Origin of the sequence: Methylobacterium sp. NMS14P (assembly GCF_028583545.1) — a bacterium.
Classification (GTDB): Bacteria; Pseudomonadota; Alphaproteobacteria; order Rhizobiales; family Beijerinckiaceae; genus Methylobacterium.
Genome location: NZ_CP087107.1, coordinates 332501 through 387896, shown reverse-complemented (window position 1 = coordinate 387896; position 55396 = coordinate 332501). Strand labels below are relative to the sequence as shown.

Annotated in this window: 55 protein-coding genes (2 of these 55 cut by a window edge); 26 read left to right on the top strand and 29 right to left on the bottom strand. The window is 70.9% G+C overall.

The genetic code is table 11. The features are described 5' to 3' along the window. The 10 genes from LOK46_RS31655 to LOK46_RS31610 form a co-directional block, all read right to left on the bottom strand. Window positions 1–436, bottom strand: partial view of a FecR family protein gene (locus tag LOK46_RS31655; protein WP_273564846.1) — the beginning only. It extends 512 nt beyond the left edge of the window; only the first 436 of its 948 coding nucleotides appear in the window; the start codon lies at window positions 434–436; its stop codon lies beyond the left edge, outside the window. Between the two features lie 72 nt (window positions 437–508). After that, window positions 509–1018, bottom strand: coding sequence for an RNA polymerase sigma factor (locus LOK46_RS31650; protein ID WP_273564845.1), 510 nt, complete (start codon window positions 1016–1018; stop codon window positions 509–511). A 563-nt stretch (window positions 1019–1581) separates the two neighbouring features. Further along, the gene (locus LOK46_RS31645; protein ID WP_273564844.1) at window positions 1582–1764 is read right to left on the bottom strand and encodes a hypothetical protein; all 183 of its coding nucleotides are present in this window, start codon (window positions 1762–1764) and stop codon (window positions 1582–1584) included. Between the two features lie 27 nt (window positions 1765–1791). Further along, window positions 1792–2493 carry a GntR family transcriptional regulator gene (locus LOK46_RS31640; RefSeq protein ID WP_273564843.1) on the bottom strand — a complete coding sequence of 234 codons (702 nt, stop codon included), beginning with the start codon at window positions 2491–2493 and terminating at the stop codon, window positions 1792–1794. A 290-nt stretch (window positions 2494–2783) separates the two neighbouring features. After that, window positions 2784–4004, bottom strand: a complete 1221-nt coding sequence (gene oxlT, locus LOK46_RS31635; RefSeq protein ID WP_273564842.1) for an oxalate/formate MFS antiporter — start codon at window positions 4002–4004, stop codon at window positions 2784–2786. 696 nt (window positions 4005–4700) lie between these two features. Next, window positions 4701–4877 carry a Dabb family protein gene (locus LOK46_RS31630; RefSeq protein WP_273564841.1) on the bottom strand — a complete coding sequence of 59 codons (177 nt, stop codon included), beginning with the start codon at window positions 4875–4877 and terminating at the stop codon, window positions 4701–4703. A gap of 352 nt (window positions 4878–5229) precedes the next feature. Continuing rightward, window positions 5230–6648: an FAD-binding oxidoreductase gene (locus LOK46_RS31625; RefSeq protein WP_273564840.1), complete on the bottom strand. Its 1419-nt coding sequence runs from the start codon at window positions 6646–6648 to the stop codon at window positions 5230–5232. A gap of 222 nt (window positions 6649–6870) precedes the next feature. Beyond that, window positions 6871–8172 (bottom strand): MFS transporter, encoded by a 1302-nt coding sequence (locus LOK46_RS31620; RefSeq protein ID WP_273564839.1) that lies wholly within the window; start codon window positions 8170–8172, stop codon window positions 6871–6873. Window positions 8173–8348: 176 nt separating this feature from the next. Then, complete coding sequence (locus tag LOK46_RS31615; protein WP_273564838.1) at window positions 8349–9521, bottom strand: alpha/beta fold hydrolase; 1173 nt, start codon at window positions 9519–9521, stop codon at window positions 8349–8351. Between the two features lie 130 nt (window positions 9522–9651). Next, window positions 9652–9861, bottom strand: coding sequence for a hypothetical protein (locus LOK46_RS31610; RefSeq protein ID WP_056524222.1), 210 nt, complete (start codon window positions 9859–9861; stop codon window positions 9652–9654). Window positions 9862–10121: 260 nt separating this feature from the next. Between LOK46_RS31610 and LOK46_RS31605 the strand changes: the two genes are divergently transcribed. Next, window positions 10122–11036 carry a manganese catalase family protein gene (locus LOK46_RS31605; protein ID WP_273564837.1) on the top strand — a complete coding sequence of 305 codons (915 nt, stop codon included), beginning with the start codon at window positions 10122–10124 and terminating at the stop codon, window positions 11034–11036. Between the two features lie 49 nt (window positions 11037–11085). Here the strand turns inward: LOK46_RS31605 and LOK46_RS31600 are convergent, their stop codons facing one another. Together LOK46_RS31600 and LOK46_RS31595 are read right to left on the bottom strand one after the other, a co-directional pair. Then, window positions 11086–11376 (bottom strand): hypothetical protein, encoded by a 291-nt coding sequence (locus LOK46_RS31600; protein ID WP_273564836.1) that lies wholly within the window; start codon window positions 11374–11376, stop codon window positions 11086–11088. 261 nt (window positions 11377–11637) lie between these two features. Beyond that, window positions 11638–11859 carry a hypothetical protein gene (locus LOK46_RS31595; RefSeq protein WP_273564835.1) on the bottom strand — a complete coding sequence of 74 codons (222 nt, stop codon included), beginning with the start codon at window positions 11857–11859 and terminating at the stop codon, window positions 11638–11640. A gap of 415 nt (window positions 11860–12274) precedes the next feature. Here LOK46_RS31595 and LOK46_RS31590 point away from each other — a divergent pair, with 415 nt between their 5' ends. The 3 genes from LOK46_RS31590 to LOK46_RS31580 all read left to right on the top strand — a co-directional run bounded on the left by LOK46_RS31590 (window position 12275) and on the right by LOK46_RS31580 (window position 13406). Continuing rightward, complete coding sequence (locus LOK46_RS31590) at window positions 12275–12442, top strand: hypothetical protein (RefSeq protein ID WP_273564834.1); 168 nt, start codon at window positions 12275–12277, stop codon at window positions 12440–12442. After that, complete coding sequence (locus LOK46_RS31585) at window positions 12435–12782, top strand: hypothetical protein (protein ID WP_273564833.1); 348 nt, start codon at window positions 12435–12437, stop codon at window positions 12780–12782. The genes LOK46_RS31590 and LOK46_RS31585 overlap by 8 nt, the downstream gene beginning before the upstream one ends. A 390-nt stretch (window positions 12783–13172) precedes the next feature. After that, a complete protein-coding gene (locus LOK46_RS31580; RefSeq protein WP_273564832.1) occupies window positions 13173–13406 on the top strand; it encodes a hypothetical protein in 234 nt (77 codons plus the stop codon). A gap of 674 nt (window positions 13407–14080) precedes the next feature. Here LOK46_RS31580 and LOK46_RS31575 read toward each other — a convergent pair. Continuing rightward, a complete protein-coding gene (locus LOK46_RS31575) occupies window positions 14081–15559 on the bottom strand; it encodes a methyl-accepting chemotaxis protein (RefSeq protein WP_273565202.1) in 1479 nt (492 codons plus the stop codon). A gap of 277 nt (window positions 15560–15836) precedes the next feature. Between LOK46_RS31575 and LOK46_RS31570 the strand changes: the two genes are divergently transcribed. Beyond that, entirely contained in the window at window positions 15837–16841 is a 1005-nt protein-coding gene (locus LOK46_RS31570) for a helix-turn-helix transcriptional regulator (RefSeq protein WP_273564831.1), read from the top strand. Window positions 16842–16958: 117 nt separating this feature from the next. Here LOK46_RS31570 and LOK46_RS31565 read toward each other — a convergent pair whose 3' ends face one another. Next, complete coding sequence (locus LOK46_RS31565) at window positions 16959–19043, bottom strand: prolyl oligopeptidase family serine peptidase (protein WP_273564830.1); 2085 nt, start codon at window positions 19041–19043, stop codon at window positions 16959–16961. 17 nt (window positions 19044–19060) lie between these two features. Between LOK46_RS31565 and LOK46_RS31560 the strand changes: the two genes are divergently transcribed. The 3 genes from LOK46_RS31560 (at window position 19061) to LOK46_RS31550 (ending at window position 20540) form a co-directional block, all read left to right on the top strand. Continuing rightward, the gene (locus LOK46_RS31560; protein ID WP_273564829.1) at window positions 19061–19324 is read left to right on the top strand and encodes a hypothetical protein; all 264 of its coding nucleotides are present in this window, start codon (window positions 19061–19063) and stop codon (window positions 19322–19324) included. Between the two features lie 208 nt (window positions 19325–19532). Continuing rightward, window positions 19533–20039, top strand: a complete 507-nt coding sequence (locus LOK46_RS31555) for a lipocalin-like domain-containing protein (RefSeq protein ID WP_273564828.1) — start codon at window positions 19533–19535, stop codon at window positions 20037–20039. A 66-nt stretch (window positions 20040–20105) separates the two neighbouring features. Next, a complete protein-coding gene (locus tag LOK46_RS31550; protein ID WP_273564827.1) occupies window positions 20106–20540 on the top strand; it encodes a YybH family protein in 435 nt (144 codons plus the stop codon). Window positions 20541–20586: 46 nt separating this feature from the next. Here LOK46_RS31550 and LOK46_RS31545 read toward each other — a convergent pair whose 3' ends face one another. The 3 genes from LOK46_RS31545 to LOK46_RS31535 all read right to left on the bottom strand — a co-directional run bounded on the left by LOK46_RS31545 (window position 20587) and on the right by LOK46_RS31535 (window position 24293). Continuing rightward, entirely contained in the window at window positions 20587–21993 is a 1407-nt protein-coding gene (locus LOK46_RS31545) for an MFS transporter (RefSeq protein ID WP_273564826.1), read from the bottom strand. A gap of 83 nt (window positions 21994–22076) precedes the next feature. Next, the gene (locus LOK46_RS31540; RefSeq protein WP_273564825.1) at window positions 22077–23600 is read right to left on the bottom strand and encodes an aldehyde dehydrogenase; all 1524 of its coding nucleotides are present in this window, start codon (window positions 23598–23600) and stop codon (window positions 22077–22079) included. A 60-nt stretch (window positions 23601–23660) separates the two neighbouring features. Next, entirely contained in the window at window positions 23661–24293 is a 633-nt protein-coding gene (locus LOK46_RS31535) for a GntR family transcriptional regulator (protein ID WP_273564824.1), read from the bottom strand. A 126-nt stretch (window positions 24294–24419) separates the two neighbouring features. On the opposite strand from LOK46_RS31535, the gene LOK46_RS31530 reads away from it, so the two are divergent. Both LOK46_RS31530 and LOK46_RS31525 read left to right on the top strand, forming a co-directional pair. Continuing rightward, the gene (locus tag LOK46_RS31530) at window positions 24420–25205 is read left to right on the top strand and encodes an alpha/beta fold hydrolase (RefSeq protein WP_273564823.1); all 786 of its coding nucleotides are present in this window, start codon (window positions 24420–24422) and stop codon (window positions 25203–25205) included. 96 nt (window positions 25206–25301) lie between these two features. Further along, a complete protein-coding gene (locus tag LOK46_RS31525) occupies window positions 25302–25541 on the top strand; it encodes an Lrp/AsnC ligand binding domain-containing protein (RefSeq protein WP_273564822.1) in 240 nt (79 codons plus the stop codon). A gap of 60 nt (window positions 25542–25601) precedes the next feature. On the opposite strand, the gene LOK46_RS31520 is transcribed toward LOK46_RS31525, so the two are convergent. Further along, complete coding sequence (locus LOK46_RS31520) at window positions 25602–26210, bottom strand: helix-turn-helix domain-containing protein (protein WP_273564821.1); 609 nt, start codon at window positions 26208–26210, stop codon at window positions 25602–25604. 215 nt (window positions 26211–26425) lie between these two features. Here LOK46_RS31520 and LOK46_RS31515 point away from each other — a divergent pair, with 215 nt between their 5' ends. The 5 genes from LOK46_RS31515 to LOK46_RS31495 all read left to right on the top strand — a co-directional run bounded on the left by LOK46_RS31515 (window position 26426) and on the right by LOK46_RS31495 (window position 30687). After that, complete coding sequence (locus LOK46_RS31515) at window positions 26426–27754, top strand: MFS transporter (protein WP_443192920.1); 1329 nt, start codon at window positions 26426–26428, stop codon at window positions 27752–27754. Between the two features lie 93 nt (window positions 27755–27847). Continuing rightward, window positions 27848–28237 carry a RidA family protein gene (locus tag LOK46_RS31510; RefSeq protein ID WP_273564820.1) on the top strand — a complete coding sequence of 130 codons (390 nt, stop codon included), beginning with the start codon at window positions 27848–27850 and terminating at the stop codon, window positions 28235–28237. Then, a complete protein-coding gene (locus LOK46_RS31505; RefSeq protein ID WP_273564819.1) occupies window positions 28234–28827 on the top strand; it encodes an MOSC domain-containing protein in 594 nt (197 codons plus the stop codon). Before LOK46_RS31510 ends, LOK46_RS31505 begins: the two co-directional genes overlap by 4 nt. Before the next feature lie 14 nt (window positions 28828–28841). Beyond that, a complete protein-coding gene (locus tag LOK46_RS31500) occupies window positions 28842–29789 on the top strand; it encodes a PDR/VanB family oxidoreductase (protein ID WP_273564818.1) in 948 nt (315 codons plus the stop codon). Between the two features lie 601 nt (window positions 29790–30390). Then, window positions 30391–30687: a helix-hairpin-helix domain-containing protein gene (locus LOK46_RS31495; RefSeq protein WP_273564817.1), complete on the top strand. Its 297-nt coding sequence runs from the start codon at window positions 30391–30393 to the stop codon at window positions 30685–30687. Window positions 30688–30773: 86 nt separating this feature from the next. Here LOK46_RS31495 and LOK46_RS31490 read toward each other — a convergent pair whose 3' ends face one another. From LOK46_RS31490 to LOK46_RS31480, 3 genes are all read right to left on the bottom strand, one after another. Next, a complete protein-coding gene (locus tag LOK46_RS31490; RefSeq protein ID WP_273564816.1) occupies window positions 30774–31187 on the bottom strand; it encodes a thioesterase family protein in 414 nt (137 codons plus the stop codon). Window positions 31188–31362: 175 nt separating this feature from the next. After that, entirely contained in the window at window positions 31363–32142 is a 780-nt protein-coding gene (locus LOK46_RS31485) for an alpha/beta fold hydrolase (protein WP_273564815.1), read from the bottom strand. Between the two features lie 193 nt (window positions 32143–32335). Next, on the bottom strand, window positions 32336–33007 hold the full coding sequence (locus tag LOK46_RS31480; RefSeq protein WP_443192926.1) for an HD domain-containing protein: 672 nt from the start codon (window positions 33005–33007) through the stop codon (window positions 32336–32338). 133 nt (window positions 33008–33140) lie between these two features. On the opposite strand from LOK46_RS31480, the gene LOK46_RS31475 reads away from it, so the two are divergent. Continuing rightward, window positions 33141–34118, top strand: coding sequence for a GlxA family transcriptional regulator (locus LOK46_RS31475; protein WP_273564814.1), 978 nt, complete (start codon window positions 33141–33143; stop codon window positions 34116–34118). A 36-nt stretch (window positions 34119–34154) separates the two neighbouring features. Here LOK46_RS31475 and LOK46_RS31470 read toward each other — a convergent pair whose 3' ends face one another. Continuing rightward, entirely contained in the window at window positions 34155–35063 is a 909-nt protein-coding gene (locus LOK46_RS31470) for an ABC transporter substrate-binding protein (RefSeq protein ID WP_273564813.1), read from the bottom strand. Between the two features lie 3 nt (window positions 35064–35066). Further along, window positions 35067–36374 carry an MFS transporter gene (locus LOK46_RS31465; RefSeq protein WP_273564812.1) on the bottom strand — a complete coding sequence of 436 codons (1308 nt, stop codon included), beginning with the start codon at window positions 36372–36374 and terminating at the stop codon, window positions 35067–35069. A 300-nt stretch (window positions 36375–36674) separates the two neighbouring features. On the opposite strand from LOK46_RS31465, the gene LOK46_RS31460 reads away from it, so the two are divergent. The 6 genes from LOK46_RS31460 (at window position 36675) to LOK46_RS31435 (ending at window position 42269) form a co-directional block, all read left to right on the top strand. Beyond that, window positions 36675–37652 (top strand): LysR substrate-binding domain-containing protein, encoded by a 978-nt coding sequence (locus tag LOK46_RS31460; RefSeq protein WP_273564811.1) that lies wholly within the window; start codon window positions 36675–36677, stop codon window positions 37650–37652. A 132-nt stretch (window positions 37653–37784) separates the two neighbouring features. After that, window positions 37785–38321: a thiamine pyrophosphate-binding protein gene (locus tag LOK46_RS31455; protein ID WP_273564810.1), complete on the top strand. Its 537-nt coding sequence runs from the start codon at window positions 37785–37787 to the stop codon at window positions 38319–38321. After that, entirely contained in the window at window positions 38309–38905 is a 597-nt protein-coding gene (locus tag LOK46_RS31450) for a thiamine pyrophosphate-dependent enzyme (RefSeq protein ID WP_273564809.1), read from the top strand. The genes LOK46_RS31455 and LOK46_RS31450 overlap by 13 nt, the downstream gene beginning before the upstream one ends. A 170-nt stretch (window positions 38906–39075) precedes the next feature. Continuing rightward, the gene (locus LOK46_RS31445; protein WP_273564808.1) at window positions 39076–40215 is read left to right on the top strand and encodes a hypothetical protein; all 1140 of its coding nucleotides are present in this window, start codon (window positions 39076–39078) and stop codon (window positions 40213–40215) included. Window positions 40216–40370: 155 nt separating this feature from the next. Further along, a complete protein-coding gene (locus LOK46_RS31440; RefSeq protein ID WP_273565199.1) occupies window positions 40371–41399 on the top strand; it encodes an amidohydrolase family protein in 1029 nt (342 codons plus the stop codon). A gap of 597 nt (window positions 41400–41996) precedes the next feature. Then, window positions 41997–42269, top strand: coding sequence for a hypothetical protein (locus tag LOK46_RS31435; RefSeq protein WP_273564807.1), 273 nt, complete (start codon window positions 41997–41999; stop codon window positions 42267–42269). A 1412-nt stretch (window positions 42270–43681) separates the two neighbouring features. Here LOK46_RS31435 and repB read toward each other — a convergent pair. The 5 genes from repB to LOK46_RS31410 form a co-directional block, all read right to left on the bottom strand. Then, complete coding sequence (gene repB / locus LOK46_RS31430; protein WP_273564806.1) at window positions 43682–44662, bottom strand: plasmid partitioning protein RepB; 981 nt, start codon at window positions 44660–44662, stop codon at window positions 43682–43684. Window positions 44663–44688: 26 nt separating this feature from the next. Further along, window positions 44689–45915: a plasmid partitioning protein RepA gene (gene repA, locus LOK46_RS31425; protein WP_273564805.1), complete on the bottom strand. Its 1227-nt coding sequence runs from the start codon at window positions 45913–45915 to the stop codon at window positions 44689–44691. A gap of 252 nt (window positions 45916–46167) precedes the next feature. Continuing rightward, complete coding sequence (gene repC, locus LOK46_RS31420; protein WP_273564804.1) at window positions 46168–47298, bottom strand: plasmid replication protein RepC; 1131 nt, start codon at window positions 47296–47298, stop codon at window positions 46168–46170. 181 nt (window positions 47299–47479) lie between these two features. Beyond that, window positions 47480–47704, bottom strand: coding sequence for a hypothetical protein (locus tag LOK46_RS31415; protein WP_012329646.1), 225 nt, complete (start codon window positions 47702–47704; stop codon window positions 47480–47482). A 610-nt stretch (window positions 47705–48314) separates the two neighbouring features. Next, window positions 48315–49004, bottom strand: coding sequence for a sigma-70 family RNA polymerase sigma factor (locus LOK46_RS31410; RefSeq protein WP_273564803.1), 690 nt, complete (start codon window positions 49002–49004; stop codon window positions 48315–48317). A 440-nt stretch (window positions 49005–49444) separates the two neighbouring features. Between LOK46_RS31410 and LOK46_RS31405 the strand changes: the two genes are divergently transcribed. After that, window positions 49445–49699: a hypothetical protein gene (locus tag LOK46_RS31405; protein WP_273564802.1), complete on the top strand. Its 255-nt coding sequence runs from the start codon at window positions 49445–49447 to the stop codon at window positions 49697–49699. 87 nt (window positions 49700–49786) lie between these two features. Here LOK46_RS31405 and LOK46_RS31400 read toward each other — a convergent pair whose 3' ends face one another. Then, complete coding sequence (locus LOK46_RS31400) at window positions 49787–50113, bottom strand: helix-turn-helix domain-containing protein (protein WP_273564801.1); 327 nt, start codon at window positions 50111–50113, stop codon at window positions 49787–49789. A gap of 365 nt (window positions 50114–50478) precedes the next feature. Here LOK46_RS31400 and LOK46_RS31395 point away from each other — a divergent pair, with 365 nt between their 5' ends. The 3 genes in view from LOK46_RS31395 to LOK46_RS31385 are tightly spaced (at most 38 nt apart) and all read left to right on the top strand, a layout consistent with a single transcriptional unit that may run on beyond the window. After that, complete coding sequence (locus LOK46_RS31395) at window positions 50479–52242, top strand: type I secretion system permease/ATPase (protein ID WP_273564800.1); 1764 nt, start codon at window positions 50479–50481, stop codon at window positions 52240–52242. 3 nt (window positions 52243–52245) lie between these two features. After that, on the top strand, window positions 52246–53610 hold the full coding sequence (locus tag LOK46_RS31390; protein ID WP_273564799.1) for an HlyD family type I secretion periplasmic adaptor subunit: 1365 nt from the start codon (window positions 52246–52248) through the stop codon (window positions 53608–53610). Window positions 53611–53648: 38 nt separating this feature from the next. Further along, window positions 53649–55396, top strand: partial view of a hypothetical protein gene (locus tag LOK46_RS31385; protein ID WP_273564798.1) — the 5' portion only. Its footprint extends 1177 nt past the window's final position; the window shows 1748 of its 2925 coding nt (coding positions 1–1748); its start codon is at window positions 53649–53651; its stop codon lies beyond the right edge, outside the window.

The window sequence follows — 55396 nt, the reverse complement described above, 5'->3', positions numbered from 1 at the left end:
CGCGCTCGGCGGCCGTGAAGTGCAGGGCCAGCGCCGTGTCGGTGTTGAGGGCGGCGCGGCTGCCGTCGGGGAGCCGCGTCGTCTCGATGTCCCCGATCCCGGTCCAGACATCGGCGCGGACGCGGTCGAGGAGCCCGCTCTCGTAGGCGACGAATCCCGACAGGCCCAGCGCCGCCGCGAGACCGACGAGGCGCGTCGGCGGCCGCCGCTTCCGCCGGCGCGTGCCGGGCACGGACCCGGCGACGCGCCGCCACGCCTCCATCTCCGCGTAGGCCTCGGCATGGGCCGGGTCGGCGGCGCGCCAGGCCTCGAAGGCCGCCCGGTCGGCGTCGGTCGCGTCGGGAGAGGACAGGCGAACCACCCAGAACGTGGCCTGCGCGTAGATCGGGTCGTCCGCGGCCTCGTCGTCGCCCGCGGGCCACCCCTCCTCCGCCATGTCGACCCGCCGCCCGCTCCGCCCGTCCGCCCTATGAAGACCATCGAGGCCGCGAACTCCTGACGTGCCGGATCAGAAAAATTCGTGGCACGCGCGGCGGATGTGCAGCAGCGCCTTGATGAGGTGCTTCTCGACCATGTTGCGGCTGACGCCGAGACGGGCGGCGACCGCCCCGTTCGAGAGGCCCTCGACGGTGCTGAGCAGGAACGTCTCCCGGCAGCGCGGCGGCAGCCCGTCGATCGCCGCCGCGACGAGACGCAGCTGCTCGCGGGCGATCACCTGCGTCTCGGTCTGCGCGCGGCCGTCCACGACGCTGGACAGCTCGAGATCGGTCATGGACCGGAACAGGCCGGCCTCGAACCGGCGGCGCTTGCCGAGATTGGCGGCGACGTTGCGGGCGAGGTGGAACAGGAACAGGCGCGGCTGCTCCAGGTCGGTGGTGGTGAGCGCCTTGACGAGACGGAGATACGTCTCCTGCGCGGCATCGGCGGCATCCGCGGGATTGCCGAGCTTGCGGAGCAGGAACCGCTGAAGGTTCAGGTTCTCACTGCGATGCAGGGCATCCACCGATACCGCCGCCATTACTCCAATCCTCAGATGTTCTCGCCCGTGCACAGTCGCGTGCGGCGTCCGGCGGATTAAAATAATATGGCCCTGGCGGGTGCAAGCGGATCAGATCTTTGTAGGGCCTCTAAACTGCGGCTGCTCAGTTCGGTCAAGCGGTTGTCTAGATGCGAGAAATGAATGGTCGGGCAGCAGGGCTTTAGACTGGAATAATTCTAGCGCTGACGGCTGTTTCCGGCGCCTGTTGCAAATCTGCGGCATGCGTCGGGAGCAGGGCGTTGGCGGGCCTCGCCTTCCGCCGCGCGCGGTCCGCCGAACGAGAACCGCGCCACCGCGGAGCGGGCTTCCGGTGAAGGCCGCGTGTCCGATTCCGCGACTGTTCGGGCGCCTCCCGTCGCGTATGGACCTGATCCGTCACTCGCGACGCGCCGCAGGTCATCGCCGGCAGCCGAGCCGGCGCGATCAGGCCCGCCCGGTCCCGCTGCACGCGGGCGCGGCTCGCGACCGCGGCTCAGACCTCACGGCGGCGCGGGCCGCGGTGACGAACGCGCAGAGGCCGACCCTGGCCGCGCTGCGCCCGCTCATTCGGCGAGCACGAAGACGAGGCCGAGGATCGCCACGAGCAGCGCTCCGCCCGCGAGGTCCTCACGCGGCTCCTCCGCGAAGCGCGCCGACCGGCTCGCGCTGGCAATCCCGGCTCCGACGAGCCCGAGGATCAGGAAGCCGAGGCCGAGCAGATCGGTCATCTGAACGGACGGTAGCATAGGTCGGTCCTCCGTCAGCGGTGGCTCTTACCCCTCTGGCCAAACCCAGTGCGCCTCGACGTGCGCGATCAGCCCGAGCGCGTGATCGCGGACGAGGACCGCGGCCCGATCCGCGTCGCGGGCCTGCAGGGCGGCGATGATGGCGGCATGCTCGCGCATCGAATCTTCGAGCCTCCCGGCCCGATGGAGGAACGCCGACCGGAGCGCCCGCATGTGGATGAACAGGTTGGTCGTGATCTCGACCATCAATCCGCAGCCGCCGAGACGGATGATCGTCCGATGAAAGTCGAGGTTGGCCTCGTCGTAGGCTCTCAGGTGATCGGGCAGAGTCGAGATCTCGAAATCTTCGAACGCCCTGCCGAGCGCGCGGAGATCGGGATCCGCGGCGTGCCGCGCGGCGGCATGGGCCGCCATGCCCTCGAGCGCGGCCCAGACGGTGATCATCTCGACGATCTCGCGCTTGGTCTTGCGCGTCACGAAGAGGCCACGGCGCGGCACCGTGCTCACGAAGCCCTCCCGCTCCAGGAGCGTCAGGGCTTCCCGGACTGGCGTGCGGCTGATGCCGAGATCCTGCGCGATCTGGTGTTCGTGCAGCCGGATCTGCGCCGAGCCGTCGTAGAGATCCATCGCCAGGATCGATTGCTTGATGCTGTCGTAGGCCTGCTCACGCAGGCTCACAGTCTGTCCGATCGAGGCTAGACCCAGGGAGGTCTCGGGAGGCTGCAGCACAGTCGAGCTCCGAAAACGCGAGAGGTGATTCTGGCCTCAGATCTTGGGAAGACGCCGGAGCGCGGCCGAGACGTCGGATGCGAGCGATGCGCCAGGAAGCCGTGCCTCACCCGATCGTCGGTATCCGTTCGAAGTTCCGGGATGGCTCGCGGCCACCGAGCGTTTCGGAGAGACGACGCGACGCGTGCTGGCAGCGCGCAACCCGCTCGACCGCCTCTCCCCCGGCTCCGGGTGTCCGGAGCCGGGGCATCGCGGGTCTGGCTCGGCCGCGGAGCGGCCGAGCCCGTCGCTCAGGCGTGCGCCAGCTTCAGAGCCGGGGCCGCCGCGTCGTTGTTGGCCGCGTGGTGCTGCTTGAGCATCGGCCGCAGCACCGCGATCGCCAGGACGGCGGCGATCAGGTCCATGGTCGCCACCGTGTACAGGACCGTCGCCCACGTACCGGTCGCCTGCATGATCAGGTTGCCCACCGGCACGAACAGCGCGGCGAAGCCCTTGGCGCAGTAGAGCACGCCGTAGATCTTGCCGATGTGCTTCGAGCCGAAGGTGTCGGCGGCGGTGGCACTGAACAGCGAGTAGACCTCGCCCCAGGCCAGGAACACCACACCGGACAGGATCACGAAGGCCCACGGGTTGGAGCCGAAGTACCCCAGCGCCACGATGCCGATGCCTTCCATCGCGAACGCGATGAACATCGTCTTCTCGCGCCCGATCCGGTCCGAGACGAAGCCGAAGAGGGGGCGCGAGATGCCGTTCATGATCCGGTCGAGCATCAGCGCGAAGGGCAGTGCCGCCATGGCGAAGAAGTACAGGTTGACCTGGAAGTTCTTCACCCCGAGATCCTGCGCGATCACGCCGAGCTGGGCCACGGCCATCAGGCCGCCCGTCACCGTGCAGGTGAACATCAGCAGCATCACGTAGAACACGGGGGTGCGCAGCGCCTCGCCCAGCGTGTAGTCGCGCCGCGACTGCAGGACCTTGGTGGAGAACGGCACCTGATCCTTGCGCGGGGCGCGCATGGCGACGGCGGCGGCGATGATGATGGCGCCCTGGATCAGGCCGAAGACGAAGAAGGCCTGGGCGTAGTTGCCGCTGTCGATCATCTTGGCGATCGGAAGGATGGTCAGCGCCGAGCCGGCGCCGTAGCCGCCCGCGGTGAGGCCGACCGCCAGGCCGCGCTTGTCCGGGAACCACTTGAGCGCGTTGTTGACGCAGGTGGCGTAGACGCAACCGACGCCGATGCCGCCGGCCACCGAGCCGAGGTAGAAGCCGCTCAAGCTGGTGGCGTAGGAGTTGATGACCCAGGCCAGGCCCGTCATCAGACCGCCGAACATCACGACGCGGCTAGGACCGTACTTGTCGATGAAGTAACCCTCGATCGGGGTCAGCCAGGTCTGGACGACGACGAAGATCGTGAAGGCGACCTGGATCGCGGCGCGGTCCCAACCGAAAGTCTTCTGGATCTCGGGAACGAACAGCGTCCAGGCATACTGGATGTTCGCCGCTGCAACCATGCAGATCACGCCGAGCACGATCTGCAGCCATCGATTGGTACTGGGTACTGCCGTAGCCGGCGTGGCATTTGGCATGGCCATGAGCTTCCTCCCTCGTCCCTGCGCTGACATTCGGCGACGTGCTATAGGATTGGCGTGCACGTCGGCGCATCGCTGGCCTCGCCGGAACCTTATGTCGGGCTCCGATATTGGCTCTGCGGCATGCATTATTCTGTGTGCCAGGATCTCATGGCAAGCAGAATAATTCATGCGTTTCGGCCGAGGGAGCGGGATTATAAGTCGTCGCCGCGCGTGCGGGCCCGTCGCGCGACCGGCTCCGGGTGTCGCGGACACCCGTCTCGGAGGTGCCGGCAGAGCCGGAGATTCTCCGTGCGGTGTCGGCCAGATCGCGGAATTTGACGGCGCGGTCGACCTGGCGGGCAAGTCCTGAACCGCGCCGGTCGAGGGGATCAGCCTGGACCGGAAGAGCCGGGGACGGAGCGAAGGCGAGGGCCGCGGGCGGGCGGAAATCCGCCCCGCACTGTCTCCAGGGCGAAGCTCCACCGACGCCGTTCGAGCCCGATCTGCGTCTCCGCGCGCGGCCATCGCTGTGGATAGGCGCGGGTTAGTGCGTCCGAGCCGACCAGCCACGCGGGTCGGACGGGCCGCCGGCGCCGGCCGACGATCCGGCGGGCGTGGCCTTGCGAGAGATCGCCTTCAAGGGATGGCGAAATCGACGACGAGGATGCCGTCCTCACCGTCCGCCGCCCGGACAAGCTTTGTGGCCGCGGCCACGTAGTCCGGGTGGCTCAGGTAGGCGTCTCGCTCGGTCGGACCCGCGAAGTCCATGACGAAGGCGTGGATGAACCCGGCCGAACGCCCCTCCGGGCTCACGTTCTTTCCGCCCGCATACGCCAGGATCAGTGGATCGCAGCGTCTCGATCGCGGGTATCACGGCGCCCGGGTCGTCATCGGCGACGGCGGGCGAGAAGCGGACGAGAACGATGTGGCGACCCGCGCGGTCAGGTCTCGCCACGCTCCGGCAACGCCCGGCACTCGTCCAGGCTCATCGGTCCTGCCGGATCCGCCTCCGCCGCAGCGCGGTCGCGCGGGCACGGCCAGGGTCGTGCCGAGCTCGGCGGTCCGAGCTCCGAGCGCCCCCGCGTCGAGCCTGACGCGATCGAGCGACGCGAGGCCCGCGAAGGGGGGGGTCTCCGGGGCCGGCGGGTCGCGGAGCGCGTCCGCGTCAGGGGATCAGCTTGCCGGGATTCATGAGGTTCCGGGGATCGATGGCGCGCTTGAGGGTCCGCATGAGGCCGAGCGCCTCCGGCCCGTGCTCGCTCTCCATGAAGCGCATCTTCTTCTGGCCGATCCCGTGCTCGCCCGTGCAGGTGCCGCCCAGGTCCAACGCGCGGGCGACGAGCCGGTCGAGGAAGCCGGCCACCGCGGACATCTCCTCGGGACTGTCGGCATCGACGAGCGGCAGGGTGTGGAAGTTGCCGTCGCCGACATGGCCGGCGATCGGCGCCGTGAGCCCGGTCGCGGCGATGTCGCGCTTCGTCGCCTCCACGCATTCCGCGAGCCGCGAGATCGGCACGCAGACGTCGGTCGACATGTTCTTGATCGTGGGACCGGGCCGCAGCGCGACCGCGGCCCAGTACACGTCGTGGCGCGCCTGCCAGAGGCGCGCGCGCTCGTCGGCCCCGGTCGCCCAGTCGAACGGGCCGCCGCCGAGCTCGGCGGCGATCTCGCCGAACCGCTCGGCCTGCTCGCGCGCGCCCGCGTCCGTGCCGTGGAACTCGACCAGGAGCAGCGGGGTCTCCGGCAGGGTGAGCTTCGAGTAGCGGTTGCAGGCCGCGACCTGCACCTCGTCGAGCAGCTCGATGCGCGCGACCGGGATGCCGGATTGGATCGTCAGGATCGTGGCATCGCAGGCCGCCTGGATCGAGGGGAACGGGCAGATGCCCGCCGAGATCGCCTCGGGGATGCCGTGCAGGCGCAGCGTGACCTCGGTGATGATCCCGAGGGTGCCCTCCGAGCCGATGAGGAGCCGGGTGAGATCGTAGCCGGCCGACGACTTGCGCGCCCGCCGGGCGGTCGTGACGATGTCGCCGTTCGGCATCACCGCGGTGAGCGCGAGCACCGCGTCCTTCATCGTCCCGTAGCGCACGGCGTTGGTGCCCGACGCCCGCGTCGCCGCCATCCCGCCGATCGTGGCGTCCGCCCCGGGATCGATGGGGAAGAACAGGCCGGTATCGCGCAGGTACTCGTTCAGCGCCCTGCGGGTGACGCCGGCCTCGACCGTGCAGTCGAGGTCGTCGGCATTGACCGCGCGGACGCGATTCATCGCGCCCGTGTCGATCGAGACGCCGCCGAACGGCGCGTTGACGTGGCCCTCGAGGGAGGTGCCGACGCCGTAGGGCACGATCGGCACGTCGCGCTCCGCGCAGGCGCGCACGACGGCCTGCACCTCCGCGGTGGAGTGCGGGAAGACCACGAGGTCCGGCGGCTCGCACGGCGCCCAGGTGAGCTGATTGGCGTGCTGCTCGCGCACGGCCCGGCTCGCCGTCACCCGGTCCCCGAGCACGGCCCGCAAGGCCTCGGTGAGACCCGCGATCGTCGCCGCGTCCGGGCGGGCGCGGGGGGCGGGAGCGGGTGCGTTCATGGGCTGCTCCGATGGGTTCGAACCGGCGCGTCGCCGGCGACGGCGTGTGTCCGGGGTCGCGCGGCCCCGCAACACCGCCTCCGCCGGGACGACATTCCGAGGCTGCCATAGGTCGAACGGCCGCCGCCCGCCACCCGGGCGCGGCCGGGCGGCGGCGCGGTATCTTGCCCCCGGTCGCGTCTGCTCCGCCGCGTCTACTCCGCCGCGTCTACTCCGCCGCGTCTACTCCGCCGCCTGCGCACCGCGCGCCGCGGCCTGCTCCAGGTCCCGGTCGTGGGAGAGGCAGAGGACCGTCACCATGGCGGCGAGGCCGGCCGCCGCGATGAGGAGGAGGCCGCCCGTGAAGGTGCCGGTGGCATCCTTGATCGCGCCGACCGCGTAGGGGGCGGCGAAGCCGGAGAGGTTGCCGAGGGCGTTGATGATGGCGATCCCGCCGGCCGCCGCGGCGCCGGACAGGTAGGCGGTGGGCAGCGTCCAGATCACCGGGAGGCCGCCGAAGATGCCGAAGGCCGAGACGCTGAACAGGGCCATCTTGGCGTAGGGATCGGAGACCAGCGCCGCCGCGGCCGTGCCGCCGGCCGCGAGCAGGAGCGCGAAGGCCGCGTGCCCCTTGCGCTCGCCCCTGCGGTCCGAGGAGCGTCCGAGGACGAGCATGCCGACGATCCCGATCGCGAAGGGGATGAGGCTGACCAGACCCGTCTGGAAGTTCGTGAGGTCGAAGCCCTTCACGATCTGCGGCAGGAAGAAGCTGAGCCCGTAGAGCAGCGCCACGTTGCCGAAATAGACGAAGGCGACGGCGAGCACGCGCCGGTCGAGGAGCGCTTCCGTGACGCTGTAGCGGCGGGCGGATTCGCGCGCCCGCCGCTCCTGCGCGAGGCGCTCGGTGAGCCAGGCGCGCTCGTCCTCGGGCAGCCAGGCCGCCTGCGCCGGCCGGTCGGTCAGGAAGGCCAGGACGACGCCGGCGAAGATGACGGCGGGCAGGGCCTCGAGGACGTAGAGCCACTGCCACCCCCTGAAGCCCCAGACCCCGTCGAGGCCCAGCAGCGCCCCCGAGACCGGCGAGCCGATGACGCTCGAGAGCGGGATCGCGGCCATGAAGGTGCTGATGATCCGCCCGCGGTATCGCGCGGGGAACCACAGCGTGAGGTAGAAGATGATGCCGGGGAAGAACCCGGCCTCGGCGGCGCCCAGCAACAGGCGCACGGCGTAGAAGCTCTTCTCGCCGACGATGAAGGCCATCGCGCCCGACAGGAGCCCCCAGGTCAGCATGATGCGGGCGATCCACACCCGCGCCCCGACCCGCTCCAGGAACAGGTTCGAGGGCACCTCGAAGACGAAGTAGGTCAGGAAGAAGATGCCGGCCCCGAGCCCGTAGGCCGTGGCGGAGATGCCGAGGTCCCGGTTCATGGTCAGCGCGGCGAAGCCGACATTGACCCGGTCGAGATAGGAGATGAAGTAGCAGGTGATCAGGAGGGGCAGGAGCCGCCTGCTGACCCGCCGGATGGCGCGCGCTTCCAAATCCATCCAACGCCCTCCCTCGAGGTTCCGGAACGGGCGCACGGCGCCCGGTCCGACCGGTTCTCCGGTCGGTTTGCGGGAGACATAGCCGGGCGGTCGGCGCCCCGATAGCCGAGGACGCGGTGCGCCGCGTCGGGACGATCCCGCGGCGAGGCCCGCGCGACGCCGTCCCGGCGCCGCGCCTACGCGCCGGTGCGGGATCCGGCCCCGCCACGACCGAGCGCGTCGAGCAGGAGGTCCACGACGGCCCGGGGCTGCTCCTGCTGCACCCAGTGCCCCGCCCCCGCCACGAAGTGGCAGCCGAGCAGGCCCGCGCCGGCGGCCTCCTCCATGCGCTCCAGCGCCCCCGGCACTTGGAACGGCCCCCAGTCGCTCGCCCCGGACACGAACAGGAGGGGGACCTCGATCCGCCGGCCGGCGAACCGCGCGAGGTCGCGGTCGATGCTGCCATCCATGCGGCACCGGTAGCCCTGAAGCGCGCCCTGGAAGCCGGAACGCGCGTACTCGGCGGCGTAGACGGCGAGCTCCGCGTCCGTCAGCCAGGCGCAGTCCGCGCCGCCCCGCGGCGGCATCTCCGGCGCCACGGTCGCGGGCATCGTCCGGCCCTGATCCATCACGTAGTAGGTCGGCATCTCGGCGAGGGCCTCGGCCGTCCAGCCGGCGAGCGCGCGGGGCCGGTTGTCCGGCCAGTCCGCGCTCTTGTGGTGGAAATAGGCGCGCAGGAACGCGGCGAGACCCTGCGGACTGCGCTCCATGTCGGCGGCGGCGCGGCGCGACGCGTAGTAGAGGTGGTAGTGCGTGCGCGGCCGCGGCAGGGCGGCCAGCGCCGCGTGGATCGGGTCGTCGGCCGGGGTCCGGAGGCCGCGGGCCAGGGCGTCGAGCCCCGGCGCCCCGGCGAAGGGCGCGCTCATGAGGGCGACCAGGCCGAAGAGATCGGGCCGCGCCAGAGCGCAGTAGCCGCAGACCCAGGACCCGTAATCGTGCCCGACGAGCGCCGCGACCCTGTCGCGCTTCAGGGCGCTCGTCAGGCACAGCAGGTCGAGGAGATGGTTGTGCAGGCGGTAGGGCGCGAGGTCGTCCGCGAAGGTGACCGGCGCGTCCGCGGTGCGGCCGTAGCCCCGGAGGTCGGGGGCGACGACGTGGCAGCCCGCCGCGGCCAGGGCCGGCATGACCTTCCGCCAGGAAAAGGCGATCTCGGGGAAGCCGTGCACCAGCAGGACGAGGGGGCGGCCGGGATCGGCCTCGCCCGCCTCGAGCACGTGCATGCGCAGGCCGTTGACGCCCTCGACGAAGCGGGCGCGGATCCCGGCCGGGAGCGCGGCCGGGTCGAGCGGGGGCAGGACGTTCGTGACCATCGCCGCGCGCTCCCGTGTCGATCGTTCGACGGCCGTTGACCGTACACGGTCGCCGATCCGACCGCGACATCCGGCCCGCGCGGGCCGGCCCGGCGCCACGTCCGCGCCCGATCGGCGCGCGGCCGAACCGTCAGGCCGTCAGGGCGGCGCGGGCCTCACGGTGCGCGGCCTCGGCCCGCCACGCGTCGCGCTCGGCCTCCAACCCCTGGATCCGGGCATGGAGTTGCCCGGCATCGATGGCCGTCTCCATCAGCATGTCCTGCGCGCCGGCGAGCTGCTCGCGCAGCTCGGAATTCTCGGTCACGAGGGTCAACAGGATCGCCGCCACGTCGTCGCCCATTCGTCCACCTGCCTCACCGTCCGGGGTCGCGGCTGGTAGGACCGGCATGGTTACCGCCCCGGAAAGGATGGCGGCCGGGCGGCCGCGCCGGAGCTCCTGTCCACAGCAGGATTGCGCCGACCGCCGGGACGACGCCCGCGGGCCACTCCGCCACGGCCGCGCGGCGAGCCTGACGCGCGCCGCCGCGACGCGGTCGCAGGAACAATCATCCGTGCGGGAAGATGCCGTCATGCGCACCCCGCGCGAACGGAGCTGCTCGCATGTTCATGAAGCTCGACCGCCTTCAGGCCGAACTGCCACAGCCGAAGAAGCCCGATCCCAACGCGGCGGCCGCGCTGCAGGAGCTGCTCGGCGGCAAGTACGGTGAGATGTCGACCCTCGGGAACTACATGTTCCAGAGCTTCAACTTCCGCAACAAGTCGAAGCTGCGCCCCTTCTACAGCCTGGTGTCGAGCATCTTCGCCGAGGAGCTCGGGCACGTGGAGCTGGTCTCGACCGGCATCGCGATGCTCAACAACGGCCCGGGCGACGACACCGAGGAGGTCGACGTCTCGAAGGCCCCGTTCCACGACATGCAGGACATCCGGCTCGCCGGCAGCTTCCTGAGCAACGGCGGCGGCGCCACGCCGATCAACTCCAACGCGCAGTCCTGGAACGTCGACATGGTCACGACGACGGGCAACATCATCATCGACCTGCTGCACAACTTCCACTTGGAATGCGGCGCGCGCCTGCACAAGCTGCGCGTCTACGAGACCCTGAAGGATCCGACCGGCCGGGAGGTCTGCGGCTACCTGCTCGTGCGCGGCTCCGTGCACGCGCACGCCTACGCGCTGGCGCTCAAGAAGCTGACCGGCGTCGAGATCGAGAAGATGCTGCCGACCCCGAACATCGTTCTCGACAAGATTCCGGAATGCCAGAAGTACCTGCAGGAGGGCTCGCACCGGCGCCTCTACCGCTTCAGCCCGGACGACTACAAGGAAGCGGCCGGCGTCTGGTCGAACGACGAGGTCGCGCTGCCGGGCGATCCGCCCGGCAACCTCGAGGTCGTCGACGGCCTGCCGGAGGGCGGCAAGATCCCGGAACTCGACGGCAATTACGGGGCTTTCGCGCCCAACTACGCCCCCGAGGAGATCTTCGAGATCGCGAGCAAGCTCTACAAGAAGGGGCGCTGAGCCGTGCGGAGCCCCGCGGCCTCAGGGTCGTGGGGCACGCCGTCCCCGGTCAGTACCAGTCGTCGTCGTCGGCGAGCGATCCCGGCGGCAGGGGGTCGTCCCCCATCACCCCGGGATCCCCGTAGTTGAACGGAGGTCCGTCGAAGCCGACGACGCCGTCCGGATTGTCCGGCGTCACGTTGGGATCGACCTTCAACTCGGTATCGCCGCGCCCGAGCCGTTGATCGAGACGATCCATGCGCTTGAGATCCCGCTGGATCGGGATGTCCTGCTGGGCCTGCGCGACGATCGCGGGGCTCGCCAGGGCGAATACCAGAGCGGCGACGGTCAAGCGTGTCATGGCAATCGGCCTTTCGCGTCCAGGCGCGCTCCTGGCGTCGATGCATACCGTGGACGCACCACCGAGCATAGCATTGACGGCCGTCAACACTAATCGTGTGTGCATGTCGGCCGGCCACGCCCGGGGCCAGATCGCGTCGCCGCCCGGCGCGACCGGATCGAGATCTGCCGCCGCGCTGCGACGCGCGCTCCCCGCCAGCCCTCGCGGAACGCCGGCAGGCCTGCGGGCGTCTCGCCGGCCGGGCCGCGAGCGCCCGGCGGGTCAGCGGGTCAGGCGGCCGGCCGTGACGCCCGCGTGCGGGCCGGCGGAGCGGCTGGCCGGCACGGGCCGATGGTAGGTCACGGAGATCTCGGGCAGCATCACGTCGGTGCTGTCGGACAGGCCGTGCCGCGCGGCGGATCCTTGCTCGGCGGATCCTTGCGCGGCGGCGGGCGTCGCGAGGGCCGCGACGAGGGCGGCGGCGGCGAACATGCGGAGGGTCATGGCAAACCTCTATGACTTCGGCACGAAGTCATCCGGTCCACTGTCGCGAGTGAGGAAGATCGTCGTTCTGGCGGTCTTGATCGCCTCGGCTTTGTCGGGCCGAATGTCACCGTTCAACATGGACATTAGGCCGATGGTTGCCGCGAATGCGTGCTACGGCGCACAATCGACAGTATCGGCCCGAGCCTGACGTCTATTCGAGGCGGCAGACCGATATCTTCGCGGCCGCGCCCGGCAGAACGGCCCGATCCGGCGCGACGGCGGCCGGGGCCCCGGAGCGGTCGCGGGTGCGCCGGAGCGCTCCCGCCGGGACATGGTGGACGGGCGTTCGCTTTCCGTACTCATGTGGCATCGGAGTGGCAGTCAGCGCGCGCCGGCTCCGCTACGGTGCGGACGTCTCCATGAGGCACCCGCGATGCTCATCCCCGTCCTGACCGTCCGCCGCATCCTCATACTGGGGCTCGTGGTCGTCGCCCTCGTCGCGCTCGCGGACGGCGTGGCCCGTCATGAGCTGCGCACGGCCACGCGGGCGATGACCCTTGCCGACGCGGCCCCGCAGGCGGATCGCGCGTCCGATGAGTAGGCGGTCGCCCGTCGCGGCGGTCCTCGCGCTCCTCGCCGCCATCGCCGCTGCCCAGCCCGCCGCGGCGCTGGCATCGGAGCCGGCCGACCTGCCAGGCCTGGAGCGCGCTTGGCACGGCTGCGTCCGCGCGGCCTTCGACCAGCAGCCGGCGCACCGGAGCAAGCCCGGCCGGGAGCGGAGCGCCCTGGACACGTGCAAGCCGCAGGAGGACGCCTACGTGGCCGCCCTGATGGAAGCTCGGCCGATCGACGCGAACCGCCCTGCCCTGGCCTGGGCGCGGACCTGGATGGCCTACGTGGTGGATCCCCTGAGGGACTGGATCGCCGCGCTGCATCGCTGAGCCAGCCGCCCCACCCGTGATCGGGCGGGGCCCGGTCGCGGACGGGCGGGACCGGCGCGCCCTTCACCGGGCGGGAGTCGCCGCCGCGAACCGCGACCGGTCGCGGGCATTCGGCCGGCGCATCGGGCGTCCGGGCAGGGCGAGACGCCCGCAGGTCTCGCGCAGCTCTATCGGAGGTGAGCTTCGAGCATTCGCGCCATTAATGCGCATCCCTTTCCGGTGTTCGCGCGTTCCAACCTCGAACCGGCCGATATTTCGGTGCAATTGTCGACATAGAGGAGGCACGAATGCTGCGCGGTGGATTGCTGTGGCTGCTGGGAATCCCGCTGCCGATCATCCTGTTGTTGTATTTCCTCGGCGTGTTCCACTAGGCACCGGCGAGCGGACGTCGTGCCCTACACGGTCGAGATCACAACGCCGCCGGCGCAGATCGACGGCGCCGAGCAGGCGTCGCGGATGTACCAGCTGCCGGATCCGTTCAGCACGCTGGCCGAAGCCAAGGAGGCGGCGATCGCGCATATCGCGGGACTCGGCCTCGATCCGGCCGGCGTCCTCTACACCGTCTTCGACCGCGAGGGTTTCACGGTCGCCTCCAACGCGGATCAGCGCGCCGAGGCTGGGTAGATCGAGCCTGCGGGGCTGGGCTCCGTCCCGCGGGCGGGGTCCCCGAGCACAGAGTTGGTCGCCTTACCTGTCCCCGCGCGATGTGCGGTTCGGGATCCAGGTGAGAACCGATACTCCACAGGTGTTCCAGGACACGCCGAACCTGAAAGCTTGGGCGTACATCGGGATCACACCGCGAACACAGTCGCGAACCTGATGGAGACGACGATGACCTGGACGAACCGCATCACCCTGGCCGCGACCCTGATCGCCGGCGCCATCGCCCTCGTGACCTACGCGCAGGCCCTCAGCCTGCCGGCGCATTTCGCCTGAGCGAGACGGGCCCGGCGGCCGCCTCGCCCACCGTCGCCGCCTGAACGCGCGCCGAACGGTTCCGCGGTGCAGCGTGACTCTTCGCACCGCACGCAGCCGGCCGATCCGGCATCATCGTTGCAGATGGCGGTCCCGGGTCTCGCCCGAGACCCGCTGCTCGATGAGAGGCGTGCACGACATGGTCCTGAAGGGCTTCTCCTACGCGATGATCGGCGCCTTCCTGGGCGGCCTCGCGATGACCGTCGCCGGCTCGGCCGGCGTGCTCATGGGGCTCTGAGGCGGGAGCCCCTCCCCTCCTCCAGCGTCCCGGCCCGCGGCACCGGGCGTCGGGCGCCCGGCACGGACGCGGCGCCTTCGGCGGCTCAGCGCACGGCGCGCGCGGCCTCGCGGACCTGACGCGTCGCCGCGTCGACGCGATCGCTCGCCCGGGCGATGGCGTCCATGCCGCTCGCGATCGTCGCCACCCCCTGGGCCGCCGTCTGCATGCTGCCCGACATTTCCCGGGTGACCGCAGATTGCTCCTCCACCGCGGCGGCGATCGCCCCGGAAATCTGGTCGAGCGCCCGGATCGTGGCCTGGATCGAGCCGATCGCGTCGACGGCCTCGCGGGTCGCCGCCTGCGTCGCCACGATCTGGCCCCGAATCTGGTCGGTCGCCCTGGCCGTCTGCTCGGCCAAGGCTTTGACCTCCGAGGCGACCACGGCGAAACCCTTGCCGGCCGTGCCCGCGCGGGCCGCCTCGATGGTGGCGTTGAGCGCCAGCAGGTTGGTCTGCGCGGCGATCCCCTGGATCATCGTCACGACCTCGCCGATCTGCGCGGCCTGCCCGCTCAGCCCCGCGACGATCGCGCCGGTCTGTCGGGCCTGGTCGACCGCCTCGCCGGCCATGCGCGCGGCGTGACCGACCTGCTGGCTGATCTCGCCGACCGAGGCCGACAACTCCTCCGCGCCCGAGGCGACCGACTGGATGTCGCCGGAGACGCGCCCGGCCGTATCGACCGCCACGACCGTCTGCCGGGCCATGTCCTCGACCGCGGAGCCGATCGCGTCGAGGTCCCCGCCGATCACCCGCTGCGCCTCGACCCGCCGCTGGCGGTCGCGGACCTGCGCGGTGATGTCGGCCGCGAACTTCACGACCTTGACCACGCGTCCGTCGGCATCGAGGATCGGGTTGTAGGTCGCCTGGATCCAGACGTCCCGGCCGCCCCGGGCCACGCGCCTGAACTCGCCCGCGGCGAACTCGCCCTGGCCCAGCTTGTCCCAGAAGGCCCTGTAGGCCGCACCGGCCCGCTCGTCCGGATCCACGAACAGGCTGTGGTGCTGTCCGACGATCTCGTCCAGGCGGTAGTCCAGCGCGTCGAGAAAATTGGCGTTGGCGTTGAGGATCACGCCCGTCGGATCGAAGGCGATCACCGCCTGCGACCGGTGCAGCGCGGCGATCTGACCGTTCAGATCCAGCGTCTGAGCCTTCAGGACGGTGATGTCGATCGCGAAGGTCACGATCTTCGCGATCCGGCCGTCGCGCCCGGACACCGGGACGTAGCTGGACTGGAGCCAGATCTCGCGCCCGTCCTTGGTCACGCGCTGGAACTCGTCGCCCGACACGGTGCCGGCGCGCAGGTCGTCCCACAGCGCGCGCTCGGCGGCGCCGCCCTGGTGACGAACCGGCACGAACAGGCTGTGATGACGTCCCTGAATCTCGGCGAGGCTGTAGCCCGTCAGGGCCAGGAACGCGGCGTTGGCCGTGCGGACGACCCCGTCGGTTCCGAACTCGACGACGGCCAGGGCGCGATCCAGGGCGGTCAGCCACGCCCGCTCCCGACGAGAATACAAGTGCAGCATCATGGTGACCCGCAATGGTTGCGAAGGGATCTGCGAGACCGGAATCCGTTCGCCGACGTTCGAGCCTCCATGTAGATGCGTCCGCTGAACAAGGTCTTAAATCACAATATTCGCGATAGTTACACCTGTTCGTAATTCTGATAATCCCCGAAGCGCGCGCCTCCTTCGACGACGGCATCTGGATACGCTTGCCATGCAACGAGTACTCGGCCAAATAGTTTAGCGGTCCGCACCTATCGGGATCGCCCGGATCGGCCGCGCCCCCTAGACGATCGACATGAAGGCAGATCAGACGCGCCGCGACCCCAGCCTGTGGCGACCGCAGGCCCGGTTCTCGGCCACCATCGCGTCCCTGAACCAGCTCAAGACGTTCAACGACACCGGCGGCATCGCGGTCTATCTGGACGTCGAACGCGCCACAGCGCCGGCGATCGAGATTTCCGGAAGTCAGACCGAGATGCTGAGCTTCTGGGAAACGCGGTCGCCGAGCGGCTTCGTCACCACGCCGAAATTCTCCGCCGGGCTCCTGACGGTCCGCTTCGTCACGCGCGGCCACATCGTCTACGCCCATCGCCAGGGCGACATCCTGGCGTCGCCGGCGATCGCCGCCCTGACGGGTTTCGACGACCTGCGCGAGGTGCGCGCCTCGAGCGCGGTCGGCGCCGTGAGCGCGACGATCGCCGTCGACGCGCTCGCCGCCGCCAACGACGCCCTCACGGGGCGCGATCATGCCGGCCTCCCGGCCCTGGCGCCGATCGCCGACATGACGATGCCGGGTCTGCGGGCCCTGTTCTGCACGATCCGGCTGATCCGGCACCGCCTTCAGGACCTGGACCGGGGGGCGGACCTGATGCTGCCGCTGCTTCAGGAGGTCATGAGTTACCAGCTGCTCTCCGCCTGGCCGAAGCGGGTCGCGGCGCCCGCCGCACGCACCCGCGACGTCGCCGCGTCCCATCTTCGACTGGCGATCGAGTACATCGAGGCGAATCTCTCGACCGCCATGACCCTGGCCGATATCGCGGCCGCGGTCGGGACCGGTGTCCGTTCGCTGCAGACCGCGTTCCGGAAGGAGCTGGGCCGGACGCCGGTTCAGTTCATCATCGAGCGCCGCCTGACGCGGGCCCACGAGGACCTGACTGCGCCCGCGGCGCCGCGCCGGCCGATCGCCGCGATCGCCCGCGCGTGGGGGTTCGCCCATATGAGCGATTTCGGCCAGCGCTACCGCCGCCGCTACGGCTGCACACCGTCCGAGACGCGCCGCCAGCATGAGCGCGCGCGATGAGGTCCGCGAATCCCGCCGCGGCCGGTGAGCGACCGGTGAGCGACCGGGCAGACCGCGCCGTCTCGACGCGCGCTCCAGCGCCCGACCGCGGCGCCGCGGCTCAGGCCGAGGCCGCGCTCACGCGGCCGGGTCCTCCCACCCGATGGCGCGGCGCAGGAAGGTGAGCCCCAGCGCCCTGAACGCCGCCGCCTGCTCGCTGTCCTTGCCGGCGCCGTGCCCGCCCGTCGCGGGCTCGTAGAAGGCGACGTCGTAGCCGAGGACGCGGAGCTTCTGCGCCATCTTCCGCGCGTGGCCGGGATGAACCCGGTCGTCGCCGCGGCTCGTGGCCAGCAGGATCGGCGGGTAGGGCCGCCCGGCCTCGGCGGCGTGGTAGGCGGAGATGCCGGACAGGAACGCCCAGTCCTGCGGATCGTCCGGATCGCCGTACTCCCCGATCCAGCTCGCGCCGGCCAGGAGCTTCGTGTAGCGGCGCATGTCGATCAGCGGGATCGTGCAGGCCAGCGCCCCGAACCGCTCCGGGTAGCGGGTGAGCATGTTGGCGATCAGCAGGCCTCCGTTCGAGCCGCCCTCGGCCGCGATCCGCCCCGGCCGCGTCACGCCGCGGGCGACGAGGTCGGCGGCCACCGCGGCGAAGTCGTCGTGCGCCCGGGCCTTGCCCTCGCGCCGGCCCGCGTGGTGCCAGCGGGTACCGAACTCGCCGCCGCCGCGGATGTTGGCGGTCACGCAGGTGCCGCCGCGCTCCAGCCAGAGCTTGCCCAGCACGGGCTGGTAATCCGGCAGGCGCGAGTGCGCGAACCCGCCATAGGCCGTCAGGTAGACGGGGGCGGCACCGGTCTCGGCCTCCGGCCCGACCTGGACGTAGGGCACGCGCGTCCCGTCCGCCGACCGGGCCTCGTGGCGCGTCACCCGGATGCCGCGCGCATCGTAGGCCGGGGGCGTCTGACGCAGCACGGCCGGGGCGTCGAGCGCGGGCGGGAAGGCGAGCAGCGCCGGCGGCGTCACCGGATCGTGGGCCAGCGCGAGCAGGGCTCCGTCCGCCCGCTCCGGATCGCCGTCGAGGGGCCAGAGATGGACGGATCCCAGGGCGGGCAGTCCGGCGAGGGGCCGCTCGGTCCAGCCGCCCGGCCCCGGCTCGAAGACCCGGTAGGTGGGACGCAGGTCCTCGAGCACGTCCACGATCAGCCGCCCGGCCGACCAGAACACCCTCTGAAGGGCGAGCCGCGCGTCCGGCTGCCAGAGGACCGTGAAGGCGCGACTTCCCGCCAGCAGGTCGGGGAGCGCGATCGTCAGGACCGTGTCGGTGTCATGCGCGACGCCGTCCACCGTCCAGGGCCGCCGCAGCCGCACCGACAGGTGGTTCCGGTGCAGTTGGACCCCGGCATGCGCGGGCAGGTCGAGGCGCAGGCGCATGCCGCCGCGGTCGCCGATATGGACAGCGGTGTCGAAGAAGCCGAGCTGCTCCACGACCGTGATCCGCTCCGCCCCGGCCTGCCGGTCGGACGCGCCCCAGACCGACATGCTGGTCTCGGCGGTCTCGAACAGGACGGGCGCGTCGCGCGGATCCGTGCCGCGCGGCCAGAGCCGGACGGTGCGCGCGTAACCGGACCGCGTGGCCGAGCCGAGGGCGCTCGACAGGAGCACGGTCTCGCGATCGAGCCACGTCGCGCCGCCCTTGCCCTCGGGCAGGACGAAGCCGTCCGCCACGAAGGTGCGCGTGCCCAGATCGAACTCGCGCATCACGGCCGCGTCCTTGCCGCCGCGGCTGAGGCGCACCAGGGCGCGATCGAGGTCGCCCTTGAGGATCGCGGCTCCGGCCCAGACCCAGTCCTCGCCCTCCAGCGCCGCGAGGCTGTCGAGATCGAGCAGGATCTCCCAGTCCGGGACCGCGGCGCGGTAGCCGGCCTCGTCGACGCGCCGCCACAGGCCGCGCGGATGCGCACCGTCCGTCCAGAAATTGTAGAGCCACGTGCCGAAGCGCTGGACGAACGGGATCCGGCCCGGCCGGTCGAGAAGCGCGCGGGCGATGTCGCGGTCGCGGAGGAAGCCGGCATCGCCGTAGCGGGCGAGCGTCTCCGCGTTGCGCGCCTCGACCCAGGCCAGCGCGTCGGGCCCGTCGACCTCCTCCAGCCAGAGGTAGGGATCGTCGTCGGGCCGCGCGAGCGTCGGCCTGGGATCGGGGTGGGGGTCGGTTGCCGCGAGCATGGCCGGGAGCGTAGCCCGTGCGCGCCGTCCTCAAAAGTCGCGCGGCGCACCTCCGATCAGCGGTCAATCGTCTCGGACGCGCAGATTTTCGCGCGCCGCGCGCAGGTGAAGCGGAGGATCCGGTCGCGCGGATCAGGGACTTTCCGCGTGCGCGCGGCCGATCCATCCCCCTGAACGTCGCCCTCTCGCCCGCCATCGACTCGGCCGGCAGGGCGCGCACGCCCTTCGCGCGGATCTATACTGATATTATCAACATCATCGAGATCATCGCAACACTTTGACTGTTTTAGATTCCACACATTCAGCACATAAGGCTTGCAAGCGCCTCGATTATGGTCTTCAATGATGGTCCGGTTGCGTACGTTCTGGTTCGTGCTCTGAGTCCCCATGCCGTCTCGGGGGGTCGCAACGATGCGCGTCGTCGAGCAAGGGTCACGCGGGTGTCGACGGGAGGGACGCGGCGCGCGCCCGGCGCGCGGTCTCGGCCAAGTGGCGGCGATCGGCCTCGCGGGCGCCGCCGTCCTGGTCTCGGGCGGGCTCGGCGTCACGGCCGCATGGGCGCTGGACGCGGACGCGGTCGTCGGGACCTGGCGCCTCGCCGCGGCCACGCGCCGGATCGTGGACACGGGCGAGACCATCGACGCCTACGGCGGCCCGAGGCCGACCGGGTGGATCCATTACGGCCGCGACGGGCGCATGATGGTGGTCTGCGCCTACGAAGGCCGGGAGCGGCCGGTCGCCAACGACAAGATGTCCGACGCGGACCGGATCAAGCTCCACAAGACCTTCTTCGCCTATGCCGGGACCTACCGGCTCGAGGGCGACCGGGTCGTCCACGACATCGACACGTCCTGGAACGAGGCCTGGACCGGGACCTCCCAGGTCCGGCACGTCGCGCAGGAGAACGGGCGGCTCGTCCTCACGACGGTGCCGTTCAAGTTCAACGTCGACGGCAGGATGAGCGTCATCACTCTCACTTGGGAGAAATACCCTTAGTCGAAGTCCGAAGACCCTGCGACGTCACGCACTCATCAACCAGAACACTTCATGATGGAGGAAGACATGCTGCGCCCTCACGTCCTGTACGCGACCGTGTTCGCTGTCGCCCTGATGACGCCGAGCCTGTGCCGGTCGGACACCGTGCAGGCCGACGCGCAGAGCGCCGCGAGCCAGTGGGACGCGGCGTATAACGGCGGCGACATGGACGCGCTGGCCAAGCTCTACGCGCCCGACGCGATCGTCGTCACGAAGGGCGCCCCGCAGACCAGCGACGGCATCCAGAAGTTCTTCGCCGGGCTGAAGGCGAAGGGGTGGGACGAGCACAAGACGACGGTCAAATCGGCGCTGCCCAAGGACAACCTGCTCATCGTGTCCGGCCGCTGGGAGATGACCAGCCCCGGGGACGGGGGCGCGAAGAAGAAGTTCGAGGGCAACTGGGTGAACGTGCTGGAGAAGCGCGACGGCGCCTGGCGCACGGTCCTGCACACCTGGAACTGACCGCTCCGCCCGGCCGGGAGACGGCCGGGCGGAGCGCCTCCCGGTCTCAGTGGATCGGGCGCGGAACCGTGCCCCGCGCCCGGGCGGCCGGGCCGCCCCCGGCGGGCGCGACGCCGGCCTCCAGGCTCTCCAGGCTCTGGCTCCGCGGCTCGACGCCGAACACCGCGACCGCGACGATCTGCAGGGCGAGCAGCCCGATCATCAGGCCGGTCACGCCCGCGATGCCGTAGGTCTCGAACAGGGTCACGACCAGGAAGGGCGTCACGACGGTCGCCCCGCGCCCGACCGTGTTGCACAGGCCCGACGCCCGCAGGCGCACCTCGGTCGGGAACAGCTCGGGGATGTAGATCCCGAACAGCAGGGCCACCAGCACGTAGATCGGCACCGTCAGCCCGAACCCGACCAGCGGCAGCAGGATCGGGTCCAGGGTCATCGGGTAGAGGATCCCGAACAGGATGGCCGTCGCCGAGGCGCCGATGATCGTCGGCTTGCGGCCCCAGCGGTCGGCGGTCAGGGCGCCGATGGCGCTGCCCACCGGCGCGCCGAGCCCCATCAGCAGCGCGTAGCCGAAGGAGGTCGCCACCGAGAGGCCCTGCCGGATGAAGAAGGTCGGCAGCCACGTCACGAAGCCGTACAGCAGGGTGTTGATCACCACGAGGCACAGGCAGCCCAGCAGCAGGCGCGACAGCAGCGGCGGCCGGAACAGGGCGGTGAGCCCGAGCTGCGTGACGGGCGCGGCCGGGGCGGCGGGCGGCAGCGGCGCGCCGCGGGCCGCCTCGGCCTCGATCGCGCGCATCAGCGCCTCGGCCTCGGCGTGGCGCCCCACGGCCTCGAGCCAGCGCGGCGATTCCGGCAGGCTCTTGCGGGCGTACCAGACGGCGAGCGCCCCGAGGCCGCCCAGCGCGAACATCGCCCGCCAGCCGAAGGTCGGGATGATCAGGTAGCCGATCAGGGAGGCGGCCGGCAGGCCCGTGACGACGAACACCGCCATCAGGCCGAGGAAGCGCCCGCGCGAGCGCGCCGGCACGAACTCGGTCATGGTCGAGTAGCCCACGACGTTCTCGGCCCCGAGCCCCACGCCCATGATGAAGCGGAGCACGATCAGCACCGTCATGTTCGGCGCGAACGCCGCCCCGAGCGCGGCCAGCCCGAAGACCAGGAGGTTCGCCTGGTAGGTGAAGCGCCGCCCGTAGCGGTCGCCGAAGAAGCCCGTCAGGAACGAGCCCGCCATCATCCCCACGAAGGTGGCCGAGACGAACCACGCGTTCTGCGGCAGGGTCGAGAAGCCGCTCTTCAGGGTCGCGCCGAGCACGGTGGCGGCGATGTAGATGTCGAACCCGTCGAAGAACATGCCGATCCCGATCAGCCACATGATGCGGCGGTGGAACGGGCCGATCGGCAGGCGGTCGAGGCGGCCTCCGGCGTTGACCGCCGGGCTCACGGCTTCGGACATGGGGCGTTTCCTTCCTCGGGTTCGGGGCCGGCGCGGAAGGGGTCCGTCTGGCGCGGACCTCGCATCCCCCGCGCCGCCGGTCGTCAGTTCAGGCGGCGCTGGTCGGCCGTGTCGCGGTACCAGTCGAAGGGCCCGTCGCCGGTCGCGACCATCACGCTCTTCACGTCGAAGTGGTCGTTGAAGCTCTCGATGCCGCACTCGCGGCCGAGGCCGCTGTCGCCGACCCCGCCCCAGGGCGAGGCCGGGTCGAGGCGGTGGTGGTCGTTGATCCAGACGATGCCGGCCTTGACCGCGTGCGCCACCCGGTGGGCCCGGGCGACGTCGCGGGTGCGCACGGCCGCGGCGAGGCCGAACGGCGAGTCGTTGGCCAGCCGGAGGGCGTCGGCCTCGTCCTCGAAGCGGGTGACGCTGGTGAAGGGCCCGAACACCTCCTCCTGGAAGATGCGCATGTCGGCGGTGACGTCCGCGAACACGGTGGGCTCCACGAAGTAGCCGCCCTCGAAGCCCGGCACCCGGGCCGCCCGCCCGCCCGCCACCGCGCGGGCGCCCTGGTCGCGGCCGTAGCCGGCATAGGCCAGCACCCGCTCGCGCTGGCGCTCGGAGATGACCGGCCCGAGCTGGGTCGCCGGGTCGAAGGGGTCGCCCAGGCGGATCGCGGCGGTCTTGGCGGCGAGCCGCTCCACGAACTCGTCGTAGATCGAGGCCTGGACGAGGTGGCGGCTGCCGCACACGCAGGTCTGGCCGGCCCCGATGAAGGCGCCGAAGGCCGCGTAGTTCACCGCCCGCTCGACGTCGAAGTCGTCGAACACCATCACGGGGGTCTTGCCGCCGAGCTCCATGGTCTGGTGGGCGAAGACCTTCGCGGCCGCCGAGCCGGCGATCCGGCCGGCCTCGGTGCCGCCGGTGAGCACGAGCTTGTTGATGTCGCGGTGCTCGGCGAGCGCCTTGCCGGTGGAGGCGCCCAGGCCCAGCACGATGTTGAACACGCCCGGCGGCAGGCCGGCCTCGATGAAGATCTGCGCGAGCTTCAGGGTCGTGAGCGGCGTGTACTCGGACGGCTTGACCACCGTGGTGCAGCCAGTGGCGAGCACCACCGCCAGCGACTTGCACAGGATCATCAGCGGGTGGTTGAACGGCGTGCAGTTCGCCACCACGCCGATCGGGGTGCGGCGGGTGTAGTTGAGGTAGTTGCCCTCGACCGGGATGACGTCGTCGCGCCGCGCCAGCGCCACGCCCGCGAAGTAGCGGAAGAAGTCCGGCAGCCGCGAGAGCTGGGCCCGGGTCTCGTTGACCGGCCGGCCGTTGTTGGTGGTCTCCAGCCGGTAGAGCGCGTCGAGGTTGGCCTCGAACGCGTCGGCGAGCCGGTTCACCAGCCGGGCGCGCGCCCGGATGTCCATCCCGCCCCATTCCCGGCCCTCGAAGGCCGCCCGGGCCGCCCGCATCGCCCGGTCGACGTCGGCCGGCCCCGAATCGGGAATCCGGGCGATCACCGCGCCGGTGGCGGGGTTGCGCACGTCGATCAGCGCGCCGTCCCCGGCCTCGACCTCGCGCCCGTCGATGAAGTTGCCCCGGGTCTCGACCGTCGGTTCGGGCGCGTGCAGGGTCATGGCGTCTCTCCCGTGTCGTGTTCGACCGCGTCCCCGGCTCCGCGCCGGGCGCGGCATGGTTCAGAGGACGATCGCGCTGCGTTCCAGGGCGGTCAGGATGCGGCGCTCGGCCTGGGCGACGTGCGCGCGCACGAGGCGCCGCGCCCCGCGCCCGTCGCGGCGCTGCACGGCGTCGATGATGGCGGCGTGCTCGTCCACGAGCTGCGCCGGGTCGCGCCCGCGGATGCCGTCGAGGCTGACCCGGACGAGCCGGTCCGCCTGCTCGACGAGGTCGCGCACGGTCGCGGCCATGCGGCGGTTCCCCGAGGCCTCGGCGAGGGCGATGTGGAAGGCGCGGTTCTCCGCGATGAAGTCGGCGCCGTCCGCGACGGCGCGGAACGCGTCGAGGGAGGCCAGGACGGAATCGGGCGCGCCGGCCGCGGCCTCGGCCGCGCAGGCCGGCTCGAGGGCGAGGCGCATGCGCAGCAGATCGCGGGCGTCGGCCACCGATATCGCGTTGATCTGATATCCCTGGCGAGCGTGAACCGTGACGAGGCGCTCGCGCTCCAGGCGCAGCAGCGCCTCCCGGACCGGCTGCCGGCTCACGGCGTAGCGCCGGGCCAGTTCCTGCTCGCGCACCTCCGCGCCGGGGCGCAGGACGCAGGCCAGGATGTCGGCGCGGATCGCCGCGTAGATGTTGTCTCGGAGCAGCACGCACGGCCTCGTTCGATCGACACATGCTGCCATTCGTGAAATATCACGTCAACCGGATTGCGAGCGAACGCGTCGGATGCGACAGCGTCGTGGAGCCGCCGGCAGAGGCGGCGGGGGAGGTCTCGGATGCAGGCGATGTTCGCGGATGGCCAGGTCGCGGTGACCGCTTCCGGCGAGGGTCCGCCCCTCGTCCTGCTGCACTCGCTGCTCGCCGACCGGACGAGCTTCGACCGGGTCACCCCGGCGCTCGGCCGCGACTTCCGGCTCCTCCTCCCCGACCTGCCCGGGTTCGGCGCCTCCGCGCCCGCGCCGGGCGGCCTCGAGACCGTCGCCGACCGGGTGGGCGCGGCGGTGCGCGCGGCGACCGGGGGTCGGCCGGCGGCCGGACTGGGCAACGGCTACGGCGGCTTCGTGCTGCTGCTCTGCGCCCTGCGCCACCCCGACCTCTTCGACCGGCTCGTCTTCGCCGATTGCGGCGCCTGCTTCCCGGAGCCCGGCCGGGCCGCGTTCCGCGGGATGGCCGGCGCGGCGGCCGAGAAGGGGCTCGCGGCGATCGCCGACACGGCCATGCGCCGCCTGTTCGCACCCGCGTTCCAGGCCGAGCACCCGGCCCTGATGGCCGAGCGCCGGGCCGCCTTCCTGCGCACGGACGTCGACGTGTTCCGGGCCGCCTGCGCGGCCCTGGCCGGCCTCGACCTGCGGGCGCGCCTCTCCGAGATCCGCGCGCCGGCGCTGGTGCTCGTCGGGGAGGAGGACGAGGCGACCCCGCCGGCCATGGCGCGCGAGCTCGCGGCCGGGCTTCCGGACGCGCGGTTCGTGACGCTGCCGGACTGCGCCCACGTCCCGCAGCTCCAGGCCCCCGAGATGTTCGCCCGCGAGGTCCTGGCGTTTCTCCGGCCGGGCGCCGCCTGAGCGGCTGCGCGGAACGGTGCTAGGTTCGGCCGCTCCGGCGGGGTCGGCGGCCCCGATCCGCGCGGCCGCGGCGGCGCGCCATCCAGCGAGACGGACATGAAGACATTTTTCGTGCAGATCAAATGCGAGATCGGCAAGACTTACGCCGTGTCCGACGCGCTCGTCGCGATGGAGATCGCGTCGGAGATCTACTCCACCGCCGGGCGCTTCGACATCATGGCCAAGTTCCACGTGGACAACGACGTCGATATCGGGCTGTTCGTGAACGACTTCCTCCTGCGCCTCGACGGCGTGAAGGATTCCGAGACGATCATCGCCTTCAAGGCCTTCCACTGACGCGCCCGACCGGGACCGGCGGCCGGCCCCGCGCGCCGCGGACGTCCGGGGCGGCCCGGCTCAGCGGACGCGCGACGGGTCGATCACCAGGAAGTACTCGCACGGCTCCGTGCCGACATTGGTGAAGGCGTGCCCGGCGTCGGCCTCGAAATACAGGCTGTCGCCGGTCTCCATGATGACCGCGCGCTCGCCGATCACCGCCCGCAGGCGGCCGCGCAGGACGTAGATGTACTCGGACACGCCGCGGCGATGGGCGGTGAACTCGCCGGTGCTGGCGCCCGGCGGCAACGTGTTGAGCACCCAGTCGATGCCGCGCCCGGGCAGGACCGGCGAGATGCAGCGCCGCAGGTAGCCGGACGCCTCGTCGCGCAGGATCGGCTGGCGGCTCGCCGGGATCACCAGGATCTCGCGCTCCGTCGCGGGCGCCATCAGCCGCGAGAAGGTGACGCCGAGCGCCTCCGCGAGGCGGGACAGCACCACCGTCGACGGCACGGCCTCGGAGCGCTCGATCTTCGAGATCATCGAGCGGCTGACGCCCGAGCGCGCCGCCAGCGTCTCCAGCGACAGGCCCTGCTCCCTGCGGCGCCGCCGGATCTCCTCGGCGATGTGGATCTGCGGGGACGTCTCCGTCGCTGCCGGGTCCGCCCCGATGATCGTCCTCGCCGTCATGCCCCGTCATCCGCGCCCGCGACCGGGCCGCGCGACCGGGGCGCGGCACCGAGAGAGTCGCCCCCGCCTAGCGCAGGGGCGGCCGAATTGCACCTTGCGCCGCACCGCGCGCCGGGCCGTGCCACCTGTCGGGCGCCGGGCCGCGACGCGCCGGGCTGGCACGCCGCTTGCCTCCACAAGAATGGATTTTCATCCATCACAGTGGAGGATGTGCCGTGGCCGATACCGCGTTGCCCTTTGAGGCGTCCCCGGCTCGCGAGGCCGGCCCGGTGCCGGTCGCCGACCGGCGCCAGATCGTCTGGTCGAGCGTCATCGGGACGACGGTCGAGTGGTACGACTTCCTGATCTACGGGACGGCCACGGCGCTCGTGTTCAACAAGCTGTTCTTCCCGAGCTTCGACCCGCTGGTCGGCACCATCGCGGCGTTCGGCTCCTACGCGGTCGGCTTCCTGGCGCGCCCCCTCGGCGGCGTCATCTTCGGACATTTCGGCGACAAGATCGGCCGCAAGGCGATGCTGTCCCTGACCATCATCATCATGGGCCTCGGCACGTTCCTGATCGGGTGCCTGCCGACCTACGCGCAGATCGGCATCTGGGCCCCGATCCTCCTCGTGGCGCTGCGCCTGGTCCAGGGCATCGGGATCGGCGGCGAGTGGGGCGGCGCGGTCCTGATGGTGGTGGAGAGCGTCCCGGCGGAGCGGCGCGGCTTCTTCGGCAGCATCGTCCAGCTCGGCTACCCCCTCGGCGTCATCGCGTCGATCGGGGCCTTCGCGCTGTGCGGCTTCCTGCCGGAGGCGGAGTTCCTCGCCTGGGGCTGGCGGATCCCGTTCCTGGCCAGCGCGCTGCTGGTCGGCCTCGGGCTGTTCATCCGCCTGCGCCTGCACGAGACGCCCGCGTTCCAGCGGGTGAAGCGGCGATCCGCGGTGGCGCGCCTGCCGGTCATGGAGATCCTCACCGAGCACCCGCGCACCTTCCTCAAGGCCGTGGGCCTCAAGGTCTCCGAGATCGCCTACGTCAGCGTCGTGACCGTGTTCTCGATCTCCTACGTGACCGGCCAGCTCGGGCTGTCGCGCAGCATCATCCTGAACGGCATCCTGGTGGCGGCGGTGATCGAACTCTTCACCCTGCCGGCCTTCGGCTGGCTGTCGGACCGCTACGGCCGCCGGCCCCTGTTCGTCGCCGCCTGCCTGTTCTCGATCGCCTTCGCGTTCCCGCTGTTCACCCTCCTCGACACGCGCGACCCGACGATCATCACGCTGACCGTCGCGGTGGCCCTGAGCTTCGGCCAGGGGATCATGTTCGGCACCGGCGCCGCCTGGATGTCCGAGCTGTTCGACGCGCGCCTGCGCTACAGCGGCGCCTCGCTGGGCTTCCAGGTGGGCGCGGCCCTGAGCGGCGGATTCACGCCGCTGATCGCCGCGGCCCTGCTGGGCTGGAGCTCCGGCGCGACCTGGTCGATCTCGGTCTACCTGATCGCCCTCGCCTGCATCACGCTGACGGCCACGCTGCTCGCCCCGGAGACGGCGCGCAAGCCGATCGATTGAGCGGTCGACCGGCCGCCCCGCAGGCGCGTGAACGCTTCCCATACAGTGGATTATCGTCCACTATCTGAAACAGCCCGACGAGAGACCAACAGCATGACGAAGCGCACCATCCGCACCGAGAAGGCCGCCCCGGCGGTCGGGCCCTACGCCCAGGGAATCCGGGCCGGCGGGCTGGTCTTCGCCTCCGGGCAGCTGCCGATCGATCCCGCCACCGGCGCGTTCCCGGACGGGATCGAGGCGCAGACGCGGCGCTCCCTCGCCAACCTCGCCGCCGTCCTCGAGGCGGGCGGCGCCAGCCTCGAGGACGTCGTGAAGACGACCGTGTTCCTCAAGGACATGGAGGAGTTCGCCGCGATGAACGCGGTCTACGCCGAGCACTTCCCGGGCGAGGCGCCGGCCCGCTCCACCGTCGAGGTCGCGCGCCTGCCGCGCGACGCCCGGGTCGAGATCGAGGCGATCGCGCTCGCCACGGAGGCCGCATGACCGGCGAGACGAGGGGCGCGATGCCCGGCGAGACGGCACCCCGCATGGTCGAGGCCTTCGCCCACGCGGCCGGATCGGCCGCCGTCCGGGTTCCGGGCGGCGCCGCCGGCTGGGTCGGCACCCTGACCCACATCCACATCGCCCCCGCCGCGAGCTACGAGATGGAGGCGGTGTCCGAGGCGGTGTGCGTGGCCGGCCGCGGGATCGAGGGCGACCGCTACTTCCTCGGCACCGGCACCTACTCGCCCAAGCCGGACGTGCGCGAGGTCACGCTGATCGAGCAGGAGGCCCTCGACGCCCTCAACCGCAACGATCCGCCGCTGCAGGAGGGGCCGCTGCGCCTCCTGCCGGGCGATCATCGGCGCAATCTCACGGTGCGCGGCGTGCCGCTCAACCACTTGGTCGGCCGGCGCTTCCGGGTCGGCGCCGTGATCCTGCGGGGCGGACGCCTCAACTTCCCCTGCCGCTATCTCGAGGAGCTTCTCGGGATGCCGGTCTACCTGCCGCTCTACAATCGCTCGGGCCTGAACTGCGGGATCGAGAGCGGCGGCGTGATCCGGCCCGGCGACGCGATCGCGCTGCTGGATTGACGGAGCTGCGCGCGATGACGGCCCGCCTGATCATGAAGCTGCGCGTCGCCGACGCGGTCGCGACGACGCCGGAGGTGCTGCACCTCGGCCTCGTTCATCCCGCGCGCCCGGAACTCCCCGCCTGGACGGCCGGTGCCCACGTCGATCTGCGCCTGCCGGATGGTCGGGTGCGGCAGTACTCGCTGTGCGGTGACCCGGCCGACCGGGGCCGCTACGAGATCGCGATCAAGCGGGAGGAGGCCGGCCGGGGCGGCTCGGCCTGGGCGCACGACACGCTCGCGCCGGGAGCGTTCGCCCACGTCTCGGCGCCCCGCAACAACTTCCCCCTCGATCCCGACGCGCGCCGCCACCTGCTGGTGGCTGGCGGGATCGGAGTGACGCCCCTGCTCGCCATGGCGCGCGCTCTCTCCGCGTCGGGGGCCGAGTACGCGTTCCATCTCTGCGCCCCCTCCCCCGAGCAGGCGCCGCTGCTGGCGGCGGTGCGGACGGTCTGCGGGCCGCGCCTCAGCTGCTGGTTCGGGTCCGAGGGGCGGCGCTTCGATCCCGACGCTCTCGGCCCGGCCGAGCCCGGGACTCACGTCTACGCCTGCGGGCCTCAGCGCCTCATGGACGCGGTGCAGTCGGGTCTGGTCGCGCGGGGCTGGCCCGTCGAGCGGGTGCACAGCGAGCATTTCGCGCCGCTGCGCGACGAGAGCTTCGTGCCGGAGCCGTTCGAGGCGCGGATCGCCTCCACCGGCCAGGTGCTCCACGTGCCCGCCGACCGATCGCTGCTCGACGTGCTGCGCAGCGCGGGGTTCGACCTGCCGTCCTCCTGCGAACTCGGCGTCTGCGGCTCCTGCGAGTGCGGCTATCGCGACGGCACGGTCATCCACCGCGACGCGGTCCTGCCGCACGCCAAGCGCCGGAGCCGCATGATGCCCTGCGTCTCGCGCGCGCGGGACGCCGTGACGCTCGACCTCTGACGGCGGGACCCGATCTCGGGCGTTATCAGACGTACGGCCCCGCGCGGGCGGCCTTCCAGGCTCGGACCGGGCCGCGCGGCTCCGGATTGCCGGCTCGCCGACCTGCCGGAGCGGCGGCGTCGGCCAGCCGCTTCGCCGCGCGGCCCGCGCCCGCCCGCGAGCTGCGCCAGCGCGCCGCACGATTCGGATCAGCGAACCTCACGCGACGGATGGCGATGCCGCGCGGGCTGGGTTAGCCCGCCTCGATCGTGCCATCGCCGCGGGGCAGTCCCCCGCCCGCCAAGAGGAGGTCCTGAGAATGAGCCGCTCCACGCTGTCCATCAGCGCCGGTCTGGCGGTGGCCGCAGTCGTCCTGGCGGGGCTCTGGGTCTCGTACGGGCCCCGTCCTCACGCGAGCCGCGACAGGCAGGCGTCCACGACTATACCCGTGTCCAAGCAGGACCGGTCCGGGATCGATCCGCAGGGAGAGGCCATCCGCTCCGTGTATCCGGGACCGAGTTCCGGATCCGCCCAGCGCGCCGCCCCGGCGCCGCGGACCGGGATGGCAGCCCCCCCGCCGTCCGCGGCGGCAACCCCGGCAGCACCGCCGGATGCTCCGACCGTGCGCGGGGCGGCGGCCCCCCCGACGCCACCGCAGCAGCAGGCCGACAGCGCGTCGGGCCAGGGCCAGCCGCCGGCCTCGCCGGGCCAGGGCGTCGATCTCAACACGGCGTCCGTCGAGGAGCTGAACGCCCTCGGGGCCGGCATGATCGGACGCAGGATCATCGCGTTCCGGCCCTACGGCTCCCCGGAGGATCTCGTGACCAGGCGTGTCCTGAAGAAGGCCGATTACGAGGCGATCAAGGCCGCCGTCGCGGTGCGTCAGACCGATGCGGCGGGCGCGGAGCGCCCGGATTGAGCGCCGCAGTCCGGCGGGACCGGCCGGCGTGCGCGTTCCGCGCGACGCGCGCGTGTTTCCCGTAGCGGCGTCGAGCCGCGCCGGACCTACCCGCGCTTCGCCTGAACCGGCTGCTTACCGGCGAGACGTTTGCCGAGCCGCTCGATGTCGACGATCATCCGCTCGTGCGTCCCGGTCCCGATCTGCTCCGACTCGTCCCAGGCCGCGACGCGGAACTGGATCTGACGTCCGGCGACGCCGACCACCTCGGCCTCTGCCCGGACGCGGTGGCCGACCGGAGTCGCGGCCATGTGAGTCACGTCCACCTTCGTTCCGACGGCGCTCTCGCCGGGATCGAGGTATTGGCGAACGGCGTTCAGCGCCGCGTTCTCCATGATCAGGACCATCATCGGCGTGGCGAAGACGGGCGGCAGGATGTTGTCCTTGAACTGGCTGGCCAGATGTGAGGGCCCGACCAGCATGGCGAAGCTCCCCTTCGCACCCAACGGGATGTCCTGCATGCGCGCGCTCCAGATCCGTTTCAGCCCGATCACCGATAGGTAGGGCCGCGCGACCGCGTCCGGCCAGCCCTGGGCCTTCGCCGCACGCAGTCCTGCCCCCTGCCCGCCGCTCGGCTCGGCTCGGCTCGGCAAGGGATCGCGGCGGCACCGCGCACAGCGCCCGACCAGCGCCCGATCAGCGCCGGCGGCGGGGCTGGCCGGCCGCCTCCAGGATGAGGTCCGCGATGTCCGGCGCGCGCGAGATCAGCGACAGGTGGCTCGCCTTGAGCTCGACGGTCCGCGCGTTCATGCGCTTGGCCATGAACCGTTCGAGATCCGGGTCGATGGTCCGATCCTCGGTCGACACCGCGTAGAAGCTCGGCTTCGAGCGCCAGGCCGCGCGGGTGGTCCGTCCCGTCAACAGGGTCTTGCGGAACGGCTGCTGGACCGCGAACAGCACCCGGGCCTTCTCGGCCGGCAGATCGCCCGCGAAATCCCGCAGGAACGCCGCCTCGCTCAGGCGCCCCTCGTCGCCGTCGAACACGATGCCGGCCGAGGCGGGCGGTGTCGGGTAGGTCTTCGCCAGCGCCGCGTAGTCCTCGTGCGCGTCCGGCGCCCGGGCCGCGACGTAGACCAGGGCCGAGACGTTCGGATCCATACCGGCCTCGGTCACGATCATGCCGGAGAACGAGTGACCGACCAGGACGGTCGGCCCGTCCTGCCGTGCCAGCACGCGCTGCGCCGAGGCCACCGCCTCCTCGAGGGTGGTCAACGGGTTCTGCACGGAGGTGACGGTCAGGCCGGCCGCCTGCAGGTGCGGGATCACCTCCGACCAGCACGATCCGTCGGCGAACAGCCCGTGCACCAGCACGACGTTGCGCGCCCGCGGCAGGTCCTGGGCGATGGCCGGGCCGGGAAGCAGCGCGGCGGCCGCGCTGGCGACGAGCGCGCGGTTCAGCGTTCTGCGCGTCATCATGGGGTGCCTCCGTCAGGACTCGTCGGTGCGGGACGTCCCGTCCCTGTTCGTCGTCGGCGCGGGAAGGATACATCCGAGGACCACCGAGGCGCACGTCTTGGCGCAGACCTCGGCGCGCCCGGCGGTCACGGGGCCGCGTCGGCTATCGGAGCGCGCGGTCCCCGGAGGCGTGGCCGCCGGCGCGGGTCGCCGCTCAGCCCTGGTGCCCGCACCCGCAATCCGGCGCGTGCGCGCTGTCCGGCCAGCGGGAGGCCCGGATCACGCTGCAGAAGTTGCCCTTGCGGAAGCCCGGCTCCTTGTCGGCGATCACGTCGGCCTTGACGTTGCCGAACGTGGTGGCGGGCTTGTGCCGGATGCCCTCGTAGAAGGCCTGGATGATGCCCTCCTTGAAGTCCGGCTCCCGGGGAAAGGCCGCCACGACGGCGGCGCGCTCGGCGTCCGAATACGCGTCGTAGGTCAGGCCCAGCACGTCCATCTCGACGCCGGCCGTGACCAGGGCGACCACCGGGTGCATGTGGACCGGGATGCCGGGCGTCGTGTGGAGCGCGATGGCGGTCCACACGGTGTAGACGTCCGCCTCCGGCACGCCGTGCGCCTTGAGGAAGTCGCGGGCCGCGTCGGCGCCGTCCACCTCGAAGCGCTCCCCGGCGCTGCTGTGGCCCGGCATCAGGCCGAGGTCGTGGAACATGGCGCCCGCGTAGAGCAGCTCGCGGTCGTAGCGCAGGCCGCGCCGGTGCCCGGCCAGGGCGCCGAACTGATAGACCCGGCTCGAATGGTTGAAGAGCAACGCGGTCTCCGTGTCCCGGACGAAGGCGGTGATGGCCCGGGCGAGCGCGCTGTCGGGGATTGCGGCCTCGGCCGGCATATCGATGGTGCTCACGGCGGATCTCCTTTGCGCTGGGTGTCCCGACGGGTTACTGAGCCTCCCGGACGGCATCAATCATCGGATGACGACGAATTCTGCCATCGTGCGCGCAGGATCGGCCACGGAGCCTCCCATGGAACCGCGATCGACGGCGATCCTGGCCCTTCCCGGTGTCCAGCTCCTCGATGTGGCAGGTCCCCTCGACGTCTTCGCCGAGGCGAACACCCAGAGCGGCCGGGACGTCTACGACCTCGCCATCGTCGGCACCGGATCGGGTCGAAGCTCCGGTCACATCACCACGTCGTCCGGCCGCGGCCTGGTCGTGGACTTGGTCGCGCCCGGCGCCGAGCCGACGCGCTTCGACACCCTCCTGGTCGCGGGCGCCCCCCGGATGCAGGAGCTGGCGGTTCCGCCCGACGTGCTGGCGTGGCTGCGTCGGGCCGCGGGGCACTGCCGGCGCTACGGGTCCGTCTGCAGCGGCGCCTTCCTCCTCGGGCAGGCCGGCCTGCTGGACGGCCGCCGGGTGACGACGCACTGGGCCGTCGCGGAGGCGCTGGCGGAGCGGTTTCCCGAGGCCTCCGTCGAGCCCGACGCGATCTGCCTGTTCGACGGGCCGCTCCGGACCGCGGCCGGGGTCACGGCCGGGCTCGATCTCGCCCTGGCCCTCGTGGAGGAAGATCTGGGCGCGGAGATCGCCCGTCGGGTCGCGGCCCAGCTGGTCATGTTCTTCAAGCGGGGCGGCGGCCAGATGCAGTTCAGCCGCCGCGGGGTCAGCGCCCCGGTCGGCCGCTCGGCGCTGCAGGCGGTGCAGCGCTGGGTGGCCAGTCGCCCGGGCGAGGATCACGGGGTCGACCGCCTCGCCGAGCGGGCGGGGATGAGCCCGCGCCATTTCGCGCGCCTGTTCCGCGCCGAGACGGGCCTGACACCGGCCGCCTATGTCGAGACCGTCCGGATCGAGGCCGTCCGGCGCCTCCTCGAGACGGAGGACGTCGCGCTGAAGCAGGTGGCCGGTGCCTGCGGCTTCCGCGACGCCGACACGCTCCGGCGGGCGTTCGTGCGGCGGGTCGGCACGACCCCCGCGGAGTACCGGCGTCGGCACGCGCGGCCCTGACGGGCGGATCAGCCGGATCTCACGAGGATCCGAGCGTCACGATGACAAGGACCGATGCGCCGCGCGGAGGTAGCGCCGGTCGATGTAGCGGTCCGCCTCGGAATGACGGCGGTTCGGCAGCGCGCGGATCAGGGCGCTGACCTCGATCAGGGCTTGAACCGCGGCCGTGCTCGCGTCGCCGTCGCGGGGGAAGATCGCTTCGTCCGTGTAAGTCTGCCACGCCCTGGCGAGGTAGGATGGCGCCACACCCGTCTCGATCGCCGCGATGCGGGTCGCGGCGTCCGGATTCCGGTAGAACCACGCGTGGGCGCGCACGAACGCCCGCAGGAAGCGCGTGAGGATCGCCGCGTTCTCCGCGGCCCAGCGCGCGTCGACGTTCAAGGACGTGAACTGGAAGTCCGGGACGTCCGCGCGGGGATCGCAGACGACGGTGAAGCCCGCGTCGATCGCGACGGCGTCGAGCGGGGCGCCCTGCAGGCCCGCGTCGATCGCGCCGCTCTGGAGCAGCTCCCAGCGTGCCAGGATGGGGCCGACGGCCCGCAACGTGTAGTCCCCGGGATAGGTGAGCCCGCGGGTCGCGAGCAGCTTCATCACCAGGGACGAACTGCCCGCCTCCAGGGACGAGACGCCGATCACCTTGCCGCGCAGACCCGTCACGTCCCGGATCTCCGGGCGGGCGATCAGCGAGAACGGCAGCTTGTTGACGTTGCCGCCGATGATCGTGAGGTGGCCGCCGGCCTCCCGGTCGAGGACGACGTGCTCGGTGATGCCGTAGGCGAGGTCGACCCGCCCGTCGCGCAGCCGCTCGGTCACGGCATCGACGCCCTCGTGGAGCTCGATCGCCACGTCGAGCCCCTCCTCGGCGAACAGGCCGGTGTGCTGCGCGATCCAGACGGGCAGGTTGAAGTAGTTGCGCGACACGGCCGCGAAGGTGAGCGCGGTCATCGGTCAGCGGCTCGAGGCGTGCAGGGGGACCGGCGCGGCGGGAACCGGCGCGGCCGCCGCGCGGATCGGACGGCGCGCGCCGAACAGGACGATCAGCGCCCCCGCCAGGAGCAGCGCGCCCGCGATCAGGAACGCGCCGGCGAAGCTGCCAGTCCCCGCCACGACGTAGCCCGTGACGATGGGGGCGGCGAGGCCGAACGTGTTCCCGCCGACGATGAGCAGGCTGACGGCCGCGCCGTTGGCGGCGCCATCCTCCAAGAGGTCGGCGGTGAGGGCGATGTTGAGGCCGGCCACGGTCCCGACGCAGCTCAGCGACACTCCGAACAGGCAGAGGATGAGCCAGACCGGCTGGACCAGGGGCGTGGCGAGGATGACCGACGAGGCGAGGAGGAGGCCGGCGATGAGCTTGCGCCGGTCGGCCGGCGTCGCCCCGGGCCGCCGCAGCAGCCGGTCGCTCAGGGCGCCCATGGCGAGGCCGACCAGCGCGGCGATGCCGTAGGGGATCGCGGTGAACAGGCCGCTCTTCAGCACGTCGAGACCGCGGCTCACCGCGAGGTAGTTCGGCAGCCAGGTCATGAACAGGTAGCTGGTGTAGACGGTGCAGCCCTGCGTGATCGCGAGCGCCCACATCGACGGGCTGCGCAGCAGACGCGTCACGGGCGGCCCGGACGCCGCGCCCGCGGTCCGCCCCTGCGGGCCGCGACGGCTCAGGATGTGGGCGCGCTCGGCGTCGGTCAGCCACGCGGCCGCCTCCGGCGCCCGGTACAGGGCGAACCACGCGGCGGCCAGGACGAGCCCGAGGCCGCCGGCGATCCAGAACGATTCCCGCCAGCCGAAGACCGTGACGAGCCAGCCGACGAGGGGCGCCCCGAGGCATAGTCCCGCGTAGGACCCGCTGTTCAGGCAGGCGGTGGCGAAGCCCCGCTCGTCCCGCGGGGCCCAGGCGCAGGCGACGTGGCCTCCGGCGGGGTAGTTCGCCGCCTCTCCGGCGCCGAGCGCCAGTCGGGCCAGGTACAGGGCCGGCAACGAGGCCGCGAGCCCCGTCCAGACCGCTGCCAGCGACCAGACGGCCAGCGCGGCGGCCGTGAGGGTGCGGCCGCCGAACCGGTCTGCGGCGATCCCCATCGGGATGAGGAGCAGCACGTAGGTCCAGAGGAACGCCGAGAACACGTAGCCCAGCTGGATCGGCGACAGGCTGAACGCGGCGGCGATCGGCGCGGCCGCGACCGAGAGGTTCACGCGGTCGACGTAGCTCACGAAGGTGAGCAGGAAGAGGCCCGCGTAGACCGCGAACCTGCGCGAGCCGATCATGGCGCTTCCTCGTTGACCGCGGCGGCGATCGCCTCCCGGACGCACCGGGCGGTCGTCGTGCCTGCAGGCGTGGGTCCGAGGCCCGGCGCTTCGGTCCGGGAGGCTCGGACGTGCGGCCCCCTTATCGGGCCGCGACGCCGGTCAACGGTAAGACCCTTTCGGTATACCTGCTATCGCCCGGGACTATATCGGCGCGCGGTCGCGATCGGCCGGGCGCGATCGACAGGGCGGCGTCGGTCGGGGAACGCGCCCGTATCCAGGCCGGTAATGCTGGAGGGCCCGGCCGCCGCGTTGATCGCCATGGACATTGCGCAGCTCAGAACCCTGATCCACGTCGCCGAACTCGGCAGCGTCAGCAAGGCGGCCGACCGGCTCAACATCGCCCAGCCCGCCCTCAGCCGGCAGATCCGCCAGCTGGAGCAGGAACTCGGCGTCTACCTGTTCGAGCGCCACGGGCGCGGCATGGTCATCACCGAGACCGGGCGCGAGGTGCTGGTGCACGCGAGCCGGGTGATGGCCGAGATGGAGGCCATCCGCGACACGGTCGCGTCCGGACGCACGTCGTTCCGCGGCACGGTCTCGGTCGGCACCACCCCGACCGTCGCCGAGATCGTGACGGTGCCGCTCGTCACGGCGCTCAGGCGGACGCATCCCGACCTCGCGGTCCGGCTCAGCGCGGCCTATAGCGGGCACATCCTCGACTGGCTGCAGCGCGGGCAGATCGACGTGGCCGTGTCGTACAACCCGCGCCGCCTGCACACGCTGCGCATCGTCCCGATCATGATCGAGACGCTGCTCCTCGTCGGTCCGGGCGGACGGGAGGAGCCGGGCGCGCCCGTGCCGTTCACCCGCCTCGCCGGCATGGACCTCGTCCTGCCGAGCCCCGGTCACATGCTGCGCGACATCGCCCACGACTGCGCCCGGCGGGCCGGCATCGAACTCCGGGTGGTCGTCGAGGCGGACTCGTTCCAGTCGCTGATCAACCTGGTGCGCGCCGGGATCGGGGCCACGGTGCTGCCGCTGGCGCCGGTCCACGCCATGGTGGCGGCGGGCGACCTCACGGCGGCCCCGCTCACGGATCCCAGCCCGACCCGCGAGCTGGTCGTCGCCTATCCCGCCGACCGGCCGGTGAGCCGCGCCGCCCGCCTCGTGGGCGAGACGGTGATCGGGATCGCGGCCGATCTCGCCGCGCGCGGCGTCTGGATGGGCCAGGTGCTCGACGCCTCGCCACCGGCCCACGGTGCCGGCCAGGATTCAGCCCAGGACGCTCGAACGTAGCCATCCGAGCTAGACATTCGCGGCATCTCTCGTTTCGCCGATTGCTATTGGCCGGGGTCGGGCCGGCGCCTCTACGATCCATCCCGGACAGGCGGGGTCCGACCCCGCGACCGACGGGTCAGGACGGGGGCGATGGCGGGACAGGAACCGGATAACGACGCGGGTTGGCGCCACGACGTCTTCCGCGGGCTCAAGGCGGCGGGCGTCCGGCACGTCGCCTACGTGCCCGACGCGGGCCACGCGACCGCGATCCGCCTCGCCGAGGCCGACCCGGAGCTCAGCGCCGTCGTGCTGACCACGGAGGAGGAAGGGATCGGCTACCTCGCGGGAGCCTGGCTCGGCGGGCAGCGCGGCGCGCTGCTGCTGCAATCGAGCGGGGTCGGCAACTGCATCAACACCCTGGCGCTGCCGGCTTGCGGCGGCTTCCCGCTCCTCATGGTCGTCACGATGCGCGGCGACTGGGCCGAGTTCAATCCCTGGCAGAATCCCATGGGGCAGGCCACCGAGGCGTCCCTGAAGCTCATGGGCGTGATGACGTGGCGGGCCGACGCGCCGGAGTCCGTGGCGCCGCTCCTGCACGGCGCCGCCACCATGGCGTTCGAGGGCAACGCCGCCTGCGCCCTGCTGCTGGGGCAGCGGCTGATCGGAGAGAAGTCGTGGCTGAAGTGAACGCGGGTGGGCCGCTGGAGCGCCGGGAGGCCGTGGCGCGGCTCCTGGCCGGCCGGGACGATCTGCTGGTTATCACAGGGCTCGGCTCGCCCTCCTACGACGTCATGGCGGCGGGCGACCATCCCGGAAACTACTACCTGTGGGCGGCGATGGGCTCGGCCGCCATGGTCGGCCTCGGCCTCGCCCTCGCCCAGCCGGCGCGGCCCGTCCTGGTGATCACCGGCGACGGCGAGATGCTGATGGGGCTCGGCGGGCTCGCGACGATCGCCCTGCAGCGACCGCCGAACCTGACGGTCGCGGTCCTCGACAACGGCCATTACGGCGAGACCGGCATGCAGGCGAGCCATGCCGGCCGCGGCCTCGCGCTCGAGCGGGTCGCCGACGCCTGCGGGTTCCCGTGGAGCCGGGCGATCGCCGACACCGCCGGCCTCGACACCCTGCGCGACCGGGTCGCCGCCCGGACCGGCCTGACCTTCGCGGCGATCAAGATCCGGCCCGAGAACCCGCCGCGCGTCCTGCCGCCGCGGGACGGCGTCCACGTCAAGAACCGCTTCCGGGCCGCGCTCGGCTACCCGGCCTCCTAGAGGGCGACGCCGCGCGCCCCGGCGGCGGCCGGGACGGCGCGCGACCAGGAACATCCCGGTGCAAGCGTAGCGCGATGTTACCCGGATATGCTGCGCGATGCTGGACGAGGATCGCCTTTCAGCCTCTGATGGCGACGAGAATTGAATAAAAGCTGGGAGAGGAAACCGAAATGCTGCGACGCGTGCTGCGTCAGCTGACGGCTGCGGCCGCCCTGACATTCGCCGTTCCCGCCGTCGCCGAGGAGCCGCTGCGCTTCGAGGTCGATCCGGCCTGGCCGCAGCGCCTGCCGAACGACTGGATCATGGGTCAGGCGGCGGGCGTCGCGGTCGACGCGCAGGACAATGTCTGGGTCATCCAGCGGCCGCGCACCCTCACCGACGACGAGAAGGCCGCGAGCCTCGATCCGCCCCGCACCCGCTGCTGCAAGCCGGCGCCGCCGGTCCTCGTCTTCGACCAGGCCGGGCACTTGGTGAAGTCCTGGGGCGGCCCGGGCGAGGGCTATCAATGGCCCCAGAACGAGCACGGCATCCACATCGACCACAAGGGCTTCGTCTGGCTCGCCGGCAACGGCGACACCGACGGCCAGATCCTGAAATTCACGCCTGACGGCAAGTTCGTGCTGCAGATCGGCAAGCAGGGGCCGCAGACCGACAGCCGGGACACGAGCCGCCTCGGCAAGCCGGCCGGCATGATGGTCGATCCGGAGACGAACGAGCTCTACGTGGCCGACGGCTACTACAACCACCGCGTCATCGTGTTCGACGCGGAGACCGGCGCGTTCAAGCGGATGTGGGGCGCCTACGGCAAGCCGCCGACCGACGACAAGCTCGGCCCCTACGATCCGGCGGCGGCCCCGTCCCAGCAATTCGCCAACCCGGTGCACTGCGTGCAGATCGCCCGCGACGGCCTCGTCTACGTCTGTGACCGGACCAACGACCGGATCCAGGTGTTCAGGAAGGACGGCACCTTCGTGAAGGAGATGTTCGTCGAGAAGAATACCCGGGCCAACGGTTCGGTCTGGGAACTCGCCCTGTGGCCGGACGAGCGCCAGACCTACCTGCTCAACGCCGACGGCGCCAACAACGAGGTCCGCACCCTGAGCCGCGACACCGGCGAGGTCCTCGGCCGCTTCGGCCGCAACGGCCGGATGGCCGGCGACTTCCACTGGGTCCACAACCTCGCCATCGATTCCAAGGGCAACGTCTTCACCACCGAGGTCGACACCGGGAAGCGGGCGCAGAAGTTCCTGTTCCGAGGCGACATGGTGCTGCGCAAGCGGGCCGCGCTGCCGGAGGGTGGCGCGCGATGATCGGCGCGGCGGATCCCGGGGCGGCCGAACCGGCCGCCGGCGCCCGGTGCGCGTGCTGCCTGCCCCGCCGCGGCTTCATGGGCCGCCTCGCGGGGCTGGGGGCGGCGGCGATGACGGCGGGCGCGGCGCGGGCCGAGCCGTCGCGCTACACGGGCTTGGTGATCGATTGCCACGGGCACTACACCACCGAGCCGGCCGCCATGCTGGACTGGCGCAAGCGCCAGATCGGCGCGCTCAACGACCCGGGCCAGTCCCCGGCGCCGTCGGACCTGCGGGTCAGCGACGACGCCGTGCGCGCCAGCGTGAGCGGGCGGCAGCTGAAGCTCCAGTCCGAGCGCGGCATCTCCCTGGCGCTGTTCTCGCCGCGGGCCGGCGGGATGGGCCACCATATCGGAACGGCCCGCACCAGCCTCGACTGGTCGATCGTGTCGAACGACATGATTCACCGCGTGACGAGCCTGATGCCGCAGAACTTCGTCGGGGTCTGCCAGCTGCCGCAATCGCCCGGCGTCTCGCCGAAAGCCTGCGTGCCCGAGCTGGAGCGCTGCGTCCGGGAACTCGGCTTCGTCGGCTGCAACGTCAACCCGGACCCGTCCGGAGGCTACTGGACCGACCCGCCGCTCTCCGACCGGTTCTGGTACCCGCTCTGGGAGAAGATGGTCGAGCTCGACGTGCCCGGCATGGTGCATGTCAGCGCCTCGGCCAATCCCAACTTCCACGCGACCGGCGCGCACTACATCAACGGCGACACCACCGCCTTCATGCAGTTCGTCACCTCGGACCTGTTCAAGGACTTCCCGACGCTGCGCCTGATCATCCCGCACGGCGGTGGCGCCGTGCCCTATCATTGGGGGCGCTACCGGGGGCTGGCCCAGGACTTGAAGCGGCCGCCACTGTCCGAACTGATGCGCAACGTCTTCTTCGACACCTGCGTCTACCACCAGCCCGGCATCGACCTGCTGCTCAAGGTCGTCCCGCGCGAGAACGTGCTGTTCGCCTCCGAGATGGTCGGCGCCGTGAACGGGATCGATCCCGAGACCGGCCACGCCTACGACGACACCAAGCGCTACGTCGAGGCCGCGGCGATCCCGGACGCGGACCGGGCCAAGATCTACGCCGGGAACGCGCTGCGCGTGTATCCGCGCCTCGCGGAGCGGCTTCGGTCAGCCGGCGTGACGCCGTAGCTCATCCGGCCCTGCCGTGCGGGATCAAGCGGGACCGGTGACCCCTATCGGGTCGGTGGCGGCTTCCTGCCGACGCGGGAACGCCGATTGTGCGAGCCCCGCGCGGCGGCGTGTCCGGCCGGCTCCGCGGTGCTCGCCCGGCAGACATCATCACGGTCTGCAGCGGTGGGGCGGCCCACGCCCTGCGCCCGTGCCTGCTCCACTAGCCACGCGCCCAGTTCGAAGGCCGCTTCCGGGGCGAGGTCGACCGCGACCCCTGCACCGTGGGTCCGTGACCGAAGGCCTATGCCGGTCTCACTCGCCACGGCGCGGACGGTGCTCCCGACGCGACCGGTGATGTCCAGAATGCTGTCAGCCATTCCGGAAGGCTAGCTAAGCCGTTCCGAGGTGTCCATGCGCCCCCCGCCGCTTGGCCCCGGCACCGGCCGCCCGGCGCCGCGCGGTCAAGCGCGACGCACTCAGGGGTCGCATGCTCCTGGCCCATAGCTGCCGCCGAGCCTTGGCACGAACTCTCCGCTAAGCCGGTCGGCCCGCGGCCGTCGCAGCCCGCTGCCAGCCGAGATCACTCTAGCGCGCCCGGATGCCGAGACACCGATCATGAGAACGCTCATCGCCTTCACGTCGGTCATGATCGTGTGCGCTGGTCCCGCCTTCGCCCAGGCTGGTCGGCCGGACGGAAACTGCGGCGACGATCCCGAGACGACCGGTGCCCTGTCCGCCGACCCGCGCAGTCTCTATCTCCCGGGCGAGCGGCCCACCCGAGACCAAGACACGGTCGAGATCACCCCGCCCGAGGAAAGCTGGCAGGAGGCGGCCCGGGAAGATGCCGAGCGGCGCCGGCGCGGCATCCTCGCGTGCGGCGTCGACTGAGATACCGGTGCGTCCGAATCCGCCGCCGTGGCTCAGCTGACGGCTCGACCGGGATCGGCCGCCAGAAAGAGCGCTCAGCCGCGGGCAGTGGCCAGACGGATATCCCCCCTCCCCTGCCGGTCCAGGATCCGCTGCCGGCGGCGTCACCGGTCATGGATCCGGAGACCGGCCTCACTGACCCGTGCCGCTGCGCGACAGGTCCCAGGGGTTCGGGCGTGTCGCGCAGCGGTCAGGAGGCCGGTCCGACGGGTGTCATCCCGACGGGGCGGCCTCGGACGTGGTTCCGGTCTCCTCCCCCGAGCATGTGCGCCTCGATGATCCTGGGCCGGTTCCGGAGCGGCACGGAGGGCCGCGGAAATATGGCTAACGATCTCTAAACGACCGCGCATCCGTGTCCGCGGTCAGTCGCAGAGCTTCGCGGCGAGCGACGCCGCCTCCCCTGGTCGGGTGCGGTCCAAGGGGCCGAGGAGGGGGCTGGCTGCCCTCTCCGGCTGTCCTCAGAGATGGCGCTCCGGGGCATCATCTGTCGGCGCCCCCTGCCCTCTGAAGGCTCTCCGTTCCGGCGTTGAGAGCCCGCGCGGCGGCAGGCGGCGGCGGTTCGCAGGCTCTCACGCGGCTATCGATCGCGAAGGCCGGATCCTCTGGAAGCACACGAGGGATGGGGCCGACGCACCTCGGCTGACCGGCCACTGCGGCAGCCCACTGTTCGATATCGGGCGCCGTTCCGACCAGTCAGGCGACGGGTCCCCCTCGAATTGGCGGGACCGGTCCCGATGATCCGGAAATCGAGATCGGGGACGGCTGGCGCGGCAACATCGTCGGCCGCGGTGATCAGCAGCGCCCGCCTCCGTCGGACCACGCAGTTCGCGGCCACAGTACGCGATCGTTCTCCCGGCTGGAGGCGTCGCGCTTCGGTCCGTCGCCTGTCGGGGCGTGCCAGCGCGTTAGAGCGATTGGCAGCTTGCCATCATGAAGCCCGGGCCCGGCACGCGGTCCGTCAACGATCCACCGCCGCGACCTCGCCGGGGGGCGCGGCGGTGCTCTGCCTCCTGGACCCTTGCTCTTCACCGCAGACCGGGCTCGGCGCGTCGACGCGACCGCACGCTCCGTCGCTTCCACGACCAGGATCTGCCCTGCGAGGCCGCGATGCGTCCGGGGATCGCGGGCGGGTCCAGCGCTCGGCGGCACCGCGCGCCCTCCCCTTCGGGCGAACCGCCTCCCGGCGAGCGATCAGGGCGCGATCCCCCGTGCGAACAGGCGCGGGGCACGCGCGCCCGCGGAACATCACGGCACCGATCCTGACCGGTCGTGCCGGCGCCCCTCGTCGGCAGAGAAGACGCTCGGTGCGTCCGGCACAGCCGGTGCGCTCCCGATCTCCCGAACGCCGCCTGGGTCTGCGGCGCCTGAGGTGGTCAGTCTCGGCTCGCTCGATACGCGGCGAGGAGTTCGGGCAGCCGGTCGGCCAGGTAATCCCCGAAGCCGGGCGCGATCGCCTCATCGAGCGTCAGGCGCAGACCGGTCGTGCTCCGCTCCACGCGGGCGAATTTCAGGCCTCTGGGATCCTTCAGCGTCTCGGCCTTCGGCTTCGCCTTCTGCGGCTGCGGCGCGGCGAGTTCGGTCAGGATCACCGCGAAGCGCTCATCCGAGGGCTTGCCGGCCAGCTTCGGCGAGGTGAGGGCGGCGTCGATCCGCTCCGGGCTCGCCGCCCTGATCCGGTCGGCCAGCGTCAGCCAGCGAGGGCGACCGACTTTCGGAGCTGGGCCGATGGCCGAGAGAACCGGGGCAGGGATGCTCTCCGCGATATCGAGATAGCGGTCGAGTTCGGTCCGGTGCACGGCCATCGCCTTCAGGATCAGGTCGCGCGCGATGCCGGCCCGCTCCATGTTCCGGGCGAAGTGGGCACGCTCGATGTAGCTGAGATCCTCGCGCGCCAGATTCTCGGAGCCCTGTGCGACCACGAGTTCGGCGTCGGTCAGATCCTGCACGACGGCGCGAACCGGCTTGCCCAGCGCCGCGGCCGCCCGCGTGCGACGCCGCCCGTAGGCGATCTCGTAGCGGTCAGACTTGGTCGGATGCCGGCGGACGAGGATCGGCGTATGCTGGCCTTCGTCCCGGATCTGATCCACGAAGGCGTCGAACGTCGCGTCCGTCACATCGGGCACCCGGTCGGCGATGGCGGATGGCTCGCACAGGCTCGGATCGAGTTCGACCACGGCCCCGTCCTGCGCCACCACTGGACGGGCCGCCGCCCACATGGCAGCGATCGAGCGCGCCGCCGCGGGTCGCTTCTCCGGCACCAGGGGAGGGGGTGTGACACCTGTCACAGGGGGGTAAGTCTTTGAGGAATCGGGATGTGCGGGCGAAGCCACATCCGTCTGGATCGGCGCGCCCATGATCGCGCTCAGGCGCTTCTTCTGGCTCATACCCGGCCCCATGCACGTGCGATCAAGGTCTCGATCTCGCTGTTGACCGCGTCGAGCGCGTCGAGCGCGCGGCGGTAGGTCGAGCCCGTCACCTCGTCGCGGCGCAGCGGTGTCTCGTACACGGTCTGGCCGCGCAGGCCCGAGTTCGACACCGCGGCCGACTGCAGCATGGCTTTGGTCAGAACGCGCTCGCCGAACAGGCCGCGCAGCATCGCGACCACCTCGGTCTGCGGGGTGTCCTGCGGCTCGAAGCGCGTGACGAGGTAGCGGAACCAGTCGTGGGTGCGCACACCCCCCTGCTCCCGGACCGGCTCCATCAGCTCGTCCATCATCGTGAGGAACTGGCGCATGCTCGAGACATCGAGCATCTGCGGATGGATCGTGATGAGGAGCGAGGTCGAAGCGCAGAGAGCCGCGATGGTGAGGTAGCCGAGGCGCGGCGGACAATCGATCACGACGACGTCGTAGCGGTCCGCGACTTCCTCAAGCGCGAGGCCGGCCCGCACGAAGAAGGGCGGCTCGGGATCGTTCGCCTTCCGCCGCGCCATGTGGTTGGGCGCCTCGAACTCGAAGACCTCAAGTTCCAGATCCGCCGGGACCAGGTCGAGTCCCGTGAAGTAGGTCTCCCGGATGACCGCGCCGAGGCCGCACCGCTCCTCGCCGTAGCGGATCGCATCGTAGATGGTGCGGTAGGGCTCGCGCTCGTTCTCGGGTCGGACGCCGAGCAGCGTGGAGAGACTGGCCTGCGGATCGAGGTCGACCGCCAGCACGCGGTAGCCGCGCAGCACGAGCGACTGCGCGAGATGCGCGGCCGTCGTTGTCTTGCCCGAGCCGCCCTTGAAGTTGACGCAGGCGATGATCTGCAGGTGCTCACCCTTGTCGGGATCGCGGTGTGGCAGGTAGCGGCGCCCGACGCGGTCGATCTCATCGAGATGCGCGCGCAGGGCGTGAATGTCGGCCAGCGTGTACATCCGCCGTCCACCCGGGGCGACTTCGGGCTCGGAGACGAGAAGGTCGGGGGAGAGTTGCCGGATCCGGCTGTCGGTGACGCCCAGGATGCGCGCGACCTCGCCGGAGGTGAAACGCCGAAGCGTCTTGGCCTCGGACGGCGAGAATACGACGGACGCGATCTCGCGCAGTTTCGCACCGAGCAGGCGAGCATCGTCGCCGGCAGTCTGATTTGGCGCAGGCGCCAGTGGCCCGCCGGAGAGATGCTGGTTCATCGGCCCTGTCTCGTTCACGGTGAAACGGTCGAAATGCCCAGTTCACCGCAAACGATAGGGTGAGCCCGATTCGCGCGGATGTGTCCAGCCCCAGGCGCGGCCGACGATCCCCGAGTGCGGCTCCTGAAAGCAGGGCAGGGGACGCGTGCACGACCCTCGCCTCAGACCGACACCGGGCCGCAAAGCGCGGACCAGCCGCCGGCCAAAGGAGCCCTCGAGAAATCCGTCCCGGGCGACGCCGTCCCGCTCGGCTCACGTCATCTTCCTCCTGCGCATCGCCATGAGTTCTGCTTCGAGCCCGTAGCGGCCTTCGGAACACAGGCGGACGAGTTGCCGGAAGTAGCCGCCCGGATTCCGGATGCGAATCTCACCCCGCTGCACGTCGTCGTCGTGCAGCTGCGCGACGATCAGCACGAGCACCGAGGCCCGGAACGGGCCGAGGGCTTCACAGGCCTCGCTCCAGGCGGAGGGATGCGCCCCGATCCCGCCGCGCATCAGGCGGCCGACCTCGATGACGTCCGCCTCTGTCCTGAGCTTAACGCCGAATTCACCAGCCACGGGGCAGGCAGCCGCGACGAGGCCCGGCTCGGGCAGTTGGACCGGCCCAGGCTCCTCCTCGGGAGCCCTTGCACAAGGATCGGTAGGAGATCCGGTGTCTTGTTCTATGTGGCGGCTGGAAATGCCGGCAGAGGCGGCCTGATAGAAGCGTTCCTCCGTCATGATCTGAAGTTCTCCCCAGGCCTCGAGGACGAGATCCGGATCGGCACTGGACGTTCGCCTGCTCGGCGTACTCAGCTCCAGAGACTCCTGTGCTGCGAACAGATCGGCGGCGTCCGTTCCCGGAAAGCGCGTACGGAGGGCACTCAGGGCCTCCGCGACCGCGCGGCGACGGACGGTCAGAAGATCGAACGAACGCCGTCTTCGGGCCTCTCTCGCGGTCGCCTCCGCGAGCGCATCCGTCCATTCGCCCTTTCGAGCGACGATGGGGGTGAGATCGAAGCCGTAAGCGTCGATGACGGCGCCGCCCGGCGCCCGAATGGCGAAGCGCTTGCCGTTCGCGCTGTCCCGAGGCGTGATGACCTCCAGGGCCACGAGGTCGCGCAAGCCGTACCGGAGCGCGCGCTCCGACAGCCCGGTCATCGCGCACAGGTGCTCGTTCGACGGCCACACGACCAAGCGTTCCCACTCCTGCTCGCCCCACACGGCGCAGAGCGCCGAGAGAATGGAGCGCAGGGCAGGGCGCAGGCGCAGGGCCTTGGCCGCGTCCCGGCCGGCCGCCGAGAGCTCCCTGCGCGAGATCGTTCGCCCGGCTTCGAGCGCGCGTCTCCGGCCGGCGAGCGCGGCGCGCGTGAGCGGCCGGCCACCGGAATGAACTGTCTCCACCTCGTCCGCCTCCTCTCAGGAGGCAAAGCGGGACCGTTCACCCCGAAGGGTGTTCTTGACGACGGCCTGGGGGAGGGGGCATAAAGGGGGTGCGAATCGCCTGTCGCGCCCCATCCCAGGGTATGTCAGGTCCAAAGGCCTCGAGGTTCCCGCCTCGGGGCCTTCTGCTTTGCCCGTTACGTCATGCCGATTTCTCCTCGAAGGCAGACGCGAGCGCCCACTCGATCGCCTCGGTGCGGCTCTTGAACCGACCGTTCTGTATCGCTTGGTCGATGACGGCCTTGACCGACGGCTTCAGCCACACGTTCTGCTGGGTCATGCCCTTCTGCTTGAGGGCCTCCCTGCGACGTGTCTGACGGCGAATATCCGCCGCCTTCAGCTCAGCCAGCCGTTCCTCTGCGGTCATCGGTCCTCGCCCGATTCTGCCAACGTGACTGTTCATGTGGACCGATTCTGCAAACCGAGTCCAGCCGCAGCCGGGATTCGCGCGGGGATGGAGGAGTTTGTTAAGGGCGACCTGCTCCGCGGCGGCACGATGTGCTGCGCAGCCAGTCTTCGCGGTGAGGACGCGAGGCGCGGTGCGCGCGCCGGTCTTTGTCGCCGCGCCGGTCTTCATGGGGCCTGAGCGCCGCCTGGAGGCGCGTCGTCCGCAGCGGTACCCGAGATGACATGGGGTTTCGCTCGTAACGCGCGGCCGATCTTCCGGCGGTCGATACCGAGCGGGCTCGAACCTCTCGAGAATAGGCGTGGGCTGGGACGCGTGGCGGTCCATCGACCATCACGGCCGCGACGTTGCGATCGGTGCCGCGACACGCGCTCGTGCGGCCCGAAGCGGGGCGGGGGAGGGGCGTGCGCCGGGGGGCCGCGTTAGCGGCAGGGCCCGAATGTCTGTCGAAGCTTCCGAGGGCGTCGCGCGTCGCGCGCCTCATGTCGCCGTCCGATCGGGCCGCGCGAAGGATCTCAGAGGCGTCGAAGTTCGGCTCCGTCCGTAATCCACCTGAGACTGTGCGAAGTGCTCAGGCGAGATGGGCGACGAGCAAGGCCCGGGCGCGGCTCACCCGACTCTTCACGGTCCCGGTCTGGCAGCCCATAACCTCCGCGGCCGCCTCGTAGGTCAGGCCCTGGGCCCCCACGAGGAGCAGGGCCTCACGCTGCAGCTCCGGCAGCTTGCCGATGTGGGACCAGACGACCTGCAGGTCAGAACCGTGCTCCTGGGCAGCGGGGGCGGTGAGTTGCGCTGCGGCAGCACCGTTCACGTCCTCGATCTCGCGCTTCCGCTTGCGGCATTCGGTGTAGAACTGGTTGCGCAGGATGGTGCAGAGCCACGCCTTCAGGTTCGAGCCCGGTACGAACAGGTCCTGCCGTGCCCAGGCCCGGAGCACCGTCTCCTGAACCAGATCGTCGGCGCGCGAAGCGTCCCCGACGAGCGAAACGGCGAACGCGCGCAAGCCGGGGAGTGTCTCGGTCAGGCCGGCGCGAAAAACCGCAGCATCGTCCCGGCGCGGTCCCTCCAGAGCCGCATCGAGCTGCGCGACGAGATCGAGCAGCCGCGGCGGGGTCTGCGCCTGCGTGATGGCCTCGTAGGCGGCGCGCAGTTGCAGGCCGAGATGATCCCGCACACCGGTGGGCAAGATGGCCGGTTCCGGAGGCACCTGTGGGCTCGACCGATCGGCCTCGCCGTCTTGAGCAACCAACGCGTCCGTCAAGTCACGTCCTTTCAAAGCGCTCGCTACACGGCCCATCGCGGCCGACCGTGTGTCTCGCCCGAGGTGCCGACGCGCGGTACCGGGCCGTCCGGCGAGAGCGGCCCGAACGCGCACGTCATCAGGCGTTCCCCTCAGATAGGACCGGCCTTCTGACTGTACAGTGAACATCTAACCCTGAAATCGCGGGATCGTTCTCCGCGGGCTACGCGTTGGGCCTCGCTCCGGTCAGTGAAGGTCGGAGATGATGAAGCCAGCGGGAAACGAAGATCTTCGCGTGCGGGGAGGCTTGAACCGCGATGTTTGCTGGACCCGAGCGCCGAACATCGAACCATGGCGCGCGAAATCGGACGCTGGGAGAATTGCGCGGTCGCCGCGACTCTGTGCGCTGCGTGCTCTGGGCCGCGGTTGCCCGCTAGGTGAGGAGTTATTGGGCAGCGCCGATGCCGCAGAATGTCGAATATTGGATCACGGACAGGCCGGATGGCCGGTTTGATGTTGTGGTAAAGCTCGGGTCCGGCAAGACCTTCCGCCGCGCCGGGTGCGTCTCGCGTACCGAGGCCGATACATGGATCGACGGGTTGCGAATGCTGATGGTGGCGATCGGCGCACCGGTCTCGGCTGCTGACACGACGTCTGACGACGCGTCACTTCCCGGATCACAGACGATGCACGATGCGGGTCACTCCGCGTCCTGACGCTGCGACGACGGTTGCTTCCATGCCGAGGCGCGTCCCGCGCACCTCGCTCATCCAGACGTTCGAGACAACTAGAGCTTCGACGGCCTACGCCTCGATGGCCCCGGGCTTCGTGGTCAGATCGCCGAACAGGATCCCGTGGGTGATCGGGTCGTAGAAGCGCATGACGCTCTGGACGAAGGCTCGCGGATCGATCGCCAGCGCCTCGGCCCAGGCGCGGTACCGATCCGGAGGAATGCGGCCGCGCCCGGTCTCCAGCTGAGAGATGAAGGTGTAGTAATCCGCACCGACGAGAGCTGCGAGCTGTCGTTGCGACAGGCCGCGTGCCTCCCTCAATTCCTTCAGATAACGCCCGCCTTCCCGACGCAGCTCCAACACCTCCTCGGAGTCCAGGCGTTGCTGATGGGCATACACGCGGTTTCGCCTTCCTGCCGACTGACGCAGATCAACGCGGCGCTTATACAGCAAACACCATATAGCCCGCGCGACGCCGCGTTGTCCAGACACGCGCCGGCAACCGCTGTCGCCGAACGGATGTCGATGCTTGGCAGGTCTCCGGATAGCGCTATCATCATACCGTATGAACCGGTTTGAAGAGAGGCGCCGAATGCCGCAATACCGGTAAGTGTCTCGGGATGGCGGGCCCATGATTGTCGAAAATCTGACACATGACTACGCTCGCTGGTCTGAGCGCCTGCGGGTCACAGACGCGAGCAGCACGGGAACCTGAGCCACCGGAAATCGCCGATCGTGCCGATCGATCGCAGGAAGAGGGCAGTATGGGCGATCATTCGCTGCAATCGGCATTGACCATCGGCCTGCGCTCGCTTCGGCCGGTCCTGGCAACCGCCGTAGTGTTCGGGCTGTTCATCAACCTGCTGCTGTTCGTCAGCCCGCTCTACATGCTCCAGATCTACGACCGCGTGATCCCGAGCCGAAATGAGACGACCCTGGCGGGGATCACGCTGATCGCGGCGTTCGGTCTCGCCGTCTACGCGATCCTGGAGATGCTGCGCGCCCGCCTCCTGGTGCGCGGCGGTGTGGTGTTCGATCAGAAGATCGCCGCGCCGATCTTCGATGCCGCCCATCGCGGCACGTTGCTCCGGCCCGGCGCACAGCACGACACCGCGCTGCGGGACGTGGACGTCCTGCGGGAGTTCCTGACCGGCAGCGGCATGCTGGCGTTCTGCGATCTGCCCTGGATCCCGATCTTCCTGCTCGCCTGCTTCATCCTCCATCCCTGGTTCGGCTGGATGGCGCTCCTGGGCGGCGGCACGATTCTCGGCCTCACGTTGCTGAACGAAGTCGCGACGCGCCGGACGCTCGACGCCGCCAGTCAGGCCTCGCGCGACGCGGGTCTGAACGCCGCCACGATCTTTCGCAATGGAGAGGTGGTGCAGGCCTTGGGCATGGTGGCATCCATGCGCGGGCTCTGGGCGCGGCGCCACGACGACATCCTGCTCCTTCAGGCGCGTGCCAGCGATCGCGCGGGCCTGATCGTTGCGGCCACGAAGTTCGTCCGCATGCTCCTGCAGACCCTGGTGCTGGGTGTAGGCGCGTATCTGGCCATTCACCGCGAGATCTCGGCCGGGTCGATGATCGCCGCGTCCATCATCATCGGCCGCACCCTCGCACCGATCGAGGCCGTCGTCGGCAACTGGAAGGGCTTCACGGCGGCCCGGGCCAGCTATCGGCGCTTGACCGATCTCGTCGCCGTGGCCGGCTCGGAGACGCGCCGCCTGGTGCTGCCGCGGCCGCGCGGCCTGATCGAGGCCGAGACCATCTCGGTGGCCGCACCCGGCGCGTCGCACGCCATCCTCAAGGCGGTGAGCGTCCGGCTCGAGCCCGGAAGCGTCGTCGGCATCATCGGTCCGAGTGCCGCCGGCAAATCGACGCTCGTGCGTGCCCTCACCGGGATCTGGCCCCTGCTGGAAGGCACGGTGCGCCTCGACGGGTCCGACCTGCGCCACTGGGACAAGGCGCAGCTCGGGCAGCATGTCGGTTACCTGCCCCAGGACGTCGAGCTGTTCGACGGGACCGTCGCGCAGAATATCGCGCGGTTTACCGCCCAGGACGACGCGCGCGTCATCGAGGTTGCCCGAAGGGCGGGATGTCACGAGCTGATCCAGTCCCTTCCGGACGGTTACAACACGGTGATCGGGCGGGGGGGACACGGGCTGTCCGGCGGTCAGCGGCAGCGCATCGCTCTGGCCCGCGCCCTCTACGGCGAGCCGAGCCTGGTCGTGCTCGACGAGCCCAATGCGAGTCTCGACCAGCACGGCGAAGCGGCGCTGATGCGCGCCGTCGCGGTCCTGAAGCAGTCCGGGGCGACCGTGGTGATGGTCACCCACAAGGTGAGCCTGCTGGAGGAGGCCGACCGGATCCTGCTCATGAGCGAGGGCCGCGTGCAGCTCTTCGGCACGCCCGACCAGGTTCTCGCCCACATCACCGGCCAGCGGCCGGTCCCGACGCTGGTGCCGCCCGTCGGCCCCGCGCCGTCCCAGAGCCGCCACGGCTCCGACGGGCAGCGGAGCGCGGGATAAGCGATGACCGTCTCGCCCGCAGCGGTCCCGAACCCGCCACCCGTGCGACGAACGCCCGATGGGGGGCGGCCGAGTACGACCGGCCCGACGAACTGGCGCTCGTACGCCGTCGCCGGCTACGCGGTCATCTTCGCGACCTTCGGGTTGGTTGGCACCTGGGCCACGTTCGCGCGCCTCGACCGGGCGGTCATCAGTCCCGGAGTGGTGGTCGCGGAAGGAAGCCGCAAGGTGGTGCAGCATCTCGAAGGCGGCATCGTCCAGGAGGTCCTGGTCCGGGACGGGCAGACGGTTCGCGCGGGGGACGTCCTGCTCCGCATCGACCCCGTGCAATCGCGGGCCAGCAACGATCTGCTCCGCGGCCAGCTCGACGCGGCCTTGATCCTCGAAGCCCGCCTCCGCGCAGAGCAGAGCCAGGCGCAAGACCTGCTCCTGCCGCCGGATCTCGCCGCGCGGCGCGCCGAGCCCGCCATCGCCGGCATGATCGACGATCAGGCCAGCCAGCTGTCGGAGCGGCGCGCGTCCTTCGAGGCGCAGCTCGCCCTCATCCAGGCGCGCGTCACGCAGCTGAAGACGGAGATCTCCGGGCTGGCGGTCGAGAAGGCCTCGGTCGAGCAGCAGGTCGCCCTGATCCAGCAGGAACTGGAGGGCCTGCGCGGCCTGCGCGAGAAGAACCTCATCCCGCTCTCGCGCGTCCTGATGATGGAACGCGAGCACGCGCGCCTCGAAGGTGTGATCGGTCGGTCCGTGGCGGAGACCGCCAAGGCGCAGAACGGCATCACCGAGGCGGGGATGCAGACCGCGCAGCTCAAACAGAAACTGCAGGAAGCGCTGACCGCACAGCTCCTGGACACGCGCCAGAAGATCGCCGAACTGCGCGAGAAGCTCATCGTGGCCCAGGATGTTCTCCGCCGGCACGAGATCCGGGCGTCGCATCCGGGCGTCATCCAGGGCTTGAAGGTCTACACGATCGGGCAGGTGGTCCGCTCGGGCGAGCCGCTGATGGAGATCGTTCCGACGAACGACAGGCTGGTGATCAGCGTGCAGTTCGCGCCGAACGATCTCGAGGCGGTCCATGCCGGCATGCGGGCCGAGGTGAAGTTCCCGGCTTTCCAGACGCGCCGCACCTCGGCGATCTTCGGGACGCTCACGATGGTGTCCCGCGACCGCCTGATCGACGACGGCACGAAGCAGGCCTATTTCGCCGGCACCGTTGAGATCGACGACCACCAACTCCCGGACGACGTCCGGCCACGCCTCCTGGCGGGCCTGCCCGCGGAAGTGGTCGTCTCGGCCGGCGAGCGCACGGCGCTCGACTATCTTGTGGCGCCGTTCTTCGATGCACTGGGACGCGGTTTCCATGAACGATAGACGCTGCTTCCCAGTCACTGTGCGGACGTGAGGTCCCGATGGGCGCGGTCATCTCATTCTTCCGACCAGCAACGACGTGCCGAGGCGGCTGGTCGCAGCAGGAGCTCGCGGAATTCTACCGCGTCGAGGCCGCGCTGATCCGGGCCGGCCTGCAGATCGGCAGCGCGCAGGGTCTGAGCGATGAGGCCGACCCATGGTTCGTCTTCTGCCGGCCGGACGGCGACGCCATCATGCACTTCGCCAGGATCGACGGCAGCTACGTCATCGCGTCCGAGGTCTTGGACAGCCCGATGCGGGGCAGCGATTTCCGCACCCTCATCGACGAGATCGCCCGGCGCTATCCCGAGCTTCTCCCGATAACGCAGGACGCGGGTGGGACGAAGCTCTCGGTTCACCCGGCCGCGCTGCTCGCGGCTCTCGTCGCGGCCGCGACTCTGAGCCTGTCGCCCGACGACGCCCGCGCCGATGACGGGGAGCGATCGACCGCGAGCGCGCCTCAGGCTCCTCACGCGGGCCAGGCGCATCAGCACGGACCGTCCGAAGCGCGCGACACCGGCGATGCCGATGAGCGCGACACGCATCGCAAGCAGGTCGGGATCATCGTGTTCTCGGCGATGGTCTTCGCTGCGGATGCCTTCGTCGACCACCCCGCACACGGTATCGAGGCGACATCATATCTCGGCGTACCGGGAGGCATCAGCGCCTTCCCGGGGGATCAGGGCAGCGTGTCGCCGACGACGGGCGGAGCGGCGAGCCCCGTCCATACGGGCGGACCGCTCGGCTCGAGCCGTCACGAAGGTCCCGCCAGCGGGGCATCCGGTTTCGTGACGGCCGAGCCGCCCTCGGTCGTTTCCGCCCGATCTGACACCGCCGATTTCGGCCTCATCGGCCTCAGAGATCCGGCCTCCGCCCCTGGGCCGGCTCGGACAGGCCCGGAGCCCGCATTTCAGCCTCTGGCGCGCGGGGCTGAGGCGAGCGCAGCCCGCGCAGCGGGTTCATCGTCCGCTCCGGATGCCGGATCGGATGGCGGCGCGGCGACTTCGGGGGACGCCTCAGCGCGGGAACCGGCAGGTCCGTCCTCAACCACGACCGGTGAGGCCGCATCGCAAGCCCCGAGCGCGGCCCCGGCGACCGGGCATGCGGCGTCCGAAGCTCCGCCAGCCCAGGTCAATGGTCTCAATCCCACGACACAGCCTGGGCTGAAACATGCGCTGCTCACAACCGGGGAGGAGCGCTCCGGAAGCCCGGATAATGGGGCGCGAGCGGGCGCCATTCCGGAAGCCGCGGGACAACGCAGCGCGATCGCGGGTGCGGATCCTTCGGGCGCTGGCACAGGCGCACCCGAACGGGAGCAGCACGGCGCGACCGCCGTCGCAAGCCTGCATCCCTCGGTAAGCATCGCGCAGATGCAGGTGGACGCTGCCGATCCGGACCGCGCTCAGGCTGGCGAAGGACCGGGCCGGAGCGCCGAAGCGCCGGGGCATCTGAAGGAGGCGGCAGCAGGTCTACGGGTCTCAGCCGGTCACGGCGTGGCTGGCAGCGCGAATCCGGATCAACCGTCAGGTATCGCGCAGGCCCTGCCGAGCCAGACGCAAATCGACGTAGGAGCCGGCCGGAGCGCCGAAGCCCCGGGACATCTCAGGGAAGCGGGATCTGGTCTGCCGGACCCGAGCAGTCCGAACCCGACTGACAGCGTGAGCCCGGCCCCTGCGGCAGGCGTCGCACAGGCGCACGCGAACAGTGCGGATCAACGACACGCTCAGTCTGGCGAGGAGCCCGGCCGGAG

Excerpts from the sequence above, each read along its gene's own strand:
- LOK46_RS31650 (WP_273564845.1), bottom strand. The coding sequence starts at position 1,018 with ATGGCGGCGGTATCGGTGGATGCCCTGCATCGCAGTGAGAACCTGAAC.
- LOK46_RS31645 (WP_273564844.1), bottom strand. The coding sequence starts at position 1,764 with ATGCTACCGTCCGTTCAGATGACCGATCTGCTCGGCCTCGGCTTCCTG.
- oxlT (WP_273564842.1), bottom strand. The coding sequence starts at position 4,004 with ATGGTTGCAGCGGCGAACATCCAGTATGCCTGGACGCTGTTCGTTCCC.
- LOK46_RS31625 (WP_273564840.1), bottom strand. The coding sequence starts at position 6,648 with ATGAACGCACCCGCTCCCGCCCCCCGCGCCCGCCCGGACGCGGCGACG.
- LOK46_RS31620 (WP_273564839.1), bottom strand. The coding sequence starts at position 8,172 with ATGGATTTGGAAGCGCGCGCCATCCGGCGGGTCAGCAGGCGGCTCCTG.
- LOK46_RS31615 (WP_273564838.1), bottom strand. The coding sequence starts at position 9,521 with ATGGTCACGAACGTCCTGCCCCCGCTCGACCCGGCCGCGCTCCCGGCC.
- LOK46_RS31610 (WP_056524222.1), bottom strand. The coding sequence starts at position 9,861 with ATGGGCGACGACGTGGCGGCGATCCTGTTGACCCTCGTGACCGAGAAT.
- LOK46_RS31605 (WP_273564837.1), top strand. The coding sequence starts at position 10,122 with ATGTTCATGAAGCTCGACCGCCTTCAGGCCGAACTGCCACAGCCGAAG.
- LOK46_RS31600 (WP_273564836.1), bottom strand. The coding sequence starts at position 11,376 with ATGACACGCTTGACCGTCGCCGCTCTGGTATTCGCCCTGGCGAGCCCC.
- LOK46_RS31595 (WP_273564835.1), bottom strand. The coding sequence starts at position 11,859 with ATGACCCTCCGCATGTTCGCCGCCGCCGCCCTCGTCGCGGCCCTCGCG.
- LOK46_RS31590 (WP_273564834.1), top strand. The coding sequence starts at position 12,275 with ATGCTCATCCCCGTCCTGACCGTCCGCCGCATCCTCATACTGGGGCTC.
- LOK46_RS31585 (WP_273564833.1), top strand. The coding sequence starts at position 12,435 with ATGAGTAGGCGGTCGCCCGTCGCGGCGGTCCTCGCGCTCCTCGCCGCC.
- LOK46_RS31575 (WP_273565202.1), bottom strand. The coding sequence starts at position 15,559 with ATGCTGCACTTGTATTCTCGTCGGGAGCGGGCGTGGCTGACCGCCCTG.
- LOK46_RS31570 (WP_273564831.1), top strand. The coding sequence starts at position 15,837 with ATGAAGGCAGATCAGACGCGCCGCGACCCCAGCCTGTGGCGACCGCAG.
- LOK46_RS31565 (WP_273564830.1), bottom strand. The coding sequence starts at position 19,043 with ATGCTCGCGGCAACCGACCCCCACCCCGATCCCAGGCCGACGCTCGCG.
- LOK46_RS31550 (WP_273564827.1), top strand. The coding sequence starts at position 20,106 with ATGCTGCGCCCTCACGTCCTGTACGCGACCGTGTTCGCTGTCGCCCTG.
- LOK46_RS31545 (WP_273564826.1), bottom strand. The coding sequence starts at position 21,993 with ATGTCCGAAGCCGTGAGCCCGGCGGTCAACGCCGGAGGCCGCCTCGAC.
- LOK46_RS31540 (WP_273564825.1), bottom strand. The coding sequence starts at position 23,600 with ATGACCCTGCACGCGCCCGAACCGACGGTCGAGACCCGGGGCAACTTC.
- LOK46_RS31530 (WP_273564823.1), top strand. The coding sequence starts at position 24,420 with ATGCAGGCGATGTTCGCGGATGGCCAGGTCGCGGTGACCGCTTCCGGC.
- LOK46_RS31525 (WP_273564822.1), top strand. The coding sequence starts at position 25,302 with ATGAAGACATTTTTCGTGCAGATCAAATGCGAGATCGGCAAGACTTAC.
- LOK46_RS31520 (WP_273564821.1), bottom strand. The coding sequence starts at position 26,210 with ATGACGGCGAGGACGATCATCGGGGCGGACCCGGCAGCGACGGAGACG.
- LOK46_RS31510 (WP_273564820.1), top strand. The coding sequence starts at position 27,848 with ATGACGAAGCGCACCATCCGCACCGAGAAGGCCGCCCCGGCGGTCGGG.
- LOK46_RS31505 (WP_273564819.1), top strand. The coding sequence starts at position 28,234 with ATGACCGGCGAGACGAGGGGCGCGATGCCCGGCGAGACGGCACCCCGC.
- LOK46_RS31500 (WP_273564818.1), top strand. The coding sequence starts at position 28,842 with ATGACGGCCCGCCTGATCATGAAGCTGCGCGTCGCCGACGCGGTCGCG.
- LOK46_RS31490 (WP_273564816.1), bottom strand. The coding sequence starts at position 31,187 with ATGCAGGACATCCCGTTGGGTGCGAAGGGGAGCTTCGCCATGCTGGTC.
- LOK46_RS31485 (WP_273564815.1), bottom strand. The coding sequence starts at position 32,142 with ATGATGACGCGCAGAACGCTGAACCGCGCGCTCGTCGCCAGCGCGGCC.
- LOK46_RS31480 (WP_443192926.1), bottom strand. The coding sequence starts at position 33,007 with ATGCCGGCCGAGGCCGCAATCCCCGACAGCGCGCTCGCCCGGGCCATC.
- LOK46_RS31475 (WP_273564814.1), top strand. The coding sequence starts at position 33,141 with ATGGAACCGCGATCGACGGCGATCCTGGCCCTTCCCGGTGTCCAGCTC.
- LOK46_RS31470 (WP_273564813.1), bottom strand. The coding sequence starts at position 35,063 with ATGACCGCGCTCACCTTCGCGGCCGTGTCGCGCAACTACTTCAACCTG.
- LOK46_RS31465 (WP_273564812.1), bottom strand. The coding sequence starts at position 36,374 with ATGATCGGCTCGCGCAGGTTCGCGGTCTACGCGGGCCTCTTCCTGCTC.
- LOK46_RS31460 (WP_273564811.1), top strand. The coding sequence starts at position 36,675 with ATGGACATTGCGCAGCTCAGAACCCTGATCCACGTCGCCGAACTCGGC.
- LOK46_RS31455 (WP_273564810.1), top strand. The coding sequence starts at position 37,785 with ATGGCGGGACAGGAACCGGATAACGACGCGGGTTGGCGCCACGACGTC.
- LOK46_RS31445 (WP_273564808.1), top strand. The coding sequence starts at position 39,076 with ATGCTGCGACGCGTGCTGCGTCAGCTGACGGCTGCGGCCGCCCTGACA.
- LOK46_RS31435 (WP_273564807.1), top strand. The coding sequence starts at position 41,997 with ATGAGAACGCTCATCGCCTTCACGTCGGTCATGATCGTGTGCGCTGGT.
- repB (WP_273564806.1), bottom strand. The coding sequence starts at position 44,662 with ATGGGCGCGCCGATCCAGACGGATGTGGCTTCGCCCGCACATCCCGAT.
- repA (WP_273564805.1), bottom strand. The coding sequence starts at position 45,915 with ATGAACCAGCATCTCTCCGGCGGGCCACTGGCGCCTGCGCCAAATCAG.
- LOK46_RS31415 (WP_012329646.1), bottom strand. The coding sequence starts at position 47,704 with ATGACCGCAGAGGAACGGCTGGCTGAGCTGAAGGCGGCGGATATTCGC.
- LOK46_RS31405 (WP_273564802.1), top strand. The coding sequence starts at position 49,445 with ATGCCGCAGAATGTCGAATATTGGATCACGGACAGGCCGGATGGCCGG.
- LOK46_RS31395 (WP_273564800.1), top strand. The coding sequence starts at position 50,479 with ATGGGCGATCATTCGCTGCAATCGGCATTGACCATCGGCCTGCGCTCG.
- LOK46_RS31390 (WP_273564799.1), top strand. The coding sequence starts at position 52,246 with ATGACCGTCTCGCCCGCAGCGGTCCCGAACCCGCCACCCGTGCGACGA.